This window comes from Rhodococcus sp. NPDC058505, from assembly GCF_042720095.1.
Classification (GTDB): Bacteria; Actinomycetota; Actinomycetes; order Mycobacteriales; family Mycobacteriaceae; genus Rhodococcus_G.
Map to the genome: position 1 here is coordinate 284,973 of NZ_JBHXNB010000001.1, position 56,453 is coordinate 341,425.

The 56,453-nt window shown below is 70.9% G+C and carries 56 protein-coding genes (2 of these 56 cut by a window edge); 19 read left to right on the forward strand and 37 right to left on the reverse strand.

What is annotated here, in order from left to right:
* The 3 genes in view from meaB to ACFWPA_RS01245 are tightly spaced (at most 10 nt apart) and all read right to left on the reverse strand, a layout consistent with a single transcriptional unit that may run on beyond the window.
* Positions 1-716, reverse strand: partial view of a methylmalonyl Co-A mutase-associated GTPase MeaB gene (gene meaB, locus ACFWPA_RS01235; protein ID WP_378506408.1) — the 5' portion only. 268 nt of this gene lie to the left of the window's left edge; only the first 716 of its 984 coding nucleotides appear in the window; the start codon lies at positions 714-716; its stop codon lies off the left edge, out of view.
* 10 nt (positions 717-726) lie between these two features.
* Complete coding sequence (scpA, locus tag ACFWPA_RS01240; RefSeq protein ID WP_378506387.1) at positions 727-2,976, reverse strand: methylmalonyl-CoA mutase; 2,250 nt, start codon at positions 2,974-2,976, stop codon at positions 727-729.
* Positions 2,973-4,853 carry a methylmalonyl-CoA mutase family protein gene (locus ACFWPA_RS01245; protein ID WP_378506386.1) on the reverse strand — a complete coding sequence of 627 codons (1,881 nt, stop codon included), beginning with the start codon at positions 4,851-4,853 and terminating at the stop codon, positions 2,973-2,975. Before ACFWPA_RS01245 ends, scpA begins: the two co-directional genes overlap by 4 nt.
* 125 nt (positions 4,854-4,978) lie before the next feature.
* Between ACFWPA_RS01245 and ACFWPA_RS01250 the strand changes: the two genes are divergently transcribed.
* Together ACFWPA_RS01250 and ACFWPA_RS01255 are read left to right on the forward strand one after the other, a co-directional pair.
* The gene (locus tag ACFWPA_RS01250) at positions 4,979-5,791 is read left to right on the forward strand and encodes a hotdog domain-containing protein (protein ID WP_378506385.1); all 813 of its coding nucleotides are present in this window, start codon (positions 4,979-4,981) and stop codon (positions 5,789-5,791) included.
* Positions 5,792-5,826: 35 nt separating this feature from the next.
* Positions 5,827-6,489: a TVP38/TMEM64 family protein gene (locus tag ACFWPA_RS01255; protein WP_378506384.1), complete on the forward strand. Its 663-nt coding sequence runs from the start codon at positions 5,827-5,829 to the stop codon at positions 6,487-6,489.
* A gap of 79 nt (positions 6,490-6,568) precedes the next feature.
* On the opposite strand, the gene ACFWPA_RS01260 is transcribed toward ACFWPA_RS01255, so the two are convergent.
* From ACFWPA_RS01260 to ACFWPA_RS01270, 3 genes are all read right to left on the reverse strand, one after another.
* Positions 6,569-7,765 (reverse strand): SPFH domain-containing protein, encoded by a 1,197-nt coding sequence (locus tag ACFWPA_RS01260; protein WP_378506383.1) that lies wholly within the window; start codon positions 7,763-7,765, stop codon positions 6,569-6,571.
* Positions 7,766-7,825: 60 nt separating this feature from the next.
* Positions 7,826-8,257 (reverse strand): NfeD family protein, encoded by a 432-nt coding sequence (locus ACFWPA_RS01265; RefSeq protein WP_378506382.1) that lies wholly within the window; start codon positions 8,255-8,257, stop codon positions 7,826-7,828.
* 69 nt (positions 8,258-8,326) lie between these two features.
* Complete coding sequence (locus ACFWPA_RS01270) at positions 8,327-9,163, reverse strand: DUF3097 domain-containing protein (protein ID WP_378506381.1); 837 nt, start codon at positions 9,161-9,163, stop codon at positions 8,327-8,329.
* Between the two features lie 52 nt (positions 9,164-9,215).
* On the opposite strand from ACFWPA_RS01270, the gene ACFWPA_RS01275 reads away from it, so the two are divergent.
* On the forward strand, positions 9,216-10,028 hold the full coding sequence (locus ACFWPA_RS01275; protein ID WP_378506380.1) for a hypothetical protein: 813 nt from the start codon (positions 9,216-9,218) through the stop codon (positions 10,026-10,028).
* A 61-nt stretch (positions 10,029-10,089) separates the two neighbouring features.
* On the opposite strand, the gene ACFWPA_RS01280 is transcribed toward ACFWPA_RS01275, so the two are convergent.
* From ACFWPA_RS01280 to ACFWPA_RS01295, 4 genes are all read right to left on the reverse strand, one after another.
* Positions 10,090-10,548: an SRPBCC family protein gene (locus ACFWPA_RS01280; RefSeq protein WP_378506379.1), complete on the reverse strand. Its 459-nt coding sequence runs from the start codon at positions 10,546-10,548 to the stop codon at positions 10,090-10,092.
* Positions 10,549-10,655: 107 nt separating this feature from the next.
* Positions 10,656-11,468, reverse strand: coding sequence for a hypothetical protein (locus ACFWPA_RS01285; protein WP_378506378.1), 813 nt, complete (start codon positions 11,466-11,468; stop codon positions 10,656-10,658).
* A gap of 103 nt (positions 11,469-11,571) precedes the next feature.
* Entirely contained in the window at positions 11,572-12,201 is a 630-nt protein-coding gene (locus ACFWPA_RS01290) for an RNA-guided endonuclease InsQ/TnpB family protein (RefSeq protein WP_378506377.1), read from the reverse strand.
* Complete coding sequence (locus ACFWPA_RS01295) at positions 12,149-12,721, reverse strand: RNA-guided endonuclease InsQ/TnpB family protein (RefSeq protein ID WP_378506376.1); 573 nt, start codon at positions 12,719-12,721, stop codon at positions 12,149-12,151. The genes ACFWPA_RS01290 and ACFWPA_RS01295 overlap by 53 nt, the downstream gene beginning before the upstream one ends.
* Positions 12,722-12,743: 22 nt before the next feature.
* Here ACFWPA_RS01295 and tnpA point away from each other — a divergent pair, with 22 nt between their 5' ends.
* Positions 12,744-13,160, forward strand: a complete 417-nt coding sequence (tnpA, locus tag ACFWPA_RS01300) for an IS200/IS605 family transposase (RefSeq protein ID WP_378506375.1) — start codon at positions 12,744-12,746, stop codon at positions 13,158-13,160.
* Between the two features lie 85 nt (positions 13,161-13,245).
* Here the strand turns inward: tnpA and ACFWPA_RS01305 are convergent, their stop codons facing one another.
* Complete coding sequence (locus ACFWPA_RS01305) at positions 13,246-14,139, reverse strand: SAM-dependent methyltransferase (RefSeq protein ID WP_378506374.1); 894 nt, start codon at positions 14,137-14,139, stop codon at positions 13,246-13,248.
* A 184-nt stretch (positions 14,140-14,323) separates the two neighbouring features.
* On the opposite strand from ACFWPA_RS01305, the gene ACFWPA_RS01310 reads away from it, so the two are divergent.
* Both ACFWPA_RS01310 and ACFWPA_RS01315 read left to right on the forward strand, forming a co-directional pair.
* Positions 14,324-14,863: a hypothetical protein gene (locus ACFWPA_RS01310; RefSeq protein ID WP_378569495.1), complete on the forward strand. Its 540-nt coding sequence runs from the start codon at positions 14,324-14,326 to the stop codon at positions 14,861-14,863.
* Positions 14,827-15,891, forward strand: coding sequence for a hypothetical protein (locus tag ACFWPA_RS01315; RefSeq protein ID WP_378569497.1), 1,065 nt, complete (start codon positions 14,827-14,829; stop codon positions 15,889-15,891). Before ACFWPA_RS01310 ends, ACFWPA_RS01315 begins: the two co-directional genes overlap by 37 nt.
* Before the next feature lie 3 nt (positions 15,892-15,894).
* On the opposite strand, the gene ACFWPA_RS01320 is transcribed toward ACFWPA_RS01315, so the two are convergent.
* The 9 genes from ACFWPA_RS01320 to ACFWPA_RS01360 all read right to left on the reverse strand — a co-directional run bounded on the left by ACFWPA_RS01320 (position 15,895) and on the right by ACFWPA_RS01360 (position 24,791).
* A complete protein-coding gene (locus ACFWPA_RS01320; RefSeq protein ID WP_378506372.1) occupies positions 15,895-16,173 on the reverse strand; it encodes a hypothetical protein in 279 nt (92 codons plus the stop codon).
* Between the two features lie 91 nt (positions 16,174-16,264).
* Positions 16,265-17,308 (reverse strand): ferrochelatase, encoded by a 1,044-nt coding sequence (locus ACFWPA_RS01325; protein ID WP_378506371.1) that lies wholly within the window; start codon positions 17,306-17,308, stop codon positions 16,265-16,267.
* A 4-nt stretch (positions 17,309-17,312) separates the two neighbouring features.
* Entirely contained in the window at positions 17,313-18,146 is an 834-nt protein-coding gene (inhA, locus tag ACFWPA_RS01330; RefSeq protein WP_378506370.1) for an NADH-dependent enoyl-ACP reductase InhA, read from the reverse strand.
* A gap of 55 nt (positions 18,147-18,201) precedes the next feature.
* Positions 18,202-18,924 carry a 3-oxoacyl-ACP reductase FabG1 gene (gene fabG1 / locus ACFWPA_RS01335; RefSeq protein ID WP_378506369.1) on the reverse strand — a complete coding sequence of 241 codons (723 nt, stop codon included), beginning with the start codon at positions 18,922-18,924 and terminating at the stop codon, positions 18,202-18,204.
* A gap of 162 nt (positions 18,925-19,086) precedes the next feature.
* Positions 19,087-20,067, reverse strand: a complete 981-nt coding sequence (locus ACFWPA_RS01340) for a VWA domain-containing protein (RefSeq protein WP_378506368.1) — start codon at positions 20,065-20,067, stop codon at positions 19,087-19,089.
* A complete protein-coding gene (locus tag ACFWPA_RS01345; RefSeq protein ID WP_378506367.1) occupies positions 20,064-21,062 on the reverse strand; it encodes a DUF58 domain-containing protein in 999 nt (332 codons plus the stop codon). The genes ACFWPA_RS01340 and ACFWPA_RS01345 overlap by 4 nt, the downstream gene beginning before the upstream one ends.
* Positions 21,059-22,192: an AAA family ATPase gene (locus tag ACFWPA_RS01350; protein ID WP_378506366.1), complete on the reverse strand. Its 1,134-nt coding sequence runs from the start codon at positions 22,190-22,192 to the stop codon at positions 21,059-21,061. The genes ACFWPA_RS01345 and ACFWPA_RS01350 overlap by 4 nt, the downstream gene beginning before the upstream one ends.
* A 45-nt stretch (positions 22,193-22,237) precedes the next feature.
* The gene (locus tag ACFWPA_RS01355; protein ID WP_378506365.1) at positions 22,238-23,893 is read right to left on the reverse strand and encodes an NlpC/P60 family protein; all 1,656 of its coding nucleotides are present in this window, start codon (positions 23,891-23,893) and stop codon (positions 22,238-22,240) included.
* Between the two features lie 382 nt (positions 23,894-24,275).
* Entirely contained in the window at positions 24,276-24,791 is a 516-nt protein-coding gene (locus ACFWPA_RS01360; protein ID WP_378506364.1) for a DUF6676 family protein, read from the reverse strand.
* Positions 24,792-25,166: 375 nt separating this feature from the next.
* On the opposite strand from ACFWPA_RS01360, the gene acnA reads away from it, so the two are divergent.
* Complete coding sequence (acnA, locus tag ACFWPA_RS01365) at positions 25,167-27,983, forward strand: aconitate hydratase AcnA (protein ID WP_378569500.1); 2,817 nt, start codon at positions 25,167-25,169, stop codon at positions 27,981-27,983.
* A gap of 218 nt (positions 27,984-28,201) precedes the next feature.
* Positions 28,202-28,768, forward strand: coding sequence for a TetR/AcrR family transcriptional regulator (locus tag ACFWPA_RS01370; protein ID WP_378506362.1), 567 nt, complete (start codon positions 28,202-28,204; stop codon positions 28,766-28,768).
* Positions 28,769-28,926: 158 nt separating this feature from the next.
* On the opposite strand, the gene ACFWPA_RS01375 is transcribed toward ACFWPA_RS01370, so the two are convergent.
* Positions 28,927-29,154, reverse strand: a complete 228-nt coding sequence (locus tag ACFWPA_RS01375) for a helix-turn-helix domain-containing protein (protein ID WP_378506361.1) — start codon at positions 29,152-29,154, stop codon at positions 28,927-28,929.
* Between the two features lie 326 nt (positions 29,155-29,480).
* Positions 29,481-31,112: an ABC-F family ATP-binding cassette domain-containing protein gene (locus tag ACFWPA_RS01380; protein ID WP_378506360.1), complete on the reverse strand. Its 1,632-nt coding sequence runs from the start codon at positions 31,110-31,112 to the stop codon at positions 29,481-29,483.
* A 177-nt stretch (positions 31,113-31,289) separates the two neighbouring features.
* Between ACFWPA_RS01380 and ACFWPA_RS01385 the strand changes: the two genes are divergently transcribed.
* Entirely contained in the window at positions 31,290-32,408 is a 1,119-nt protein-coding gene (locus tag ACFWPA_RS01385) for a lycopene cyclase family protein (RefSeq protein WP_378506359.1), read from the forward strand.
* Positions 32,405-33,448, forward strand: a complete 1,044-nt coding sequence (locus tag ACFWPA_RS01390; RefSeq protein ID WP_378506358.1) for a TIGR03617 family F420-dependent LLM class oxidoreductase — start codon at positions 32,405-32,407, stop codon at positions 33,446-33,448. Before ACFWPA_RS01385 ends, ACFWPA_RS01390 begins: the two co-directional genes overlap by 4 nt.
* Here the strand turns inward: ACFWPA_RS01390 and ACFWPA_RS01395 are convergent.
* The 3 genes from ACFWPA_RS01395 to ligD form a co-directional block, all read right to left on the reverse strand.
* Complete coding sequence (locus ACFWPA_RS01395) at positions 33,415-34,224, reverse strand: metal-dependent hydrolase (protein ID WP_378506357.1); 810 nt, start codon at positions 34,222-34,224, stop codon at positions 33,415-33,417. The two genes, ACFWPA_RS01390 and ACFWPA_RS01395, sit on opposite strands and share 34 nt — an antisense overlap.
* A gap of 166 nt (positions 34,225-34,390) precedes the next feature.
* Positions 34,391-35,377, reverse strand: a complete 987-nt coding sequence (locus ACFWPA_RS01400) for an alkaline phosphatase family protein (protein WP_378506356.1) — start codon at positions 35,375-35,377, stop codon at positions 34,391-34,393.
* A gap of 106 nt (positions 35,378-35,483) precedes the next feature.
* Positions 35,484-37,322 carry a non-homologous end-joining DNA ligase gene (gene ligD / locus ACFWPA_RS01405; RefSeq protein ID WP_378506355.1) on the reverse strand — a complete coding sequence of 613 codons (1,839 nt, stop codon included), beginning with the start codon at positions 37,320-37,322 and terminating at the stop codon, positions 35,484-35,486.
* Positions 37,323-37,431: 109 nt separating this feature from the next.
* On the opposite strand from ligD, the gene ACFWPA_RS01410 reads away from it, so the two are divergent.
* Both ACFWPA_RS01410 and ACFWPA_RS01415 read left to right on the forward strand, forming a co-directional pair.
* Complete coding sequence (locus tag ACFWPA_RS01410) at positions 37,432-38,256, forward strand: Ku protein (protein WP_378506407.1); 825 nt, start codon at positions 37,432-37,434, stop codon at positions 38,254-38,256.
* 32 nt (positions 38,257-38,288) lie between these two features.
* Positions 38,289-38,516: a DUF5313 family protein gene (locus ACFWPA_RS01415; protein ID WP_378506406.1), complete on the forward strand. Its 228-nt coding sequence runs from the start codon at positions 38,289-38,291 to the stop codon at positions 38,514-38,516.
* A gap of 20 nt (positions 38,517-38,536) precedes the next feature.
* On the opposite strand, the gene ACFWPA_RS01420 is transcribed toward ACFWPA_RS01415, so the two are convergent.
* The 4 genes from ACFWPA_RS01420 to ACFWPA_RS01435 all read right to left on the reverse strand — a co-directional run bounded on the left by ACFWPA_RS01420 (position 38,537) and on the right by ACFWPA_RS01435 (position 41,970).
* On the reverse strand, positions 38,537-39,712 hold the full coding sequence (locus tag ACFWPA_RS01420; protein WP_378506354.1) for a GDSL-type esterase/lipase family protein: 1,176 nt from the start codon (positions 39,710-39,712) through the stop codon (positions 38,537-38,539).
* Between the two features lie 14 nt (positions 39,713-39,726).
* Positions 39,727-40,308 (reverse strand): TetR/AcrR family transcriptional regulator, encoded by a 582-nt coding sequence (locus ACFWPA_RS01425; RefSeq protein WP_378506353.1) that lies wholly within the window; start codon positions 40,306-40,308, stop codon positions 39,727-39,729.
* A 73-nt stretch (positions 40,309-40,381) separates the two neighbouring features.
* The gene (locus ACFWPA_RS01430; protein ID WP_378569502.1) at positions 40,382-40,843 is read right to left on the reverse strand and encodes a DUF4334 domain-containing protein; all 462 of its coding nucleotides are present in this window, start codon (positions 40,841-40,843) and stop codon (positions 40,382-40,384) included.
* Positions 40,840-41,970: an NAD(P)-dependent alcohol dehydrogenase gene (locus ACFWPA_RS01435; RefSeq protein WP_378506351.1), complete on the reverse strand. Its 1,131-nt coding sequence runs from the start codon at positions 41,968-41,970 to the stop codon at positions 40,840-40,842. The genes ACFWPA_RS01430 and ACFWPA_RS01435 overlap by 4 nt, the downstream gene beginning before the upstream one ends.
* A 224-nt stretch (positions 41,971-42,194) precedes the next feature.
* Here ACFWPA_RS01435 and ACFWPA_RS01440 point away from each other — a divergent pair, with 224 nt between their 5' ends.
* Positions 42,195-42,614, forward strand: a complete 420-nt coding sequence (locus tag ACFWPA_RS01440; protein WP_378506350.1) for a hypothetical protein — start codon at positions 42,195-42,197, stop codon at positions 42,612-42,614.
* A gap of 76 nt (positions 42,615-42,690) precedes the next feature.
* On the opposite strand, the gene ACFWPA_RS01445 is transcribed toward ACFWPA_RS01440, so the two are convergent.
* The 7 genes from ACFWPA_RS01445 to ACFWPA_RS01475 form a co-directional block, all read right to left on the reverse strand.
* The gene (locus ACFWPA_RS01445; protein ID WP_378506349.1) at positions 42,691-43,101 is read right to left on the reverse strand and encodes a metal-sulfur cluster assembly factor; all 411 of its coding nucleotides are present in this window, start codon (positions 43,099-43,101) and stop codon (positions 42,691-42,693) included.
* A complete protein-coding gene (gene sufU / locus ACFWPA_RS01450) occupies positions 43,098-43,577 on the reverse strand; it encodes a Fe-S cluster assembly sulfur transfer protein SufU (protein ID WP_378506348.1) in 480 nt (159 codons plus the stop codon). The genes ACFWPA_RS01445 and sufU overlap by 4 nt, the downstream gene beginning before the upstream one ends.
* Before the next feature lies 1 nt (position 43,578).
* A complete protein-coding gene (locus tag ACFWPA_RS01455; protein WP_378569504.1) occupies positions 43,579-44,874 on the reverse strand; it encodes a cysteine desulfurase in 1,296 nt (431 codons plus the stop codon).
* 4 nt (positions 44,875-44,878) lie between these two features.
* Positions 44,879-45,670, reverse strand: coding sequence for a Fe-S cluster assembly ATPase SufC (sufC, locus tag ACFWPA_RS01460; RefSeq protein WP_378506346.1), 792 nt, complete (start codon positions 45,668-45,670; stop codon positions 44,879-44,881).
* Positions 45,671-45,725: 55 nt separating this feature from the next.
* Positions 45,726-46,925, reverse strand: coding sequence for a Fe-S cluster assembly protein SufD (gene sufD, locus ACFWPA_RS01465; RefSeq protein WP_378506345.1), 1,200 nt, complete (start codon positions 46,923-46,925; stop codon positions 45,726-45,728).
* Positions 46,925-48,373, reverse strand: coding sequence for a Fe-S cluster assembly protein SufB (gene sufB / locus ACFWPA_RS01470; RefSeq protein ID WP_378506344.1), 1,449 nt, complete (start codon positions 48,371-48,373; stop codon positions 46,925-46,927). The genes sufD and sufB overlap by 1 nt, the downstream gene beginning before the upstream one ends.
* 105 nt (positions 48,374-48,478) lie before the next feature.
* Positions 48,479-49,276, reverse strand: a complete 798-nt coding sequence (locus tag ACFWPA_RS01475; RefSeq protein WP_378506343.1) for a helix-turn-helix transcriptional regulator — start codon at positions 49,274-49,276, stop codon at positions 48,479-48,481.
* A 37-nt stretch (positions 49,277-49,313) separates the two neighbouring features.
* On the opposite strand from ACFWPA_RS01475, the gene mptB reads away from it, so the two are divergent.
* The 6 genes from mptB (at position 49,314) to ACFWPA_RS01505 (ending at position 56,033) form a co-directional block, all read left to right on the forward strand.
* Positions 49,314-51,065, forward strand: a complete 1,752-nt coding sequence (gene mptB / locus ACFWPA_RS01480) for a polyprenol phosphomannose-dependent alpha 1,6 mannosyltransferase MptB (protein ID WP_378506342.1) — start codon at positions 49,314-49,316, stop codon at positions 51,063-51,065.
* Entirely contained in the window at positions 51,062-52,000 is a 939-nt protein-coding gene (locus tag ACFWPA_RS01485; RefSeq protein ID WP_378506341.1) for an ABC transporter ATP-binding protein, read from the forward strand. The genes mptB and ACFWPA_RS01485 overlap by 4 nt, the downstream gene beginning before the upstream one ends.
* Before the next feature lie 2 nt (positions 52,001-52,002).
* Positions 52,003-52,797 carry an ABC transporter permease gene (locus ACFWPA_RS01490; RefSeq protein ID WP_378569507.1) on the forward strand — a complete coding sequence of 265 codons (795 nt, stop codon included), beginning with the start codon at positions 52,003-52,005 and terminating at the stop codon, positions 52,795-52,797.
* Between the two features lie 68 nt (positions 52,798-52,865).
* A complete protein-coding gene (locus ACFWPA_RS01495; RefSeq protein WP_378506339.1) occupies positions 52,866-54,353 on the forward strand; it encodes a hypothetical protein in 1,488 nt (495 codons plus the stop codon).
* 144 nt (positions 54,354-54,497) lie between these two features.
* Entirely contained in the window at positions 54,498-55,478 is a 981-nt protein-coding gene (locus ACFWPA_RS01500) for a heme A synthase (protein WP_378506338.1), read from the forward strand.
* A gap of 63 nt (positions 55,479-55,541) precedes the next feature.
* Complete coding sequence (locus ACFWPA_RS01505; protein WP_378506337.1) at positions 55,542-56,033, forward strand: SRPBCC family protein; 492 nt, start codon at positions 55,542-55,544, stop codon at positions 56,031-56,033.
* Positions 56,034-56,094: 61 nt separating this feature from the next.
* On the opposite strand, the gene ACFWPA_RS01510 is transcribed toward ACFWPA_RS01505, so the two are convergent.
* Positions 56,095-56,453: the 3' portion of a hypothetical protein gene (locus ACFWPA_RS01510; protein WP_378506336.1), read on the reverse strand. The gene runs 7 nt beyond the window's last position; only the last 359 of its 366 coding nucleotides appear in the window; its start codon lies beyond the right edge, outside the window; its stop codon occupies positions 56,095-56,097.

Here is a 56,453-nt window from a genome sequence, read left to right on the forward strand (position 1 = left end):
TTCTCGAGCGCGCTCATCGTCAACACCGGCGGCCGCCACAGCGCGTCGTGCGGGTAGATCAGCCGCAGCGCGCCCGCGAGTTCGCGGGCCGCGACCCGCGCCTCGGCCTCGTGCTTGCCGTCGGCCTTGTTGACGGTGACGATGTCCGCGAGTTCGAGGACGCCCTTCTTGATGCCCTGCAGCTGGTCGCCGGTCCGGGCCAGGGTCAGGAAGGTGAAGGTGTCGACCATGTTCGCGACGGTCACCTCGGACTGCCCGACACCGACCGTCTCGACCAGGATCACGTCGTAGCCGGCCGCCTCGAGCAGCACCATCGTCTCCCGGGTCGCCTTCGCGACACCGCCGAGGGTGCCCGACGTCGGGGACGGCCGGATGAACGCGCTCGGCTCTACCGACAGGTTCTGCATCCGGGTCTTGTCACCGAGGATCGACCCGCCGGTCCGGGTGGACGACGGGTCGACCGCGAGCACCGCGACCTTGTGCCCCAACGAGATCAGGTGCATCCCGAGGGCCTCGATGGTGGTGGACTTGCCGACCCCGGGGACGCCGGTGATGCCGACCCGGATCGCGCCGCCCGCGTGCGGGAGCAGGCGCAGCAGCAGCTGCTGCGCCTGCTCCCGGTGGTCCCCGCGGGTGGACTCGACGAGGGTGATCGCCTTGGAGATCTCCGATCGCCGACCCGCGAGGACCGCGTCGCCGAGCGCGCCCAGGTCCAGCGGCGGACGGCTAACCGGCACTCTGATCGTGTCCCAGCAGCTCGGACAGCTTGCCGAGCAGGCCGACCGCCGCGTCCGCGAGGACGGTGCCGGGCGGGAAGATCGCGGCGGCACCGGCTGCGTACAGCTCGTCGAAGTCGCCCGGCGGGATGACGCCGCCAACGACGACCATGATGTCGGGGCGGCCGACCGCGGCGAGGGCCTCCCGCAGCGCCGGCACCAGGGTGAGGTGGCCTGCGGCGAGGGAGGACACGCCGACGATGTGCACGTCGGCGTCGGCCGCCTGCTGGGCGACCTCCTCGGGGGTCTGGAACAGCGGTCCCACGTCGACGTCGAAGCCGAGGTCCGCGAAGCCGGTGGAGATCACCTTCTGGCCGCGGTCGTGGCCGTCCTGTCCCATCTTCGCGACCAGGATGCGCGGGCGGCGACCCTCGGCCTCCGCGAACTTCTCGACGAGTTCGATTGCGCTGGAAATGTTCTCCGACTTTCCGGCCTCGTCCCGGTACACCCCGCTGATGGTCCGGATCTCGGCCTGGTGACGCCCGTACACCTTCTCCAGCGCGTCGGAGATCTCTCCGCCGGTGGCCTTGGCGCGGGCCGCGTTCACGGCAAGGGCGAGCAGGTTGTTCTCCATGCCGCCCTCGGTCGAGGCGGCGGCGCGGGTCAGCTCGGCGAGCGCGGCCTGGGTGGCGGCCTCGTCGCGCTCGGCGCGCAGCTGCTTGAGCTTGGCGAGCTGCTCGGCGCGCACCTTGGTGTTGTCGACCTTGAGCACCTCGATGCTGTCCGGCTCGGCGGGCACGTACTTGTTGACGCCGACCAGCGGCTGCCTGCCGGAGTCGATGCGGGCCTGGGTGCGGGCCGCGGCCTCCTCGATGCGCAGCTTCGGGATGCCCTCGCCGATGGCCTGCGCCATGCCGCCTGCCTCCTCGACCTCCGCGATGTGCGCGCGGGCCCGGTTGGCGAGCTCGTTGGTCAGCCACTCGACGTAGTGCGAGCCGCCCCACGGGTCGATCGGGCGGACCGTGTTCGACTCCTGCTGGATCAGCAGCTGGGTGTTGCGCGCGATGCGGGCGGAGAAGTCCGTCGGCAGCGCGATCGCCTCGTCGAGCGCGTTGGTGTGCAGCGACTGGGTGTGGCCCTGGGTCGCGGCCATCGCCTCGACGCAGGTGCGCGCGACGTTGTTGAACACGTCCTGCGCGGTCAGCGACCAGCCGGAGGTCTGCGAGTGGGTGCGCAGCGACAGCGACTTCGCGTTCTTCGGCTCGAACTTCTCGACAAGCTCCGCCCACAGCAGGCGCCCGGCCCGCAGCTTGGCGACCTCCATGAAGAAGTTCATGCCGATCGCCCAGAAGAAGGACAGTCGGGGCGCGAACTTGTCGATGTCCATGCCGGCGTCGAGTCCGGCGCGGATGTACTCGATGCCGTCCGCGAGGGTGTACGCCAACTCCAGGTCGGCGGTCGCACCGGCTTCCTGAATGTGGTAGCCGGAGATGGAGATCGAGTTGAACTTCGGCATCTTCGCGCTGGTGTAGGCGAAGATGTCGGAGATGATCCGCATCGACGGCTTCGGCGGGTAGATGTAGGTGTTGCGGACCATGAACTCCTTCAGAATGTCGTTCTGAATGGTTCCGGCCAGCTGCTCGGGCGCGACGCCCTGCTCCTCGGCGGCGACGACGTACAGCGCCAGGATCGGCAGCACCGCGCCGTTCATGGTCATCGACACCGACACCTGCGACAGGTCGATACCGTCGAACAGCTGACGCATGTCGAGGATCGAGTCGATCGCGACACCGGCCATGCCGACGTCACCCTGCACGCGCGGATGGTCGGAGTCGTAGCCGCGGTGCGTGGCGAGGTCGAACGCCACCGACAGGCCCTTCTGACCGGACGCGAGGTTGCGGCGGTAGAAGGCGTTGGACTCGGCGGCGGTCGAGAAGCCCGCGTACTGGCGGATCGTCCACGGCTGGTTGACGTACATCGTCGGGTAGGGGCCGCGCAGGAACGGTGCGGCACCCGGGAAGCTGTCGAGCGGGTAGCCCGACGCCTCGGCGGCGTCCCGGTCAGCCTTCGTGTAGACCGGCTTGACGTCGATGCCCTCGGGCGTCGACCAGATCACCTGGTCGGCGTCGTAGTTGTTCGCCTTGGCCGCGTCCTCGATGTGCGCCGCCGTCTCGGTCTCGGTCGGCGCCGCGGGCGCCGGGAAGTCCGGGTCGGTCAGCGGCACGTCGGCGAAGCTGCCGATCTCGTGCTTGATGCTCATTTCGCTCCCAGGGTGTCGAGCAGACCGGTCAGGGCCGACACTGCGTCAATACGAGCGGTCAGGAAGCCGTCCGGCCGGTCCGCGCCCTGCGCGTCGGCGAACGTCTTCTCCGGTCCGGCCAGCAGGACGGTCTCGATGCCCGCGGCGCGCAGCGCATCGACCGCGGGCACGCCGTCGGTGCCGTACCGCTTGTCGGTGCCGCACAGCACCGCGATGGTGGTCTCGGACTCGGCGACGACCCCGGCGACGGTGGCCAGGTCGAGGGTGCCCGGGTTGACCGCCTCGATGCCGCCGGACGCCAGCAGGTTCGCGGCGAACGTGGTGCGGCCGTTGTGTTCCGCGACCGGGCCGAGCGCCGCGAGCAGCACCTTCGGCCGGTGCCCGCGATCGGCGAGGAACCGGTCGGACCGGTCCCGCAGCGCCTCGAACGCGGCGCCGTAGCGGGCGACGCCCTCGAGCGGGGCGGGGCCGTCGGCGAGCGGGGCCTCGGCGAGGTTCGGGAACTCGTTGACGCCGGTGACCGCGGTGCTGCGGTGCGCGATGTCGGACTCCCGCTTGGTGCGGGTGGCGGCGACCCGGTCGGCGATCACGCCGGACTCGAGCGCGGCGGCGTAGCCGCCCGCGGCCTCGATCTGCTGCACGAACTCCCACGCCTTGGCCGCGACCTGCGCGGTCAGGTCCTCGACGTACCAGGAGCCCGCGCCCGGATCGAGCACCCGGCCGAGGTTCGACTCCTCGAGCAGCAGCAGCTGGGTGTTGCGGGCGATGCGGGCCGCGAACGACTTGGAGGTGTCGACGCTGCCCTCGGGGAGCGCGGCGTCGAACGGCAGCACGGTCACCGCGTCCGCCCCGCCGACACCGGCGCCGAACGCGGCGAGGGTGGTGCGGAGCATGTTCACCCACGGGTCGCGCTGCGCCATCATCGCCGCGGAGGTGACGGCGTGCTGCGGCGCACCACCGAACTCGGCGGCACCGCACACCTGCGCGACGCGCGCCCAGAGGGCGCGGCCGGCCCGGAACTTGGCGATGGTCTGGAACTGGTCGTCGGTCGCGGCGAGCCGGAACTCGATCTGCCCCAACGCCTTCGAGATGGTGATTCCCGAGTGTGTCAGTGCGCGCAGGTACTCCAGCCCGGCGGCGACGGCCGCACCGAGCTCCTCGGCATCGGAGGCGCCCGCATTGTGGAAGGCGGTGCCGTCGACGGTGAGCGCCCGGACGGTCTCCGCGCGCTGCGCGGCGGCGGCGGCCAGCGCGATAGCGGCATCGACGGAGACACCGGCCGCGCCGGAGAATCCGTCGGTGAGCGGGGCGGCGCCGAGGCCGACCGTGATCGCGGCGCGGTCGGCGACACCGTCCCCGGCGGCGGCGCGCTCGTCGATCAGCGCGTACAGGCGCTGCGCAACGTCGGCCACATCGGCGCCGGCGTCGAGGGTCAGCGGCGCGAGGTCGAGCAGCACGCCGTCGAGCGCCGTTCCGAGGGCGTCGGCGGACAGCCCGTCACCGCCGACGCTCAGCCAGATCGCGCTGACCCCGTTCTCGAGTCCGTCGAGGATGGCCTCGTTGACCCTCTTCGCGTCACGCTCACCGGCACCGAACGCGGCACTGACCTGCCAGCCGCTGTTGACGTCGCGGTGCGCGTCGCGCCCGCGGACGAACGGGAACACGCCGGGCAGCGGCGCCTCGGCGGTCTCCTCGCGGCGGGTGTAGAGCGGCGTGACAGTGACACCGTCGTAGGTGGTGGTGTCGAGGAGGTGTTCCGGATCGGCAGGCAGCTCGGACACGTCGACCCGGCGGGCCTTCGCGAGCACCGCGGCCACCGCTTGCTGCCACGCCGCGTAGTCGCGGGCGGCCTCCTCGGTCTGTGAAGCGTGTGACACTGGAGCTTGGGACACGGTGTCGGCTTCCTCTCGGTATTCGGGCATGGTCATTCTCGCTGTGATGCTAGCCCGGCGGGTTCGGGGCCTGTCCGCTGGATCACCTACCGTTCGGTAACCTCGCGGGCATGAGCATTGCGACCGATCTTCGCGAAACCCCCCAGTCGTTGTTCGGGGTCGGACGCCCGGTCCGCGACGGCGCCACCGCCCGGATGGCGATGGCCGTCACCGGGTCCGCAGGGGGCACCGCGATGCTCGGCGTGCTGATCGACGACCTGCTCGGGGTCGCGTTCTACGACCGACGCGGCGACCACGACGGGATCGTCGGCGCGGAACTGTCCATCTCGTACGCCCGGCCGACCGGCTGGCGGGGGCCGGTCCTGACCGCCGAGGCCCACATCGAATCGATCGACGACGACGGCGGGCTCGGCGTGCTGCAGGTGCTCGACGCCGACGGCACCCAGCTCGCGTCCGCGACGATGTGGGGCACCTTCGTCGACGGCGTCAGTCAGAACCGGACCCTGCACGGTGCCCCGGATCCGGCCCCGACCCCGCCCGCCGCGGCGGCGGCACCACTCGACATCCTGGGCGGCACCATCGAGCGCACCGAGACCGGCGCACTGCTCACCGTGACCGGCAGCCCGGCCCTCGCGAACACGATGGGGAAGATGCACGGCGGAATCCACGCGTGCGGGCACGACCTGGTCGCGGCCGCCGCCGCGCCGGGCATGCGGACCGCGGCGCTGCGGGCGAACTACTTCCGGCCCGGATCCCTCGACGGCGAGATCGTGTTCGAGGCGTTCCCCGTGCAGGTGGGCAGGCGGATCGCGGTGATCCGCACCGAGGCCCGCGACGCCACCGGGCAGGTGTGCTCGGCCGCGACCATCACCCTGCGCAGGGAGGCCGCTGCCGCGGCCGAGCGCCCCGCACCCGAGTGCTGAGGTCGGCCGGGCGACTACTGCGCACCCCGCGCGCGGTGGTCCTGATCGCCGTGCTTGCCGTGCTTGCCGCGGTCGCCCTGTTCGTTCCGCATCCGTCGATCGACCAGATGCGCGGGTGGTCCGATTCGCTCGGCCCGGCCTTCCCCCTCGCGTTCGTCGCGGTGCACGCGATCGTGACGGTGGCCCCGGTCCCCCGCACCGTGTTCACCCTCGCTGCGGGGGTGCTGTTCGGCGCGGCCACCGGGATCGCGATCGCGATCGCGGCGACGACGATCAGCGCGGCGATCGCGCTGGTCCTCGTCCGGGTGCTGGGCCGGGACATCGTGGCCCGGCACCTGACCCACCCCGCCGTGCAGAAGATCGACGACCGACTGGCCAGGCGCGGCTGGCTCGCCGTCGGCTCGCTGCGGCTGATCGCCCCGGTCCCGTTCTCGGTGACCAACTACTGCGCGGCGCTGTCCTCGATCCGGTTCGTGCCGTACCTCCTTGCGACGATCGTCGGCATCATTCCCGGCACGATCGGGGTGGTGATGCTCGGCGATGCGATCGGCGGGGACACCTCCCCCACCCTGCTCGCGGTGTCCGTCCTGTGCCTCGGCGTCGGCGTCGTCGGGCTGGTGATCGATGCCCGACTCGGCGTCCCGGCAGGCCCCGAGCGGACCCTCGACCAGCTGCGCGAGTCACGCCGCGAGGCGTAATTTGCTCCGGCCCCGGCCATGGCCTTGATCTAATCCGGTCGAGGGCCACCAGGTCGACGGGCGGCGAGACAGCGTGCGCCTATCGATCCTCCGGCTCCGGCGCAGGGAGCAGGCCCTCGGCGGGCTCGGCTCCGACCGCGCGCCGCGCGGCGGGGCCGTCGATCTCGTAGTCGGGCGCCAGCGACGTCTCGACCGGCTTGTTCGCGACGGCCTCCGCGGCCGCCACCGCCCGCGCCACCGCGGGATCGGTCTTGGCCTCGAACCAGTCCGCGACCTCCGCGGAGTCGTCGACCGGGGCGACGGGCTCGTCGGCGCTCGGCTCGTACCGGAACACGCCGTCCTCGCCGGGCGCGCCGAGGGTCTTCGCGAATCCCTTGAGGGCGTCCCCGAAGTCACTCGGCACCAGCCACACCTTGTTCGCGTCACCCTGGGCCATCTGCGGCAGCGTCTGAAGGTACTGGTAGGCAAGCAGTTCCGGCGTCGGCTTGCCCGACTTGATGGCCGCGAACACCTTCTCGATCGCCTTCGCCTGCCCCTGCGCCTGCAGGTACTTCGCGGCCCGCTCACCCTGGGCGCGCAGGATCCGGGACTGCCGCTCACCCTCGGCGTCGAGGATGGCGGCCTGCTTCGCGCCCTCGGCGGCGAGGATCTGGCTCTGCTTGGCACCCTCGGCGGTCTTGATCGCGGACTCGCGGCTGCCCTCGGCGGTGAGGATCATCGCGCGCTTCTCCCGGTCCGCCTTCATCTGCTTCTCCATCGACTCCTGGATCGAGGGCGGCGGGTCGATGCTCTTGAGTTCGACGCGGGCCACCCGCAGGCCCCAGCGTCCGGTGGCCTCGTCCAGCACCCCGCGCAGCTGCCCGTTGATCGAGTCGCGCGAGGTCAGCGTCTCCTCCAGGGTCATGCCGCCGACCACGTTGCGCAGCGTGGTGGTGGTCAACTGCTCAACGCCGACGATGTAGTTGTTGATCTCGTATACCGCCGCCTGCGGGTTGGTCACCTGGAAGTAGACGACGGTGTCGATGTTCAGCGTCAGGTTGTCCTGCGTGATCACCGGCTGCGGCGGGAACGAGACGACCCGTTCCCGCAGGTCCACCTTCGCGCGGATCCGGTCGACGAACGGCACCAGCAGGGTCAGCTGGCCGGACACGGTGCGCTGATACCGGCCCAGACGTTCGATCACGGCGGCCTCGGCCTGCGGCACCAGGGCCACCGATTTCGCCACCACGATCACCACGAGCACGACGATCACCGCCAGCACGATCAGTGCGGCCATCCTTCACTCCCCTCCCGACACCTGCCCGGCGCCGGTCCTGTTCGGTCAACGTCCGCGGGGTTACGCTCCCCGCCACACGACGGCGGTCGCGCCGTCGATCTCCATCACGGTCACGGTCGTGCCCGGCGGATAGGTCTCGGTCGGGTCGAGGGGGCGCGCCGTCCACACCTCGCCAGCGAGCTTGACCTGGCCGCGGTACTCGGACACCTCATCGAGGACCAGCGCGGTCCGGCCGGTGAGGGCGGCGACGTTCGTCTCCACCGCAGGGGGACCGCTGAACCGGCGCTTGAGCGCGGGCCGGACCCCGACGATGAGCGCGAGGGACACCAGGGCGAACACGAGCGCGTCCACCCATACGGGGAGGTCGGTCGCCGCGCTGACACCCGCCGCGGCGAGCGCCCCGCCCGCCAACATCAGCAGGAAGAAGTCGCCCGTCGCCGCTTCCGCCGCCGCGAGCACCACCCCCGCCACCAGCCAGATCACTCCCGCCACGCCACCACTCTAGCCACACCGGCACCAGTGCACGGGCGCCGCCAGCGCCGTGGCCGACCGGATGCCCGGTCAGTCGACAGTCACGAAATCGACGAGCCGCTCCACCGCCCCGATCAACGGGGCCTCGAGATCCCGGAAACTCGACACCGCGCCGTACACCCGGCGCCATCCGTCCTGCGGTGTGCCCCAACCGAGTTCACGGCACACCCCGGTCTTCCAGTCCTCGCCGCGCGGGATCGTCGGCCACCCGGTGATGCCGACGGCCTTGGGGCGCACCGCCTCCCAGACGTCGATGTACGGGTGCCCGGTGACCATCACGTGCGGGCCGAGGCCGCGGGTCAGCGCGGTCTCCTTCGACCCCTCGACCAGGTGGTCGGCGAGGACCCCGACCTTGCGTCCGGGGCCAGGCCCGAACTCGGCGAGCCTCGCGGGCAGGTTGTCGAGGCCCTCAAGCTGTTCGACGACGACACCCTCGACCCGCAGGTCGTGCCCCCACACCCGTTCCACGATCGCGGCGTCGTGCACGCCCTCAACCCAAATTCGACTCGGCAACGCGGTGCGCGCCCTGAGCCCCTCGACGCGGGTGGAACCGGACGCGGACCGGGCCCCGGCCTGCTTCGTCGCCGCCGTCGTCGTCGCGGTCGGGCGGACCAGGGTCACCGGCTGGCCATCGACGAGGAACGCGGCCTCCCGCATCGCGAACAGCCGGGTCTGTTTGCGGGCGTCCTCGAGCCGGACGTAGTCGCCGTCGTAGGTCTTCTCCATCCCCACCACCGCACCGCACCAGCCGGTGGCGGCGTCCTCGACGACCAGACCGCGGTCGGCGGGCAGCCTCGGGTAGTCGCGGGCCCGCCGCCGGGTGTGCCCGTCGAAGATGTTCCCGCCGTACATGTCGCGTCCACTCACGCCGGACCACGCTAGTGCCATCGACGCCGCGGCCGCCCTAAGCTTGATTGTCGTGTCCTGCCCCAGCATCACCCTCACCCTGTGGTCCGCCTCGTGGCTGGCCGGCGCGAGCGCGCCCGACGACGTCATCGACGCCGTCGCTGCGTGGGCGCCCATGCACCTGATCGCGGCTGCCGACGCCGAGGTCGCCCTGCGCTGGGACCTGCCGTGGCCCGGCCCCACCGATGCGGGCCCGGTGGCACTGCTACGGGCGATGCGCGCGGTGACCGCGGCCGACCGGGGGGCCGCGCCGACGCTGGTGCTGCCCGCGCCGGGGGACGTGCGGGGCCTGCCCGCGCAGACCGCGTTCGCCGCAGCGGCGGTCGACGCGGGGCAGGGGGTGATGGTCGGATCCCCCGGCACATCGGGGCTCGGCATCGTGCCCCGGGTGGAAGGACCGGATGTACTGCGGTGGACGGTGTTCCCGATCCCCGAACTGCCACGGGCCGGGGAACACATCGGGCTCGGCGAGGCCGAGCACACCCTGAGGGAGGCGGTCCGGGAGGCGGCGGAGGCGTTGTCGTCGATGCACGGCGGGTTCGTGGGTACCCAGGCAGATCCCCGCGCCCGGATCGCCGACGCGCTCGCCGACCTGACCCGCCACACCACCCCCGACGGCACCCCGGCCCGGGTGCTGCGCATCCTCGACACCGCCGATCAGGTCGCGGCCATCCTGACGGTGGCCGGCGAGTCGTCCGGTCGGGCGCAGACCGCGACCGGCGCCGCGGCCCGTGACGACACGCTGCGGCCGCTGTGGTCGGCCGTCCGCACCGCGCGGATGGCGGCGGTGACGGCCTGCGTGCGCGCCGAACAGCCGCGCAGCTGACCCTGCGTGCCGGGTCCGGGCGTCGCGGGGCGGGACAGGATCCGGGACCGCAGCAGTCCGCTCAGCCCTCGACCGCGGCCGCGATCCGATCGAGGGTGCCGGTCATCGTCTCGCGGTTCCTGGCGACGCGATCGTCGACGCCCGACACCCGCACGGCGTACGCGCGGGCCTGCTCGGTCCGCAGGTCCTCCGTCCACTCCGTCACCCGGCAACCGCCCGCGGTGGGTTCGATGCGATAACCCCAGGTCGCGTAGTGCACGCCGTGCATCGAGCAGTCGAACACGAAGCTGCGGCCCTGGTCCGCCTCGACCACCGTGCCCTGCGTGATCCACTCGTGGTCACCGTTGCGGTTGTGGCCGTCGAAGACCGCCCCGACCGCGGGGCCGTCGACGCCGTCGTGCCACCGGCAGGAGTGGCACTCCCGCGACCATTCCCCCATCCGGGTGACATCCGAGATCGCCGCGTACACGTCCGCCGGTGACGCCGCGATCTCCCGCGACACTTCGAGCCTCTCGCCCACAGCACACCACTCCTCGACATTGGTCGACGACCCCGTCCGGGTCGTCCGACCCCTCCGATCATGAATACCAGTGCACGGCCGCCGTTCCCACTCGACCGGCGCCGAGATCAGACGGGCGACCAGGCGCCCTCGTCGGAGCGCCGCCACTCGGTCGGGTCGCCGTCGACGGTGAGGCGGTCGTCGCGGAGCCAGAAGGTGGCGTCGGGATCCCACCCGGCGAGCAGCGTCGCCCCGGGCCGGTCGGTGAGCGGGATCGCGATCCCCGGCGTCGTCAGGTACCCGAGCAGCGTCAGGTGCACGGCGTCGTAGTGGTCGGCGACCGCGGCCCAGTCGGGGATGTGCCAGTCGTGGACCTCGCCGGTGGTGTACCGCCACTCGCAGCGCCGCGAGGCGGGCACCGCCAGCGGGTGGGCGTCCACGAGGCGCGCCCACGCATCCGGGCCGGTGATCTCGTACACCCGCGGCGTGCCGTCGACCCGGACCGGCCACACCCGGGCCTTCTTGTAGCCCAGCGAATCCTCCTCGAGCAGCAGTTCAAGCGCGCCGAGTCCGTCGCAGGCACGACTGGTGTCGTGCACCCCGACGCCGCCAGCGACCGGGGTGGACCACCATTCGCCGCCGAGTTCACTGCCGGGGTGGGTCCGGTGGTACTCGACGAAGCGCGCCTCGGTCTCCAGTGCCGTCGCTCGCCACACCGCGAGGCCGTCACGGCGACGCCCGAACTCGGGTCGGCCCGACCATCCGTGGCCCTGGTAGCAGGGCGCCACCTCACGCTGGGCGCCGAGGTCGACCGGGTCGCCCCACCAGCGGGTGTGCGGCGAGGCGAGCACCGCCTCCGCGATCGGTCGCAGCACCTCGACCGCCTGAGCGCGGGCGTACAACACGTCCTCGTCCTCCGGAGGCTGCCAGTACCAAGCCATGTCGACCGCTTGACGTCCTCCCCGGCCTGAAGGCCGGGGATTCCTACCAGCACCCGCGTGGGCGCTCTCGGTGGGTTCCTGTTTCACAGAGAATCGCTTTCCGCTAGACGGAAAGACTGACAGTCTCTCCGCAGGCGTTTCGCCTCTCCGCCCGACCGGCGGCAAGGATGTTTCGTGCAGCATTCAGATCGCGGTCGTGGACCGTGCCGCACGGGCACGACCACGATCGGATCGACAGCGGTTTCGGTCCGTCGACCCGCCCGCACACCGAGCAGGTCTGGGACGACGGGAACCACCGGTCGACCTTCACGACCGTCCGCCCGTATCGGGCGGCTTTGTCCTCCACCATGCGGAGAAACATGCCCCAGGCGGCGTCGTGGACCGACTTTGCGAGGCGGGTGCGGGCCAGGCCCTTCACGCACAAGTCCTCGACGTAGACCGCTTGGTTCTCGCGGATCAGTGCCGTGGACTGCTTGTGCATGAAGTCGCGTCGGGCGTCGGCCATCTTCACGTGAGCCTTGGCGACCCGCAGGCGCGCCTTGGCCCGATTCTTCGATCCTTTGTCCTTGCGGGACAAGGATTGTTGTGCCTTCTTCAACCGTCGCTCGGCGCGGCGGAAGAACTTCGGGGACGTGATGGTCTTGCCGTTCGACAGGACCGCGAACGTGGTCAGGCCCAGATCAAATGCCCACTTCGGACTCGATCGACGGCAACGGTTCGGCGTCCATCTCAACAACGAACGATGCGAAGTACCGGCCCGCACCGTCTTTGACGATCGTCACCGACGACGGTTCCGCCGGCAGGTCGCGGGACCAACGCACCGGCACGTCGCCGATCTTCGGGAGTCGCAGTTTCCCACCCGTGGTCACCGTGAAGCGGGCGTTGCGGGTGAACCTGATCGACTGCCAATTGTCGCGGCGGGACCGGAACCGGGGTGCCCCCAGGTTCGTGCCTTTGCGTTTCCCGGAGAGGGAGGCGAAGAAGTTGCGGTACGCGGCGAAAGCGTCGGCGAGGGCCTGCTGCAACACGACCGACGATACTTCGGTGAGCCATTCCCGCTCGGGCGTTTTCTTCACCGCGGTCAACGCTTTCGACAGCTCCGCATCTTTCGGGTACGATAGACCGGTCCGTCGTGCATGTTCGCGGGCGGCGATCGCGTCGTTGAACACCACTCGGGCGCATCCGAATGCCCGCGCCAGCGCCGCCTGTTGCCCCGATGTGGGGTTGAGGCGGTACCGGTATCGGAGCTGCACCCCAACAGTCTACCATTGGTTTATGGCAGAGCGCGACGACATTCGCACTGGTAGACACTGCATTTTCCTCCTTCACGCCCATTTGGTGTTCGTGACCAAATACCGGCATCGAGTGTTCACCGACCAGCACCTGCAACGGATGGAGGCGATCATGCGAGACGTGTGCACCGACTTCGAGGTCGAACTGGTCGAGTTCAACGGCGAAAGCAACCATGTCCACCTGCTCGTGAACTTCCCGCCGAAGGTCGCGGTGTCGAAACTGGTGAACAGCCTCAAAGGTGTGTCGTCGCGGCGGCTGCGGCAGGAGTTCCCCGACCTGGTGCAGCACTACTGGCGGGCGCAACGGCTGTGGTCGGGTTCGTACTTCGCCGGCTCGGTCGGCGGTGCCCCGCTCTCGGTGCTGCGGCAGTACATCGAGCAGCAGGACCGTCCGGTCTAGGGCACGCTCGGCCCTTGGTGGGCCTCCCGCGTGTGCTTTCACCTCCGCCGTGAACGACGGAGCACTAGCGCACATTCCGGTAGCGCTATCTCGCCGCCGTCATGTACGCCGCCCGGGATTCGAGATCGGCGAGGTCGTCGGGCAGGTCGGGCACCCGCACCCCGTAGTCGTCGGCCAGCTCGCGCACCGTGACACCGCGCACCGTCCAGCCGTGGTCGGTCAACCGGCTGACGGGGTCGGTCCGGGTGTCGTCGTAGAAGAGGGCGGCGACGTCCAGGTCGCCGAACGGATTCCGGTCCCGGAAGTACTTGTCCTGCAACGCAAGCAACCGCTTGATGTCGGCGCCGCCCCCGATCCCGTCGACGGCGATCCGACTGCCGGTCGCCGAGAGGGCGTCGATCCGCTCGAACAGCGCGTCGTGGGCCGCACCGGGCAGATACGGCAGCAGCCCCTCCGCCGACCAGGCCGTCGGCAGGCTCGGCTCGAAACCCGCGGCGCGCAGCGCGGCAGGCCAGTCGTCGCGCAGGTCGACGGCGACCGGCCGCCGGTCCGCGTTGGCGCGGGCGCCGCGCGCGGTCAGCACCGCCGCCTTGAAGTCGAGGACGCTCGCCCGGTCCACCTCGTACACGGTCGCACCTGCGGGCCAGTGCAGGCGGTAGGCCCGCGCGTCGAGCCCGGCAGCGACGATCACCGCCTGCGTGACACCCGCCGCGGCCGCCGCCGCAAAGTGGTCGTCGAAGAACCTCGTCCGGAGCCCCATGAACCCCGGGAAAAAGAACGGGACCTCCTCGAGCGGGGACGGATCGGCGAGCAGTCCGATGAAGTGCGCGTCCCCGGACGCCTCGACGAACCACCGCGCGAACTCGTCGACAATCAGCGGTTCCGGCCGCTCCGACTCCAGCGCGCGGAAGGTCGCCACCCCCAGCGCCGTCCGGCCAACGCTGTGGACGATGTCCCACGTGTCCCCGTCGGTTCGCACGATCGACACCTCGCCATCGAGGTCGCTCCGTTCGGCCGTACGATCGCCCGGCCGCTCGACCCTGCCGATCCTACGCCCGACACCGCTCGGCGTTCCGCCCGCGCGTCCCCGCGTCGGCGCGCTAGGCTGCCAGCGATCCACCCACCCGGTCGAACACCACGCCCGCACAGGAGGATTCCGCGCAATGAGCCGCTCCCGCTTCCGGCCCGATCGGCTGGCCGTCGTCCTGGTCGCCGCCGCCCTTCCGGTGGCACTCACCACCGTTCCGGCGGCCGCCGAGCCAGCGACGCCGGTGACCATCGTCGTCGACGCCGACCGGCCAGGCCGCACCATCCCCGCCGACTTCCTCGGGTTGTCGTTCGAGGCGAACCTGATGCACGAGCCGTGGATTGCGCCCGGCGCCGGGAACGTGGCTGCGCTGATCGCGAATCTGGGCCGGGCAGGCAACCTGCGGTTCAGCGCGAACCAGGTCGACAACACCGCGTGGACCCCGGACCCCGCGTCGCCGCTGCCTGCGTGGGCCAACGGACAGCGGGTGACCCCGGACGACCTGACGCGGGTCGGTGAGCTGGCGCGCAACACCGGCTGGAGCGTCGACCTCGGCGTGAACCTCGCGCACTTCGACCCGGCCGCCGCCGCCGCCGCGTCCGCGCCGCGCGGGACCGGATCGGCGCTGCCCTTCGGTCGGTGCAGATCGGCAACGAACCCAACTTCTACCTGCTGACGCCGCTGACCGGCGGCGGCGACCGAACGCCGTATCTGCCGGGAAGCTACGCGGACGACGCCCACACCTACCGGGAGGCGATCGCGGCGGCCGCACCCGGGGTCGCCGTCGAGGGGCCGGACACCGCGGCGGGCGGGACCGGGAGCACGCTCGCCGAGGCCGCGATGAGGGCCACCCTGGTCGACCCGTGGCTGGACTCCTACATCGACCGGTTCGGCGCCGAGAGCCGGTCCCTCAACCAGCATTACTACCCGTTCGTCAACACCGAACGGCTGGGGCTCTCGGACGGCAGCTCCGCGCTGGTCGGCGGTCAGCCGACCGTCGACGCGCTGATGTCGCGGGACACCTCGAACCGGCAGACCGCGTTCATCCGCGACCTGGTCGCCACCGCCGAGCGGGCGGGTCTGCAGCCGCGGCTGTCGGAAACCAACTCCGTCGCCAAGGAGGGGTTGCCCGGGGTCACGAACAGTTTCGGCGGCGCACTCTGGACGGTGGACTATCTGATGACCGCCGCGCGGGAGGGTGTCACCGGGGTCAACCTGCACCTGCAACCGAACGACTGCGAGAGCTACCCGGTCTTCTGCTTCCCGGACGACGCCGCCCGCAGATCGGGCCTGGCGCGCCCGAACCCCAACTACTACGGTGCCCTCGCCGTCGCGGAGCTGGTCGGCGGCCGGATCCTGCCCACCACGGTGGATTCCGGTGACCGGCACGTGTCGGCGCTGGCGGTCCGCCTGCCCGACGGCACGATTCGGGTCCTGGTCGACAACCTCGACCGCGACGCCGATGTCGCCCTCACCGTGGCGATCAACGGCGGGCCGGGCGAGGGCGCGTCCGGGCCCGCGCACGTCCAGCGGCTGACCGGCGGGGCACCGGAGGCCATCGACGGGACCACGTTCGCCGGCGCCGAGGTGGCGGCCGACGGCACCTTCACCCCGGCCGGCTCCGAGTCGGTCCCGGTGGGCGTGGGCGGGTATCGCCTCGACGCCGGGGCGGCCAGCGCGGTCGTGCTGACCGCCCCGGCATGAGGGTTAGGCGGGGAAGGTGTAGATGCGGCAGCCGCGCATGTTGGCGGCGCCGACGACGCTCGCCGCCCGGTCGTGGTCGCCCTGCGCCTCCAGGTTGTTTCCCAGCTGTGCCTGGTCGTCGCAGTAGCCGACGAGGTGGTCGTCGTCCGGCGGGTTTGACACGTACCGGTCGCCCGCACCCGAGTCCGCCGCGCCGACCGCGGCGGCGGGGCCTGCGAGAATCATCGCGGCGGCGGCAACGCCGATCGTGAGCAGGCGTCGCAGCGGATGTGTGTACGGCATGGGAACCCCTCCTGCCGATGCCGAGGGAGGTGGTGAGAGTCCCATCCTCCCCCGATCACCGGTCACGCACCAGGGGTGCGTGACCGCCCGGTCACCTGGCCGGACGGCGTACCGGGGCGCAGCAGTCGACGGCGCACAGCGCACCGTTGGTTCCGACGCCGTACAGCGGTTCGGTGCCGAGCCTGCGGGCCGGCGCCTCCGCGGTCCGCTCGGCGACGAGCTCGGCAACCAGCGCCGCGAACCGCGGGTCGGTACCGGGCGTGCCCGCCCGCACGTACCCGAGCCCCAGGTCGGCGGCCCGATCCCTGGCCTCGGTGTCCAGGTCCCAGATCACCTCGAGGTGGTCCGAGACGAACCCGACCGGGCAGACGATTACCGCGGTCGCGCCGGCCGCGGCGACGGCGTCCAGGTGATCGCAGATGTCGGGGTCGAGCCACGGCACCTGCGGCGGCCCGGAGCGGGACTGCCACACCAGGTCGTGCTCGGGCGCACCGACCGCCGCCGCGCACAGCCGGGCGGCCTCCGCGACCTGGCGGCTGTAGAGCCTGCCGCCGTCGCGGGGCGGACCCGCGCTGGAATCCGCCGCGACCGGCACCGAGTGCGCGGTGAACACCAGACGCGCGCCTGCCCGCTGCTCCGCGGGCAGCTCCTGCCGTGCCGCGCTGATCGCGTCCGCGAACGCGGCCACGATCAGCGGATGGTCGTAGTACTGGCGCAGCTTCGTCAGCTCCGGCGCCCCGTCGACGGCAGCTCGGGCGCGGGTGATGTCCTCGTGGTACTGCCTGCACCCCGAGTAGCCGCCCCACGCCGAGGTCGGGAAGACCAGCGCCGACCGGATCCCGTCGTCCCGCATCCGTGCGACGGTGTCCTCCACCATCGGATGCCAGTTCCGGTTCCCGAAGTACACCGGCAGTCCGGTTCCCGCCGAGCCGAATTGGGCCTCGACGGCGGCGATGATGTCCCGGTTGAGGGCGTTGATCGGGGACACCCCGCCGAAGTGCAGGTAGTGCTCGACCACCTCGTCGAGGCGCTCCGGCGGCACCCCCCTGCCGCGGGTGACGTTCTCGAGGAACGGCCGGACGTCGGCGGGCTTCTCGGGTCCGCCGAAGGACAGCAGCAGGAGGGCGTCGTACACCGGCTCAGCCCATGAAGTTCTCGGGGAACCAGGTGTTGTGGCTGGCCCCGCCGTCGACGTAGATGATCGAGCCGGTGGTGGCGGGCAGGAAGTCCGAGAGCACCGCGCAGACGCTGGTGCCGACCACACCCGGATCGTTGACGTCCCAGCCGATCGGCGATGCGCCGTCCCAGTACTCGTTCAGCATGGTCAGCTTCTTGGCGTCGTCGGTCGCCGTCCCCGAGATCGCCTTGGCCGCGAGGGTCTTGATCGGTCCCGCAGCAACCAGGTTCGAGCGGATCTTCTTGGCGTAGCCCACTTCCCGCGCCACGTACCGGTTCACCGACTCAAGCGCCGCCTTGGCGACACCCATCCAGTTGTAGTCCGGCATCGCGGTGCGCGGGTCGAAGTCCATGCCGACGATCGAGCCGCGCTCGTTCATGACCGGCAGCACGGCGCGGGCGAGGGACGCGTAGCTCCACGCGGAGATCTCGAAGGCCTTCGCGACGTCGGGCCCGGGACCCTCGAGGAACGGCAGCGCGTCCGGACCCATCAGGGTCTTGGGCGCGAACGCGATCGAGTGGACCACACCGTCGAGCCCCTGGGGGGCCAGCTCCCGAACCTTGTCGGCGAGCGCGGCGAGGCTCTCCTCGTCGGTCACGTCCAGCGGAATGGCCGCGGGCACCGACTCCGGGAGCCGTTGCGCGATCCGGTCGATCAGCCGCAGCCGTTCGGGGATGCCGGTGATGATCACGGTGGCACCCTGCTGCTGCGCGACCTTCGCGGTGTGGAACGCGATCGATGCGTCGGTGATGATGCCGGTGACGAGAATGGTCTTGCCGTCGAGCAATCCGCCCATGGTTGTGCTCCTAGAGGAAGTACGAAAGTCGGTGGGTACGAGGGTGGTACGAAGGTCAGTGACCCATGCCCATGCCGCCGTCGACGGGGATCACCGCGCCGGAGACGTAGGCGGAGTCCTCGGACGCGAGGAAGGACACGACCGCGGCGACATCCTCGGGCTTGCCGAGCCGCTGCAGCGGAATGAACTTCTGCGCCATCTCCTTCGTGTCGGCGGGCAGATCCGCGGTCATGTCCGTCTCAATGAAGCCGGGGGCGACGACGTTCGCGGTGATCGACCGCGACCCGAGCTCCCGCGTCACCGACCGCGCGAGACCGACGACACCGGCCTTCGATGCGGCGTAGTTGATCTGCCCGGCCTGGCCGGCGAGACCGACGACGGAGCCGAGGAAGATCATCCGGCCCCAGCGTCCCCGCAGCATCGCCCGGTTGGCACGCTTCGCGCAGCGGAAGGCGCCGGTCAGGTTCGCGTCGAGGACGTTCGTGAACTGCTCCTCGGTCATCCGCATCAGCAGGGTGTCATCGGTGATGCCCGCGTTCGCGACCAGCACCTCGACCGGGCCCTGATGCGCCTCGACCTCACCGAACGCCCGGTCCACCGAGTCGGTGTCGGTGACGTCGCACTGCACACCGAACAGGCCGTCGGGTGCGCCGGAGCCGCGGTGGGTGACCGCCACCTTGTGACCGTCCGCGGCGAGACGCTGGGCCACCGCGAGGCCGATGCCCCGGTTGCCTCCGGTCACGAGCACGGAGCGGGACGGGGTGGACGCGTTCGACATTCGATCAACCTATCTGTTGTGTTCCGGCTGTTCCGATTCGGTGGCAGCTTATTCGTGGAGTCGGGTCAGTGTGTGCTTTGGCGGAGCCGGGTCAGTGTGCTTTGGCGGAGCCGGGTCAGTGTGCTTTGGCGGAGCCGGGTCAGTGTGACAGTCCGGCCACGGTCACGGCAGCCGTTGGCGCAGAACCAGGGCCGAACCCAACCCGGCCGCGGTGGCGAGGACACCGAGCACCAGCCACACGCGGCTCGCGTCGCCCCGGACGGTCTCGAAGCCGATCTGCTCCTCGAGGGTGTCGTACACCCGCTTCAGCTCCTCGAGGCTGGACGCGGTGAAGAAGGTGCCGCCGGACAGGTTCGCGATCTCCCGCAGCGACGGATCGTCCACCGGGACGGCGATCCGTTCGTCGCCGATGTCGACGGTGCCGTAGGAGGTGCCGAACGAGATCGTCGAGATCGGCACGCCCGCCTCCTTCGCCTGCCGCGCCGCGGTGTACCCGCCGCGGGGCGCGTCGGGGCTGTCGGGCACGGTCTGCTTGCCGTCCGAGAGCAGCACGATCCGGGCGGGCGGCACCTGGTCGCCGCCGCCGAGGACCGCACCGAGGGTCTCGATGGACTGCAGCGAGGTGAAGATCGCCTCACCGGTCGCGGTGCGCTCGGCGAGGGTGAGGTGGTCGATCGCCGCCTTCGTCTCGTCCCGGTTGATGGTCGGCGACACCAGCACGGACGCGGTGCCCGCGAACGCGACCAGCCCGAGGTTGATGCCCGGGGTCAGGCCGTCCGCGAACTGTTTCGCGGCCTCCTGTGCGGCGGCGAGCCGGGTCGGTTCGACGTCGGTGGACTTCATCGACAGCGACACGTCGATCACCAGGATCACGGTGGCCCGGTTGCGCGGCACCCGCTTGTCGGAGGTGGGTCCGGCGAGCGCCACCGTCAGCAGCATCAGGCCGACCAGGACGAGGGCGGTCGGCAGGTGCCGCCACCGTCCGGGGCGGGCAGGTGCAACCTTCTCGAGCATCTCGAGGTTCGAGAACCTGAGCAGGTTGCGTTGCCGCTTCCGTTGCGCGAGAACATATCCGGCGGCCAGCGCCGCGACGACGAGCAGGAACGCGAGCCACAGCGGTGACGCGAACTGGGAGAAACTCACGGTCGGGTCACTCGATTCACCCGGGAACCATAACTGTGGCGGCGCGCGGCGACGAAGCGAACCACGTCGGCGATCCAGTCCCGATCGGTGCGCAACCCCAGCACCGGCGCGCCGCAGCGGCGCAGCGTCTGCTCCACCTGGTCGCGGTGCGCCTGCGCCGCCGCCGCAAAGTCGGCCCGCAGTTGCGGCGTTGTGGTGAACTCGCGGGTCCGTCCGGTCTCCGGGTCGTGCAGCACCACCTCGCCGAGGTCCGGCAGTTCCAGGTCCCGTGGGTCGAGCACCTCGATGCCGAGCAGGTCGTGCCTGCCGGAAACGGCGCGCAGCGAGCGTTCCCAGTCGAGGGGGCCGAGGAAGTCACTGATCACCACCGCGAGGCCGCGGCGGCGTTGCGGCCTGCGGAGCGCCTCGATCGCGCCGGTGAGGTCGCCGCGGACCCCGTCCGGCGCGTGCGGGGTGGTGGCGATGGTCCGCAGCATGGCCTGCGCGTGCAGGCGGCCGCCGCGGGCCGGGATCCGGACGGTGTGGTGGCCGGTCGCGACGATCGCCCCGATTCGGTTGCCACCACCGCTGGTCAGGTGCGCGACGGCCGCCGCAGCCGCGACCGCGAGGTCCCGCTTCTCCGCACCGGCGGTGCCGAAGTCCAGGCTGGCGGACAGGTCCACCACCAGCCAGGTTTCCAGTTCGCGGTCGGCGACGGACTGCCGCACGTGCGGGTGCGTGGTGCGGGCGGTGACCGACCAGTCCATCTGCCGGACGTCGTCGCCCGGCTGGTACGGCCGCGCGTCGCCGGGTTCGGTGCCGGGGCCGGGGATCAGGCCGAGGTGCTCGCCGTGCAGGACGCCGTCGAGCCTGCGCCGGACGGTCAGCTCGAGGGTGCGCAGCGCCGCCGCGAGTTCGGGGTCCCGCAGTTCGCCGGAGCGCAGCGACGGCGGTGCCCCGTGCCCGGCACCCGACTGCGGTGCCGCGGGCCCGGTGGGTGAGGCGGCTCCGGTCACCGCGGCGCGCCGCCGACCGGGGCTGTCGGCGCCTGCGGTTGGACGGGGACCGGCGGGACCGGCTGCGCCGCCACCTGCGGCAGGCCGACGGTCTGCAGGACCCGGGTGATCACGTCGTCGGGGCTGACCTCGTCGGCGAGGGCGTCGTAGGACAGCACGAGGCGGTGGCGCAGCACGTCGGGGACGACGTCGAGGATGTCCTGCGGGATCACGTAGTCGCGGCCGCGCAGCATCGCCAGCGCCCGGCACGCGGAGATGATCCCGAGCGTTGCGCGCGGTGATGCACCGTAGGAGATCCAGCTTGCGACGTCGGACAGCCCGAACGCGTCGGGGGTGCGGGTCGCGGCGATGACCCGGACGACGTAGTCGACGAGCGCGTGGTGGACGAACACCCCGGCCGCGGTCTTCTGCAGCCGGATCAGGTCGTCCGGGCCGAGCACCTGACGCGGCTCGGGGGCGGCGACCCCCATCCGGTAGACGATCTCGCGCTCCTCCTCGACCGACGGGTAGTCGACGAGGACCTTGAACAGAAACCGGTCGCGTTGTGCCTCCGGCAGCGGGTAGACGCCCTCGTTCTCGATCGGGTTCTGCGTCGCCATCACCAGGAACGGCTCCGGCATCGGGAACGTCTTGCCGCCGATCGTGACGTGTCGTTCCGCCATCACCTCGAGCAACGCGGACTGCACCTTCGCCGGCGCCCGGTTGATCTCGTCGGCGAGCAGGAAGTTCGCGACGACGGGCCCGAGCTCGATGTCGAACTGCTCGCGGCCCTGGCGGTAGATCCGGGTACCGACGAGGTCGGTTGGCACCAGGTCGGGGGTGAACTGGACGCGGGAAAAGGACCCACCGACCACGGTCGCGAACGTCTCGACGGCGAGCGTCTTTGCGACACCGGGCACGCCCTCGAGGAGGACGTGTCCCTTCGCGAGCAGCCCGACGAGGATCCGTTCAACGAGCCGGTCCTGGCCGACGATGACCCGCTTAACCTCGTAGATCACCTGCTCGAGCAACTGTGCGTCGTCCCGGATCCCGGATGCCGTCCCCGCGGGGCCGTTCCGCGTCGCGTCCCCAGCCGGAACCGGGTTCCCGTTCGTCGCCGCGCCGCCGTCCGCGTCCTGTGACGTCACCAACTGTCCTCCGCTTTCCACTCCCCGGACCCGACGCGGTTCGCCGGGTCAGGACACCATCCGGACCACATACGGGGTCATGCCGTCCCAGCGCAGCGGCGACACCTTCACGAATGATCCCGACTGCGGAGCTTCGAGCATCTCCCCGTTGCCAAGGTACAGCCCGACATGCTGGCTGGCATTGGGCCCGTAGAACACCATGTCACCGCGTTTCATCTGCGATGTCGGCACCTGCTCGCCCGCGGTGTACTGGTATCCGGTGTAGTGCGGCAATGAGATCCCGATGCCGGCGAACGCATAGATCATCAGCCCGGAGCAGTCGAATCCGACCTTGTTGAAGTCGCCGTAGCTGTCGGCGACGCCGCCGTCGCGGATACCGAGCGTCGGGCCGTTCGCGTCGCCGCCGCCCCACGCGTAGGGAACACCGAGCTGGGACATCGCGCGGTCGATCACGGTTTCGATCGCGGCGCTTCCGGTGACCGAGGGGGTCGGCTTCGGCTTCGGTGTCGTGGACGTCGGCGGTGTGGCTGCCGTGCCGTCGCCCTCGGTGGAGTCCGACGTGTCCGAGTCGGTGCCATCGGTGCCATCGGCGCCCCCGGATTCGGTGCCGTCCGGGTCGGTGCCGTCCGGGTCGGTGCCGCCGGTGCCGCCGGACTCGTCTCCCCCGGACTCGTCTCCCCCGGACTCGGTGCCGTCGGGTTCGGCGGCACCGGATTCATCGCCTCCGGTTCCGGTGTCGTCGTCGGGTCTCGACCACGACGGCAGTTCGGCCGGATCGTCCTCGATCTGGGTATGGCTGCGCTGCCCCTCGGCCAGCGCGTTGGCCCGGTCCCGCGCCGCCTGGTCCGCTGCGACCCGCGCAGCAGCCTTGGCCGCCGCCTCCCTGGCCGCCTGCGCCGCCGCGGCGGCAGCGGCCTGCTCCGCTGCCCTCTGCCGGTCCCAGTTGACAAAGGCCTGGCGTTGGCTCTGCAGGCCGGAGACGTTGTCACGCGCGGCGGCGAGTTTGGCTTCGGCGGCCGCCTTCTCCGCCTCGATCGCCGCCTTCTTCTCCGCCTCGGCCGCGAGCGCGGCGCGGGCCACCGCGATCGCGTTCTCGGCGTCCGCCTTGCGTGACTCGGCCGCCGACGCGGCGGCGTCGGCGCGCTGCTTCGCCTCGCGGGCCGCGGAGTTCTTGTTCGCCTCGGCGGTGCGGGCCCGCTGCAAACCGTCGAGCACCGCGTCCTTCTTGGTGGCGAGGACCCGCAGCAGCTGCGCCCGATCGAGGATGTCGCCCGGCCCCGTTGACCCGATGAACGAGGCGAGCGAGGCGACGCCGGTGCCCTGCCGGTAGGTGTTGGCGGCGAACTCGTCGAACCGCACCTGGGCCGCCGTGATCTGGTCTCCCGCGTCCCGGAGCGCCTGCAGTGTTGTCCCAACCGCGTCCGCCGCCGCCCCTGCCGCATCCCGCGCGTTCTGCAGGTCGACGAGCGCCCGGTTGACGTCCTCCCGTTTGATCGCGACCGCATCGTCGAGGGCCCGCAACTGTTGGTCGGCGCCCGCCACCTGGCCGATCAGCGCACCGACCTGACCGACGCGGGCCGCGACGTCGGAGTCGGCCTGCTGCAGCTGGCCGTCGCTCGGGTTGGGTGGTGGCGGCGGAACCGCTTCGGCGAGCCCCGCGCTGCCCGCGAGCAGTGACGCGGCGATGCCGAACCCGACGAGCATCTGCGCGCCACGAGTTCGTCCGGCTGCGTGTGCGCGGCGGCGGCCGCCGCTGAGTGCCCCTCGACTCGCTGTCGTCCGACTCACTGTCGTCTCCCTCGGTTCGGGACCGTCCGGGGAAGACCCGCCCCGCCCGCAGGCCGGTACGCCAGCGAACACCGACGGGCAGGCGTCACTCTCGTGGCTACCGCGCCCACAGTGACACTTCTTCCCCAAAAAGCGCCAATGGCACCGTACGACACTTCGCGCACTGGCGAAACTTCAGTCACAAACGACACAGGGGTAATTACACCGCACACAGGTGCCGTGTCCTGGAACGAATCGCCCGCGGCACGACACAGAGTCGCAGCGGGCGGTCGTCAGCGAGCGTCGGAACGAATGCCGTTCAGCGCGACCGGCGTTCGGCGTCGAGGCGGCGTGTCCGGAGCAACCAGGTGGCGGCAGCGCCGCCCCCGACGACCAGCACGAGGCCGATCGTGATTAGCCCGTACGGGGCGTCCGGGCGGATCACCTCGTCGAGGAACTGGTTGGCGGAGTCGACGGCCTTGCCGGTGTACGCGTGGTCCTGCGCGTCCTCGATCGTCACCCGCGCGAGCGAATCACTGTAGGTGCCCACCCAATTCGGGCTCAGCACCAGCACGGTCCCGCCGTCCTCGGTGCCAATCTCGGTCGCGATGTCCCGGAGTTGCTCATCCCTGCCGGGATTGCGGTCCAGCACGACGATGCGCAGGGTCAGGTCGTGCTCACCCGCGCGCGCGACCACGTCCTGCAGTTCGGCAACGTCCGCGGACGGTGCGGACACACCGTCGTCCGACAGATCGGCGCGGATGGTGTCGATGTCGACACCGGGCGGGATGTCGGCGGGGGCCGGAAGGAACGCGACGGTATGGGCGGCAGGCATCTCTCATCCGGGTGTGTCGTGGTGGCGGTGCGGTGACGAGACCGCCCCCGCACCTTACGGGACCGCGGCCGCCCTGGGCGCCTGCGGCGCACCACACGCGACCACTCACCGTGATGGCGCCGGGACCGTCCGGCCCGTTTGCGGTCACCGGGCAGACGGACGAGGATCACCGATGCGCGACCCGCACACCGTGCGGATGCCGCAGATTTCACAGGACAAGCGTACTGTTAGAGTCACTGCGAGGTACTTCGGCGCGACCTACCGGGTCGGTCTCGACACAGTCGACCACATGGCAGCTTCCGGTCATGACACCTGACTGGTCGCCGCGACGAGCCTCGCTTGCCGTCGGCACAGCCCCGTCGACGGCGAACCTCAATGACGAGTGGAGCTGACGTGAGCACCAGTATTGATTCGTTCGGCGCCAAGGGGACGCTGGAGGTCGGACAGAACTCCTACGAGATCTTCCGCCTGAACGCCGTTCCCGGCACCGAGAAGCTGCCCTACGCGCTGAAGGTTCTCGCCGAGAACCTGCTGCGCACCGAGGACGGCGCCAACATCACCGCCGACCACATCCGCGCGATCGCGAACTGGGATCCCTCGGCCGAGCCGAGCGTCGAGATCCAGTTCACCCCCGCCCGGGTGATCATGCAGGACTTCACCGGCGTTCCCTGCGTCGTCGACCTCGCCACCATGCGTGAGGCCGTCGCCACCCTCGGCGGCGACCCGAACAAGGTCAACCCGCTCTCGCCCGCCGACATGGTCATCGACCACTCGGTCATCCTCGACGTCTTCGGCCAGGCCGACGCTCTCGAGCGCAACGTCGACCTCGAGTACCAGCGCAACGGCGAGCGCTACCAGTTCCTGCGCTGGGGCCAGGGCGCGTTCGACGACTTCAAGGTCGTCCCCCCGGGCATGGGCATCGTGCACCAGGTCAACATCGAGTACCTGGCGCCGACCGTCATGACCCGTAATGGCCAGGCGTACCCCGATACCTGCGTCGGCACCGACTCGCACACCACGATGGTCAACGGCCTCGGCGTGCTCGGCTGGGGCGTCGGCGGCATCGAGGCCGAGGCCGCGATGCTCGGCCAGCCGGTCTCCATGCTGATCCCGCGCGTCGTCGGCTTCAAGCTGACCGGTGAGATCCAGCCGGGCGTCACCGCAACCGACGTCGTGCTCACCGTCACCGACATGCTCCGCAAGCACGGTGTGGTCGGCAAGTTCGTCGAGTTCTACGGCGCAGGCGTCGCCGAGGTGCCCCTCGCCAACCGCGCCACCCTCGGCAACATGAGCCCCGAGTTCGGTTCCACCGCAGCGATCTTCCCGATCGATGGCGAGACCATCAACTACCTGCGCCTGACCGGCCGCAGCGACGAGCAGCTCGCGCTCGTCGAGGCGTACGCCAAGGAGCAGGGCATGTGGCACGACGCCGCGAACGAGCCCGCCTACTCGGAGTACCTCGAGCTGGACCTCGGCACCGTCGTGCCGTCGATCGCCGGCCCGAAGCGCCCGCAGGACCGGATCCTGCTGTCCGACTCGAAGGCCGCGTTCCGGCGCGACATCAACACCTACGTCACCAACGGCGAGTCCGCGGCGCACTCCGCGCTGGACGAGGCCGTCGAGGAGTCCTTCCCGGCGTCCGATCCGGTCGAGCACTCCACCGCCAACGACGAGGCCGTCGTCCCGTCGGCAGCGAACGGTGCGACCGGTCGCCCGAGCAAGCCGGTGAAGGTGTCCTCCGACCGCGGCGAGTTCGTCCTCGACCACGGTGCGGTCGCGGTCGCGGGCATCACCTCCTGCACCAACACCTCGAACCCGTCGGTGATGATCGGCGCCGCGCTGCTCGCCCGCAACGCGGTCGAGAAGGGCCTGTCCTCCAAGCCGTGGGTCAAGACCAACATGGCTCCCGGCTCGCAGGTCGTCGCCGACTACTACGAGAAGGCCGGCCTGTGGCCGTACCTCGAGAAGCTCGGCTTCTACCTCGGCGGCTTCGGCTGCACCACCTGCATCGGCAACACCGGCCCGCTGCCGGAGGAGATCTCCAAGGCGGTCAACGACAACGACCTCGCGGTCACCGCGGTGCTGTCCGGCAACCGCAACTTCGAGGGACGCATCTCCCCCGACGTGAAGATGAACTACCTGGCGTCCCCGCCGCTGGTCATCGCGTACGCCATCGCCGGAACGATGGACTTCGACTTCGAGGTCGACGCGCTGGGCCAGGACACGGACGGCAACGACGTCTTCCTCAAGGACATCTGGCCGTCCGCGCAGGAGATCGACGACACCATCAAGGCCGCGATCAGCCAGGACATGTTCCGCAAGTCCTACGCCACCGTCTTCGCCGGTGACGAGCGCTGGCAGAACCTGGCCACCCCGGAGGGCGACACCTTCGCGTGGGACGACAAGTCGACCTACGTCCGCAAGGCGCCGTACTTCGACGGCATGGCGATGGAGACCACCCCGGTCAGCGACATCACGGGTGCGCGGGTGCTGGCACTGCTCGGCGACTCGGTCACCACCGACCACATCAGCCCGGCAGGCCCGATCAAGCCCGGCACCCCGGCCGCGCAGTACCTCGACGCCAACGGTGTCGAGCGCAAGGACTACAACTCGCTGGGCAGCCGTCGCGGCAACCACGAGGTGATGGTCCGCGGCACGTTCGCGAACATCCGCCTGCAGAACCAGCTGCTCGACGGCGTGTCCGGCGGCTACACCCGCGACTTCACCGTCGAGGGTGCGCCGCAGGCGTTCATCTACGACGCGTCGCAGAACTACCAGGCCGCGGGCATCCCGCTGGTCGTCCTCGGCGGCAAGGAGTACGGTTCCGGCTCCTCGCGTGACTGGGCGGCCAAGGGCACCCGCCTGCTCGGCGTGAAGGCCGTCATCACCGAGTCGTTCGAGCGGATCCACCGCTCCAACCTCATCGGCATGGGCGTCATCCCGCTGCAGTTCCCGGCGGGCGAGTCCGCCGCGAGCCTGGGCCTCGACGGCACCGAGACCTTCGACATCGCGGGCATCGAGAAGCTGAACGAGGGCGTCACCCCGAAGACGGTCAAGGTCACCGCGACCAAGACCGACGGCGCGAAGGTGGAGTTCGACGCGGTCGTCCGCATCGACACCCCCGGCGAGGCGGACTACTACCGCAACGACGGCATCCTGCAGTACGTGCTGCGCAACATGATCCGGGGCTAGTAGGCGCTACGCGCCTGTGCGCGTTTTCGGCCCCTAGGGGAGCACAAAGCGCTCACGACCACTTCGCTGGAAGGCGAGCGTGCGAGATCACGTGGTCGTGAGCGCTTTGTGCGTTGGCGAGGTATCTCGCGACGGCCGAAAACGCGCACAGGTGACCCGACGAAGGAGGGTTGCCTTGGCCGAAAACACGCACAGGCGACCGACGAAGGAGGAAGCCCGTGCCCAAGGTCAGTGACGACCATCTGGCTGCGCGCCGTCGGCAGATCCTCGACGGCGCCCGCCGCTGCTTCGCCGAGTACGGGTACGAGGGTGCGACCGTGCGCAGGCTCGAGGACGCCACCGGACTGTCGCGGGGCGCGATCTTCCACCATTTCAAGGACAAGGACGGCCTGTTCCTCGCCCTCGCGCAGCAGGACGCGACCCGGATGGCCGACGTCGCCGCCGAGGAGGGCCTGGTCCAGGTGATGCGGGACCTGCTCGCGAAACCGGACGAGTTCGACTGGCTCGCGACGCGGGTGGAGATCTCCCGGCGGCTACGGACCGACCCGGAGTTCGCCCGCGAATGGAGCGAACGCGGCGTCGAACTCACCGAGGCCACCGTCGCGCGGCTGGAACGGCAGAAGGAGGCGGGCCGGCTGCGCGACGATCTGCCCACCGATGTCCTGGTCGGCTACCTGGACCTGGTCCTCGACGGGCTGATCGCGCGCATCGCGTCCGGGCACGGCGGCGAGAACCTGTCCGCGGTACTCGATCTCGTGGAGGAATCGGTCCGGCGGCAGGAGTAAATGCCGCTCGCCTGCACACACCTTCTGCCGCATGCACAGCGCAAAATCGTGCGGCACGCACAGCGCAAAATCGTGCGGCACGCACAGGGGGAATCGGCGTCCAGAACCCGTGTGCGTCAGCGAGAAGGTGTGTGCACACGGGTGCTTGCCCGGCGACGTCAGGTGCCGTGGGTCGCACGGCGCCGGTTCGGGCCGCCGCGGCCGCGCAGTTCGACCCCCGCCTCGGTGAGCAGCGTCCGGACGAACCCGTAGGACCGGCCGGTCGCGTCGGCGAGGCTGCGGATGCTGGCGCCGCGCAGGTAGCGGTCGCGCAACTCGGTCTGTAGTGCGTCCCTGGCGCCGCCGGACACCCGCACCCCCTTGCGCACCGACGCGAGCTCCGCCATCACCGACCTCCGACTGTGATCCCAGTCACTTCTCGATGGTCAGGCTAGTACAGATCCGGCGCCCGCTCCCGGCGCGGCCGCCGGTGCACACCCCCACTGCAGCACCCGCAGGGACGCTGCACGCCCAACACCGGTGCGCGTGCCCGAAGAGGTGTGTGCACACAGGCCTTCCCGGTGTGGACGGCGGGAACCCCGGTGCACACCGGCGCTGCAGCACGCGCAGGGATGCTGCACGCCCAACACCGGTGTGCGTGCCCGAAGAGGTGTGTGCACAGGGCCCTCGCGCGCCGGACCGGGCCGGGCGGCGCTCGCTCAGGCCAGGGTGATCAGGCCAGGGTGATCAGGTCCAGGTACTCCTGCGACCAGTGGTCCTCGGTGCCGTCCGGCAGCAGGATCACCCGCTCCGGGTTCAGCGCCTCCGCGGCACCCGGATCGTGGGTGACCAGCACGACCGCGCCGGTGTAGCTGCGCAGCGCCTCCAGGACCTGCTCGCGGGAGATCGGATCCAGGTTGTTGGTCGGCTCGTCGAGGAGCAGCACGTTCGCCGCCGAGGACACCAGACCGGCCAGCGCGAGCCGGGTCTTCTCGCCGCCGGACAGGGTGCCCGCGGGCTGGTCGAGCTGCGGGCCGGTGAACATGAACGCGCCGAGCAGCCCGCGCAGGTCCTGCTCCCCCGCGTCCGGCGCGGCGTGCCGAATGTTCTCCCACACCGACGCCTGATCGTCGAGGGTGTCGTGCTCCTGCGCGAAGTAGCCGGTCTTGAGACCGTGCCCCGGCACCAGTTCGCCGAGATCCGGCTTCTCCGCGCCGGCGAGCAGCCGCAGCAGCGTCGTCTTGCCCGCGCCGTTGAGGCCGAGGATCACCACGCGGGAACCGCGGTCGATCGCGAGGTCGACACCGGTGAAGATCTCCAGGGACCCGTACACCTTGGTCAGGTCCTTCGCCATCAGCGGCGTCTTGCCGCACGGCGCAGGCTCCGGGAACCGGATGTGCGCCACCTTGTCGGCGACCCGGACGTCGTCGAGCTCCGCGATCAGCTTGTCGGCCCGCTTGGCCATGTTCTGCGCGGCCGTCGCCTTCGTGGCCTTCGCGCCGAGCTTGGCCGCCTGCTGCCGCAGCGCGGACGCCTTCTTCTCGGCGTTGGCGCGTTCGCGGCGGCGGCGCTGCTCGTCGGTGGCACGGGCGTCGAGGTACTTCTTCCAACCCATGTTGTAGATGTCGGCCTCACCGCGGACGGCGTCGAGGAACCACACCTTGTTGACGACGTCGTCGAGCAGGTCGACGTCGTGACTGATCACGATCAGGCCGCCGTCGTGGTTCTGCAGGAACCCGCGCAGCCAGGTGATCGAGTCGGCGTCGAGGTGGTTGGTCGGCTCGTCGAGCAGCAGCGTCGTGTTCGACTTGCCACCGGAGCCGTCGGACGCCGCGAACAGGATCCGGGCCAGCTCGACGCGGCGACGCTGACCACCGGACAGGGTGCGCAGCTGCTGACCAAGCACCCGGTCCGGCAGCCCGAGGCTGTGGCAGATCCGGGCGGCCTCGGACTCGGCGACGTACCCGCCGAGCGCGGAGAACCGGTCCTCGAGATTGCCGAACTTGCGGACCGCCTTGTCGCGTTCGGCGTCGTCGGCCGCCTCGGCCATGATCGCCTGCTGCTTCTCCATGTTGCGGATGATCTCGTCGAGTCCGCGGGCGGACAGCACGCGGTCCTTCGCGAGGACGTCGAGGTTGCCCTCCTTCGGGTCCTGCGGCAGGTAACCGAGATCGCCGCTGCGGACGACCACGCCCGCGTACGGCTCCCCCTCCCCGGCGAGGATGCGCAGCGTGGTGGTCTTGCCCGCGCCGTTGCGGCCGACCAGCCCGATCCGGTCACCCGCCTGCACGCGCAGCGCCGATCCCGGCGCCGAGAGCAGGGTCCGGACGCCCGCACGAACTTCCAGGTCGGTGGCGGTGATCACGCGCGAACTCCTCGGGGCACTTCAGACGGATTGACGGCGGGACGCCGCCACGGGCGGTGTCGCGGGCGCACGATGCCAGTCGCGGGCGCACGAAGCCACCAGTCTACCGGTCCGGCGCGGGGGTGACCGCATCGGTGACGGCGGCGACGCGACGGGACCGCGTGCCAAGCTACCGGGGTGACTGTCCCCGACCTCCTAGTCCTCGGCCTTGGTCCGGCGGGCCGCGCCCTCGCGCATCGCGCCGCGGCGGCCGGGCTTGGCGTGGTGGCCGTCGACCCGGCGCCGGACCGGCCGTGGACGCCGACCTACGGCGCGTGGGCGGACGAGTTGCCGCGCTGGCTCGACCCCGATGTCGTCGCAACGCGGGTGCCGCGGCCGACCGTCTGGGCGGGCGGTCGGCACCGCATCGACCGCGAGTACGTCGTGCTCGACAATGGCGCGCTGGTTGCCGCGCTCGACCTCGGCGCGGTGCGGGTGCTGCGGGGCCGCGCCGCCCGCGCCGACGCCGCCGGCGTCACCCTCGCCGACGGCACCCGCGTCGCCGCCCGCGCCGTCGTCGACGCGCGTGGTGTGCGCCGGGCGCCGGGGTTGGCGGAGCAGACGGCGTACGGGATCGTCGTGTCGGGTGCGGTGGCGCGGCCCGCGCTCGGCGGCGCGGACGCCCTGTTCATGGACTGGCGCGGCGACAACGGCGCCGCCGACGGCGCGCCACCGTCGTTCCTGTACGCGGTGCCGCTCGGCAGCGACCGGGTCCTGCTCGAGGAGACCTGCCTGGTCGGCCGCCCCGCGCTGCCGCTGCCCGTGCTGCGGACGCGGCTGCGCACCCGGCTCGCGGCGCGCGGCGTCACCGCCGCCGACGACGCGCCGGTTGAGCGGGTCCGGTTTCCGGTGCACGCGCCGCGGCAGGACCTGTTCGGGTTCGGGTCCCGCGGCGGCCTCGCGCACCCCGGCACCGGGTACAGCGTCGCCGCGTCCCTCGCCTGCGCCGACGCCGTCGTGCACGCGCTGGTCACCGGGGGCGACCCGGCGGCGGCGGTGTGGCCCGCGCCCGCTCGCGCGGTGCGGGCGCTGCGCGGGATCGGACTGCGTGCCCTGCTCACGCTGCCACCCCAGCGGGTCCCCGCCTTTTTCGGGCAGTTCTTCGCGTTGCCGGTTGCCGCGCAGCGCGCCTACCTGTCGGACCGCGCCGACCCGGTTGCCGTCGCCGCCGCGATGTGGCGGCTGTTCACCGGCGCGCCGATGCCGGTGCGGCGCACACTGATCGGCGCCACATTTCCGCGGAGAGGACACCGATGAAGGTCGAGATCCAGCTGGACGCCGCCCCCACCGACGCGGCCCGTCGGGCGGTGGAGCTGGCCGGGACCGGGGCGGCGGGCCTGTTCACCTTCGAGGGACCGCACGACGTGTTCTTCCCGCTGGTGGCGGCCGCGCCGGTCGTCGACGCGGACCTGACCACGAACGTCGCGATCGCGTTGCCGCGCAGCCCGATGCACCTCGCGCACGCGGCGTGGGACCTGCAGGCGATGTCCGGGGGCCGGTTCCGGCTCGGGCTGGGATCGCAGATCCGGCCGCACATCGAGAAGCGCTACTCGGCGGCGTGGTCACGCCCCGCGGCCCGGATGCGGGAGATGGTGCTCGCGATCCGAGCCATCTTCGACGCGTGGGAGTCCGGGTCGCGCCTGGACTTTCGCGGCGAGTTCCACACCCACACGCTGATGCCGCCGACGTTCGTGCCCGGTCCGCTCCGGTCCGGGCCGCCGCCGATCCTGATGGGCGCCCTCGGCCCGGTGATGACCCGCACCGCGGCGGAGGTGGCGGATGGGCTGCTGGTGATGCCGTTCCACAGCGAGCAGCACTTCCGGCAGCGCACCCTGCCCGCCGTCGAGCTCGGCCTCGACCGCGCCGGACGGGACCGCGGCGAGTTCGAGGTCGTGCCGCAGGTGATCGTCGCGACCGGCCGCACCGACACCGAGCTCGCCGCGGCGACCACCGGGGTGCGGGCGCTGCTCGCGTTCTACGCGTCCACGCCCGCCTACCGTCCGGTGCTCGAGGTGGAGGGCTGGGCGGACCGGCAGGAACCGCTCAACGCGCTGTCCAAGCGGGGCGCGGTCGCGGAGATGGTGGCGTTGGTCGACGACGCGATGGTCGACACGCTCGCCGTCCGCGGCACCCCGGAGCAGTGCGCGGCCGAGATCGACCGCCGCTTCGGCGCCAACGCCGACCGGGTGTGCTGCTACTTCCCCGGCTACGACGTCGACCTCGCCCACGTGCGGGACCTGGTCGCCGCCCTCGGCGCGGTCCCTCAGCGCGGCGCCGCGAACTCGCCGAGGGTCTGACCGACCGCGTCGGGAACGCCGTCCAGCGCCCACAGCGCAAGCCCCACCGCGACGAGGGTGAGCAGCGGCCCGAGCAGCGCGCGTTCGAACGTGCCGCCCGCGCGGATCGACAGCCAGGACGGCAGCTGGAGTTCCCACCAGCGGCGCCCCCGCCACGGCAGCAACGGCGCAAGGAACGGCACCCCCTCCTTGGTGATGGCGTCGCCGAGGCAGTGCACCGCGCAGCCGAGCCCGACCGCGACCCCAAGCGCCCGCGACCCCACCTCGTCCGGATACCAGGTCCAGGTCAGTGCGGACAGGGTCCCGGCGACGAGGGTGACCGCGACCCAGCCGTTGCGTTTCGCCCATCCGCCCGCGAGCCCGCGGAGCGCAAGCCCGAGCGTCAGGAACAGGGTGCCGATGATCGCGGGCTGTCCGAACGCGACGATCAGCCAGGACACCAGGGCGCTGAGCGCGACCGCGAACAGCGCGGTGTGGGTGAGGGTGCGGTGCCCGCCCCGTCGCTTGGGGTCGCGCCTGCCGCGGGTGATGCGGTAGTACCCGACCGACACGCTGTCGACGCCCTTGGCGAGCGCCCAGCTGGCCGGGCCGAAGGAGCGGGCGACGGTCGACTGGGTGGTGTCGAGGTCCGGCAGCAGCGCCGCGCCAGCACACACCCCTGCGAAGGTGAACATCTCGGCGGTCGACGTCGGGCCGCCCCACTCGGAAGGGAGCACCTGGGCGGCAAGCAGGCCTGCGACGGCACCGGAGACGGCGTGGGTCGCACCCATCACCATGAGAGCATCATCACGTACGCGAAAACCCTTCGGACGACGGCGAACACGAGCACCACCCGAAGGAAGCCGCTCAGGACGGCCCGAATGTAGCAATCGACTCCGACACAAACGCCGCCTCGCCGGTGCGGAGCACCGGCGAGGCGGGCGAAAAGGGGGTAGGGCGGGACTACGAACCGAAGACCGGGAGCACGGCCGCGGTCTTCGCGAGCGGTGCGCCATCCAGGTTGTCGGGCAGCGCGACACCGAGGTTGGTCAGCACGGTCGGGGTGATGTCGGCGATCGTGTAGCCGTTGTCGGTGGCGCCCGCGGCGTACCCGGCGCCGCGGGCGATCACGAACGTGGTCGCCTCCTCCGGGGTCTGGCCGCCGTGACCGCCGGTCGGCTTGTGGCCATGGTCGGCGGTGACGAGGATGGTCCACTGCTCGCCGGTGTCGGCGGCGCGCCTGTCGACGGCGTCGACGATCCTGCCGACCTCGGCGTCGACCCGGGTCAGGGCCTTCTGGTAGCCGGGCCCATCGGTGCCTGCGGCGTGTCCGGCGCCGTCGACCTGGTCGAGCTGGGTGAAGATGAAATCGGGGCCGGCGGAGGCGATCTGGTTCGCGACAGCGGTGGCGGTCGCTGTGTCGGTCGCGCCGACGCTGCCCGCGTTGGCGGTGGTGGTGACGACGTCGGCCGCGGGCGACCCGCTGCCCGCGATGGTCGCGATCCCGTCCCAGGTGGAGATCGACTGGGTGTGCAGTTCCGGGTTCGCGGTCTCGATCCGGGTGAAGGCGGTCGGGTACTGGTCGTACCGCGCCCCGGCGAACGAGTTGTCCTGCACGCCGTGCTTGTCGTTCCAGACGCCGGTGAGGATCGTCGACCAGGACGGCCCGGAGATGGTCGGGTGGCCCGCGATGGACGACTCACCGCTGGTGCCCTCCGCGATCAGTTGGTTCAGCCGGGGCGCGTCGGCGGCCTTGATCTGGTCGAGCATGGTTCCGTCGAGGCCGATGACGACGGTCTTGGTCGGTGTCGGTGCGCCCGAGGTGGATCCGAGGTCGACGATGGTGGTTCCGAGGCCCTGCGCGGCTGCCGGGCCCGCGAGGACGGCACCTGCCGCGACCGCGGCGAGAAGGGTGGTGGTGGTTGCTGCGATGTGCTTGTTCGTGGTCACGCACCCGATCCTGATTTAGGACTAGACCAATCGCACGGCGAGGAGGCCTTCCCGCCGCGATGTTCATCGTCCCGTCGCCGAACGGCCCCCGATCTCCCCCTCCCGGTCACCGCGCCGACGACGGCGGGTCACCCAGATCCTCGACGGATCGGTCCGGCCGCAGCCCTCGCCACACCGGGTGCCGCAGCCTGCCGTCCGGCGTGACCTCAGAAAACCGCACCTCCGCAACCAGTTCCGGACGCAGCCAGTGCGCGGTCCGCGCCTCGGCGTCCGGAACACCCACCAGCGACGGGCGATCGGTCGCCAGCGCCGCCGTCCGGTCGGCGAGCTCGGACAGTGCCGCCGCGGTCAACCCGCTGCCGACCTTCCCGACGTACCGCGGCGCTGCGGGGTCACCCGCACCGAGGAGCAGCGACCCGATACCTCGCGCCCGTCCGCCCTCCCCTGCCTGCCAGCCCCCGATCACCACCTCGCAGCTGCGAAAGTGCTTGATCTTCAGCCAGTTCGGCGAGCGCCCCGGCCGGTACACCGAATCCCACCGCTTCGCGACCAACCCCTCCATGTGCCGCTCCGAGCTGGCCGCGAGGGCGTCGGTGAACCCCTCGGCGGCGAGATCCGGAATCCGCCAGGGCTCCCCGGCCGCGAACCGGATCGCGTCCAGGACGGTGCGCCGGTCCCGCAGCGGCTTCCCGGCGAGCACGGTGCCGTCGAGTTCGAGCACGTCGAACACCAGCAGGGCCACCGGGTTCGCCGCGGCGCCCGCCGCCGCGTCAGCGGCCCTGCTGCGTCCCATCCGCTGCTGCAGCCGCGCGAAACTCGGTGCGCCGTCCGTGCCGAACGCGACGATCTCGCCGTCGAGGACCCCGGCGTGCCCGCGTAGCGCGGCCGGAATCCGCACCAGCTCCGGGTAGCCGACGGTCAGATCGTGCCCGTTGCGGCTGACCAGGCGCACCGTTTCCGTGCCGGATGCGGCGTCCGAGTCGAAGTGCACCAGCGCGCGGATGCCGTCGAACTTGTACTCCAGCGCCCACACCGCAGGGTCGGCGCGGCCCGCGAAGTCGGCAGCGGTGGTCGCGGTCGCGAGCATCGGCGACCACGCCGGGGACGCGGCAGGGGCGGACCCCGGTCCCGGCAGCACCGCGGGCGCGATGCCCGACCGCACCCGCGCGAGCACCTCGGGGAACTCCAGCTGCGTCAGTCCCGGCGCCGCGAGCTCGTCCCACGTGCGCGGCGCCGCCGCATGCGGCCGGGCCGTCCCGCGCAGCGAGTACGGCGAGACGGTGGTCTTCGACGCCGAGTTCTGGCTCCAGTCCACGAACACCTTCCCGGTCCGGTGCGCCCGCGTCATCGTCGCGGTGACCGACTCCGGGGTCTGCCGCTCGAGTTCCACCGCGATCGCCTTCGCCACCTCGCTGCAGCGTCTCGACGTCCACCCCGAAGGGACCGCGGCATAGAGGTGAATCCCCTTGCTGCCGCTCGTCACCGGGAGGGCGTCGAGGCCGCGCGCCACCAGCGCTGCCCGCACCCGCAACGCGACCCGCGCGCACGCGTCGAGATCCACCCCGGGACCCGGATCGAGGTCGATCACCAGACGGTCCGGGTCGGCCGGGGTCCCGTCGTCCGCGAATCGCCACTGCGGCACGTGGAACTCGAGGGCCCCGGACTGCGCGAAGTAGACCAGCGCGGCCAGCTCGGTGACCTCCGGATAGTCCACCGTCTTCGAGCCCGCCGCGAGCGGGTGCCGCGGAATCCAGTCCGGCGTCGCGGTCTCCGCGTTCTTCTGGAAGAACGGCTCGGCCGCGGTGCCGTCGGGCCACCGCTTGCGGGTCAATGCCCGTCCGGTCAGCAGCGGCAGCAACACCGGGCCGATCTCGGTGACGTACTGCAGCACCTCGGCCTTGGTGGTGCCCGACTCCGGGTAGAGCACCTTGTCGAGATTGGTCAAGGTCAGACGCCTGTTCCCGACGCGAACCACCGCGTTGTGCGCCATCTGCCCCCGCCAACCGAGTCGACTTCACCTGGCCTGATCCCACAGTATGGACCATCATGGGATGATGCGGTCGATATGGAAAGGCTCCATCGCGTTCGGTCTCGTCAACGTGCCGGTGAAGGTCTACTCCGCCACCGAGGACCACGACATCAAGTTCCATCAGGTCCACGGCAGGGACGGCGGACGGATCCGCTACAACCGGGTCTGCTCCGAATGCGGCGAGGTGGTGCAGTACGCCGACATCGACCGGGCGTACCGGTCCGAGGACGGCGCGCAGGTGGTCCTCACCGACGAGGACTTCGACAAGCTCCCCGCCGCGGAGAAGCATGAAATTCCGGTGCTGCAGTTCGTGCCGTCGGAGCAGATCGACCCGATCCTGCTGGACAAGAGCTACTTCCTCGAACCCGACTCGGCCTCACCGAAGGCGTATCAGCTGCTGGCGTCGACGCTGGCCGAGAGCGACCGGACCGCGCTGGTGCACTTCACGCTGCGGCAGCGCACCCGGTTGGCCGCGCTGCGGGTCCGCGACGGCGTCCTGGTGATCCAGACGCTGCTGTGGCCGGACGAGGTCCGGGCCGCCGACTTCGAGAAGCTTGAGGGCGCGTCGACGCCGAGCGACAAGGAACTCGCGATGGCCACCATGCTGGTGGAGTCGATGTCGGAGGATTTCCGGCCGGAGTCGTACACCGACGACTACCAGCTGCAGCTGCAGAAGCTGCTGGATGAGACCATCGCCGCAGGCGGCGAGAAGGTGTCCGTTCCCGCTGGTGCGACGCGGGAGGCCGACGCGGAGGTCGTCGACCTCGTCGCCGCGCTGCAGCGCAGCGTGGACGAGGCGAGGAAGGAGCCTGGGAAACCCGCGTCGAAGCACAAGGCGAAGACCGGCTGACGGTACCGAATCAGACCTTCTAACGCGTCCCGATCCTCGCCGCCCCGCTGCTCATCCCCGGACCCTGGATCATCCGCATCGGCATGGTGCTGCTGCTGTTCCTGCCGTTCGTCTACTTCCTGTTCGCGCTCAAGCGGATCTACCTGCGCCACCGACTCGTCAGCCACGGCCTCGATCCCGAACTCCTCGACGCGCATCGGCAGCAGCGGCTCGACGCCGAACGCGACGACTACGAGTCCCGCTACCGCCGCACCCAGTAGGCCTCGGCGCCGAGCTGCCCTCACTCCGCGAACGGGCGTCCGGCCGCGAAGACGTGCCGCACAAAGTTCTCCCCGATCCGGCGATGGCCCTCCGGGTTGGGGTGCAGTGCGTCGGGCAACGGGTGCTCGACGAAGTCGTTGTCCCCATACAGGTCCCGGCCGTCCAGATAGTGCAGATTCGGGTCGTCGACGGCCCGCTGTTCGACGATCCGAGCCAGCTCATCGCGAATCACGCTGAGCGTCAGCCGACCCGCCGCAACGTCGGCGGGGTCGCCGGTGGCCTTGAACCGCATGCTGCCGGTCGAGAAGTCGGGCGCCAGCGGGCCGGGGGTGTCCTCCTGGATCGGGCACAGGATCGGCGACACGACCAGCAGCGGAATGTGCGGGTGCCCGTCGCGGACGGTGTCCAGGAAGCCGTGCACCGCCGGACCGAACGCGCGCAGCCGCATGGCGTCGGTGTTGACGATGTTGATGCCGATCTTGACGCTGATCAGGTCCGCGGGAGTGTCGCGCATGGCGCGGGCGGTGAACGGGTCGAGCAGCGCGCTACCGCCGAAGCCGAGGTTGATCAGTTCGACCCCGCCGCCGTGCCGAGCGGCGAGCGCAGACCAGATGCTGCTCGGGTGCGCGGCGTTGGACCCTTGACTGATAGAGCTGCCATGGTGGAGCCACACCCGCCGTCCGTCGGAGGTGATCGGTTCGATCGGGGCGTCCGTGCGCAGGCCGATCAACTCGGTGATCTCCGCGTGCGGCAACCAGATCTCGATGTGCTTGTCACCGGCGGGTAGGTCGGTGAACCGCGCGGTGCCAGCTGGCCCCTCCGCCAGTTCGGCTGCCCCGGTGCGCAGGTCGGTGATCGTGTGGACGTTGCCGCCGTCGACCGTCGCCTGCGCGGCGAGCTTGCCATCGGCGAGCAGGTCGTAGACCCCGTCCGGCAGCGCGGGCATGCCACGGTAGGCCCGCTTCGTGGGCAGGGAGTCCAGTTCAATGGTGGTGGCGCGGGTTCGGAATTCGAGCCGCACTCCGGACGGCTGCACCTCGGCCATGGCGAGCTGACTGTCGGGGATCTGCTTGCGCGCCGCCGCGGGCAATCGATGCGGCAGCACGCCGCGCCGGGTCGGTTCCAGGTCCAGGAAGCCGCGCAGCAGATCTGCGGTGATGGGTGTGGTCACCCACCTGGTGTCGGTCTTTGTCATTTCCTACTTCTCGCCTACTTCTCGGTGGCAGGGACTGCTCGGGTGCGCAGCAGGATGTCGAGCGAGTCGACGACCCACTCCCAGGACTGCTGCGAGTCGACGGCGGTGTGGCTGAACCCGCCGGCCAGCTCGAGGGTGACGTAGCCGTGGAAGACGCTGCCCAGCAGGCGAACCGCGTGGGTCTGACCGGGCTCGGTCAGGTCATAGCCCCGCAGGATCGCGCGCATCATCTGCGAGTGCCGCACTCCCGCGCTCGCCGCCGCCGTCTCGGGATCCAGGCGCAATCGGGCGGCGTCGAATCGGCCGGGATGCTCACGCGCGTAGTCGCGGTAGGCATCGGCGAACGCGGCGAGCGCGTCCTTGCCGGACCGGCCTGCCACGGCGTCGGCGGCACGGTCGGCGAGTTCCGCGAGGGCGAACAATGCGATCCGCGTTCTCAGGTCCTCGGTGCCCTTCACGTGCGAGTACAGGCTCGCGGACTTCACGCCGAAGTGCCGCGCGAGCGCCGACACGGTCACCTGCTCGAAGCCCACCTGGTCGGCGAGCTCGGCGCCCGCGAGGGTCAGCCGGTCAGGGGTCAACCCCACTCGAACCATCAGCACTCCCCAATCTGGCTAATGGCATTATGCAGCTAACTACATACTGTAGGCAAATGGAGGCGACGCCCGCTCATGCCCCGTCGCGGTCGAGCACAAACCAGAAGTGCTCCCCGCCGTCGAGCACGTTCTTGCCGTTCATCACCCCGAGCAGCGTGTCCTCGCCGACCCGTTTGAAGTGGTCGAACACCGGCATCCCGTCGTAGACCATCGTCGCGGTGACCTCGCCGCGGAACTCGACCATCCACAGGCTGGCCTCGCCGTTGCCGCCCGCGACGTCGGAGAACAGCTCATCGTTCTCGCCCCGGCAGATCAGCGGCTGCACGTCGACGCGGGAGCCAAACGTCTTGCCGTACCAGCGGGTGGTGTCCAGCAGCCTGCCGGTGCGGTGCCCGGTCCGGAAACCGCGGCCCCGCCAGCGCCCCGACAGCTCGTCGACCCCGACCACCGGCAGCTGCGCCCACAACCGGTCCAGGTCCCGCGGGTCGACGGACTCCGCTGCCAGAAGCTCCTCGGTCCGCTCGTGGTGGTTCATCGGGTTCCTTCCTGATCGGGGTTCGCGCCGAGGACGAGGACGGGTTTGACCACGGCGCCGGTCCGGGCGGCCTCCCAGGCGGCGTCGAGGTCGTCGAACGCGAACGGGGTGAGGATCCGGTCGAAGGGGAAGCGTCCCGAGCGCCACAGCGCGATCAGCTCGGGCACGAACTGCTGCGGGTCGGCGTCGCCCTCGATCACACCGGTGACGCTGCGCCCCATCAGCAGCGCGGACTGGTCCAGCGTCACCGGGTTGCGGTTGCCGCGCAGCCCGACGGTGGCGCAGCTGCCCGGCGAGCGCAGCACCGCCGTCGCGGCCGCGAGAACCTCCTGGGTGCTGACGGTGTCGACGCTGTGGTCGGCGCCGCCGCCGGTCGCCGTCCGCAGCAGCCGGAGCAGGTCCGCTTCGGCGCTGTCGACGGCGGCGGTCGCGCCGAGGCTCAGGGCCAGCTCGCGCCGGTCCGGGAGCGGGTCGACGACGACGATCGACGCGCACTCGGCGACGACGGCGGCGAGCACCGCGGCGAGCCCGACGGCTCCGGCGCCGAACACCACGATCGAGGCGCCGGGACGCGGGCGCAGCACCCGCAGCACCGCCCCCGCCCCGGTCTGGATACCGCACCCGAGCGGCCCGAGCAGTTCGATCGGGAGGTCGCCGGACACCTGGACCGCGTCGGCGGCACGCACCACCGCGTGGCTGGCCATCGACGACTGGCCGAACCAGTTTCCGTGCAGCGCAGCACCGTTCATGTGCAGTGTGGTGGTGCCGTCGAGACGGCGGCCCGAATAGTTGCGGACCGCAAAGTGCCGACAGTAGGCGGGGTGCCCGTTGTGGCAGCTGCGGCAGTCCCGGCACGCCGAGTAGCTGAGCACCACCCGGTCGCCGGGCGCGAGGGTATCGACGCCGCTGCCCACCGCCTCGACCGTCCCGGCCCCCTCGTGACCGAGGACGGCGGGCAGCGGGATCGGGACTCCGCCCGCGGCCGCGGTCAGATCGGTGTGACAGATCCCCACCCCCGCGATCCGCACCAGCACCTCGTCCTCGCGCAGCGTGTCGATCTCGACGTCCCGGACCCGCACCGGCTCACCGATGCCGGTCAGCACCGCAGCACGCGCTCGTGTTCCCACCGCTCCCCCAGTTGCGTCGGTCCGGATCCGCCCGAACCCGGCAGCGAATCGCGACTCACATCCGGCGCGAGTGTAGGGCACCGCACCGGGTCTCGACGGGATTCCGCGATCGGCTGCCCCGGCGTCGAACGCGCGTTCCCTGTTCCGCGCGGACGTCCGGTGGGACGATCGAGATGCCCCCTCAGCCAATCCGGGCTGATCGAATCCGAACACGGGGTCTCATCATGGTCACCCACACAGCGCGCGCGCTTGCCGCGACCGCCCTGCTCGCGCCGACGGTCTTCCTCGTCGGCGCCGGGCCCGCCCAGGCGAGCAGCCACCTCACCACCACCGTCACCGCGGGACCCACCCGGGTGCTCGTCGCCACCGAACGATCGACGCCGGGAGGCACCTCCACCTGCAACGCCCACCTCGAGAGTGGGCCGGTCCAGCACTACCAGGTCACCCTCGACGCCCCCGGCTCGACGCTGTTCACGAACGTCACGCCGGGACCACACACCGTCACGTTCAACTGCGGCGGCGGGATGGGTCGGTCCCCGGTCACCGTCGAGGTGGCGGCGGCCGATCCGTTCGGCGACGCCATCAACGGGTTCCTCAAGCAGATCGGCCTCACGATGTTCATCACCGACCCGACCTGCTGCTGACCGCCAACGCGGAACGGGAGCCCATACCGTGCCGTCCGGCGCGGTGTGGGCTCCCGTTCGTGTCGGGCGCGGATCTCTAGACGGTGAACCCGAGCGCGCGCAGCTGCTCGCGCCCGTCCTCGGTGATCTTGTCCGGACCCCACGGCGGCATCCAGACCCAGTTGATCTTCAGCTCGTCGACCAGGCCGCTCTTGACCAGCGCCCCGCGCGCCTGCTCCTCGATCACATCGGTCAGCGGGCACGCCGCCGACGTCAGGGTCATGTCGATCGTCGCGACGGTCTCCGCCGCCTCGTCGACCGAGATGCCGTACACGAGTCCGAGGTCGACGACGTTGATCCCGAGCTCGGGGTCGACGACGTCCCGCATCGCCTCCTCGAGGTCGTCGACGAACGCCTGCTGCTCGGGGGTGAGCGGCGCCGCGGGCTGCCCGGCCTCGTCGGGGGTGGCTGCCGAGTCCGGCGTCTCCGCCGCAGTGGTGTCGGTCATGATGCGATTCCTCCGGTCCCTGCCGGCACCGTCGTGCCGTCGTCGACTATCTGAACAACGGCGTCCTTGAACGCCATCCATCCCAGCAGCGCGCACTTGACCCGCGCCGGGTACTTCGCGACCCCGGCGAAGGCGATGCCGTCACCGAGCACGTCCTCGTCGCCGTCGACGGTGCCCCGGCTGGTGATCATCTCGTTGAACGCCTCGACGGTGCCCAGCGCCTCGTCGAGCGGCATCCCGACGATCTGGTCGAACAGCACCGACGTCGACGCCTGGCTGATCGAACAGCCCTGCCCGTCGTAGGACACGTCGCCGACCCGGCCGTCGTCGGTGATCGCGACCCGCAGCGTGATCTCGTCGCCGCAGGTCGGGTTCACGTGATGCACCTCGGCACCGAACGGTTCCCGCAGCCCGCGGCCGTGCGGATGCTTGTAGTGGTCCAGGATCACCTCCTGGTACATCTGTTCCATCCGCATCTCAGGACGCCCCGTCGATCGTGTCGTCGGAGCCGCCCGTGCTCGGGTGCGTCCCGAAGAACTCCTGGGCCCGCCGGATCGCGGCCGCCAGCGCATGCACCTCGTCGACGGTGTTGTACACCGCGAACGAGGCCCGCGCGGTCGCCGCGATGCCGAACCGGCGGTGCAGCGGCCACGCGCAGTGATGCCCGACCCGGATCGCGACGCCCTCGTCGTCGAGGATCTGCCCGAGGTCGTGGGCGTGGATCCCGTCGACCACGAACGACACCGCGCCACCCCGGTTTTCGGCGGTGGCCGGTCCGACGATCCGCACCCCGTCGATGCCTGCGAGCAGCTCAAGGGCCAGCGCGGTCAGCTCGTGCTCGTGCGCGGCGACGGCGTCCATCCCGATCGCCTCCAGGTACCGCACCGCAGCGCCGAGCCCGACGACCTGGGAGGTCATCGGCACGCCCGCCTCGAACCGCTGCGGCGGCGGCGCGTAGGTGCTCGCCTCCATCGTGACCGTCTCGATCATCGAGCCACCGGTGATGAACGGCGGCATCGCCGCGAGCAGGTCCCGCTTGCCGTACAGCACGCCGACACCGGACGGGCCGAGCATCTTGTGCCCGGAGAACGCCGCGAAGTCGACGTCGAGGCCGTGGAAGTCGACCGGCATGTGCGGCACCGACTGGCAGGCGTCGAGCACGACCAGCGCGCCGACCGCCCGTGCCCGCCGCACCAGCTCCTCGACCGGGGCGACCGCGCCGGTGACGTTGGACTGGTGGGTGAACGCGACGACCTTCACGTTCTCGTTCAGCTCGAGCGAGTCCAGGTCGATGCGGCCCTCGTCGGTGACGCCGTACCAGCGCAGGGTCGCACCGGTGCGGCGCGCCAGTTCCTGCCACGGCACCAGGTTCGCGTGGTGCTCGAGCTCGGTGATCACGATCTCGTCGCCCGGCCCGACGTGCCGGTCGCACCGGTCGTCGCCGAGCACATACGTCACCACGTTGAGCGCCTCGGTCGCGTTCTTCGTGAACGCCAGCTCGTCGGGGTCGGCGCCGACGAACCGGGCAATCGCGGCGCGGGCCTCCTCGTACGCGTCGGTCGCCTCCTCGGCGAGCTGATGGGCGCCGCGGTGCACGGCCGCGTTGGAGGTGGTGAGGAACTCGCGTTCGGCGTCGAGCACCTGCACCGGCCGCTGCGATGTCGCGCCGGAGTCGAGATAGACCAGCGGCTTCCCGTCCCGGACCGTGCGGGCCAGGATCGGGAAGTCCTTGCGGATGCTCGTGACGTCGAGCGCGGCCGCGGTGGTGGTCATGAAGTTAGGCTCCCGCGGCCGCGGCCTGCGTGAACCGCACGTAGCCGTTCGCCTCGAGTTCGTCGGCGAGCTCGGGTCCACCGGACTCCACCACCTGGCCGCCGACGAACACGTGCACGAACTGCGGCGTGATGTAGCGCAGGATGCGGGTGTAGTGGGTGATCAGCAGGACGCCGCCGTGCTCGCGTTCCTGGTAGCGGTTGACCCCCTCGGAGACGATGCGCAGCGCGTCGACGTCGAGGCCGGAGTCGGTCTCGTCGAGGATCGCGATCTTCGGCTGCAGCAGACCGAGCTGCAGGATCTCGTGGCGCTTCTTCTCGCCACCGGAGAAGCCCTCGTTGACGGACCGCTCACCGAACGCCGGATCGATCTCCAGCTCGGTCATCGCCTCCTTGACCTCCTTCACCCAGTGCCGCAGCTTGGGTGCCTCACCGCGGACGGCGGTGGCGGCGGTGCGCAGGAAGTTCGACGTCGACACGCCCGGCACCTCGACCGGGTACTGCATCGCCAGGAACAGGCCAGCGCGGGCGCGCTCGTCGACGCTCATCTCCAGCACGTCCTCCCCGTTGAGGGTGATGCTGCCGGAGGTGACCTCGTACTTCGGGTGGCCCGCGATCGCGTAGGACAGCGTGGACTTGCCGGACCCGTTGGGGCCCATGATCGCGTGCGTCTCACCGGAGCGGACGGTGAGGTTCACGCCCTTGAGGATGGTGATCGGCTCGGCGTTCTCGTCGGTCTGCGCGACGCGGACGTGCAGGTCCTTGATCTCCAGCACGGAGTTTTCGGGGGTCGTCATGTGATGAAGTCCTTTGGGAATGTGGTGTGTCGAGGGCGGTGACGGGCGTCCGGTCTCAGACGCCGACCGCGGCGAGTTCGACCTCGATGGCGGCCTCGAGACGCTCACGCACCTCGGGGACCGCGATGCGGTTGATGACCTCGTGGAAGAACCCGCGGACCACCAGGCGGCGGGCCTGATCCTCCGGGATGCCCCGCGAGCGCAGGTAGAACAGCTGCTCGTCGTCGAAGCGGCCGGTGGCGCTGGCGTGGCCTGCACCGACGATCTCGCCGGTCTCGATCTCGAGATTCGGCACCGAGTCGGCGCGGGCGCCGTCGGTGAGCACCAGGTTGCGGTTCATCTCATAGGTGTCGGTGCCCTCGGCCGCCGCGCGGATCAGGACGTCGCCGACCCACACGGTGTGCGCGTCCCTGCTGTGCGCGCCGCCCGCCTCGCCCTGCAGCGCGCCCTTGTAGACGACGTTCGACTTGCAGTGCGGCTGCGCGTGATCGACGAGCAGCCGGTGCTCGAAGAACTGGCCCGCGTCCGCGAAGTACAGGCCGAGCAGTTCCGCGTCGCCGCCGGGGCCGTCGTAGCGGACGGTCGGGGTGACCCGGACGACGTCGCCGCCGAGGGTGACCGCCGTGTAGCGCAGCGTCGCGTCCCGTCCGACCCGGATGTGGTGGGCCGCGGTGTGCACGGTGTCGTCGGCCCAGTCCTGGACGGCGACGACGGTCAGCTTGGCGCTGTCCCCGAGGACGAACTCGACGTTCTCGGCGTAGGTGCCGCTGCCCTTCTGGTCGAGCACGATCGTCGCGGCGGAGAACGCCTCGAGCCGGATCTGGATGTGCCCGAACGCGACCTGGCCGGCGCCGGGGCCGGTGACCACGACGGTGACCGGCTCGGCGACCTCACGTTCGGCGCCGACGGTCACCACCGTCGCGGTCTCGAAGCTCGAGTAGGCCTGCGCGGCAACACGATCCGCGGGAACACCACCCTGCCCGAGGCGGGAGTCATCGCGACCGACGGTCTCGACGGTGACACCGTCCGCTGCCGACACCTCGACGGTGGCATCGGCGGAGCGGACCGCGGTGCCGTCGTGCAGGCCGCGCAGCCTGCGCAGCGGGGTGAACCGCCACGCCTCGTCACGGCCGGCGGGCACCTCGAACGCGTTCACGTCGAACGAGGTGAAGACCTCGCCCTTATTTGCGGCAGGCACGGCATTCTCACCGGCGACGGCGGCCTTCACGCCGGTCGCCTCACTTGCGTTGGCCACTAACCCACGGCCCCTTCCATCTGCAGTTCGATCAGGCGGTTGAGCTCGAGGGCGTATTCCATCGGCAGCTCCTTGGCGATGGGCTCAACGAAGCCGCGCACCACCATCGCCATTGCCTCTTCCTCGGTGAGGCCACGGCTCATCAGGTAGAACAGCTGGTCCGCGGACACCTTCGAGACGGTGGCCTCGTGACCCATCGAGACGTCGTCCTCGCGGATGTCGACGTACGGGTAGGTGTCCGAGCGGGAGATCTGGTCGACGAGCAGCGCGTCGCACTGCACGCTCGCCTTCGATCCGTGCGCGCCCTTGTTCATCTGGACGAGGCCGCGGTACGAGGACCGGCCGCCGCCACGGGCAACGGACTTGCTCACGATGGTCGAGGAGGTGTGCGGCGCCAGGTGCAGCATCTTCGCGCCGGTGTCCTGATGCTGGCCCTCGCCCGCGAACGCGACCGACAGGACCTCGCCGCGGGCGTGCTCGCCCATCATCCACACGGCCGGGTACTTCATCGTCACCTTGGAGCCGATGTTGCCGTCGATCCACTCCATCGAGCCGCCCGCGTCCACCTTGGTGCGCTTGGTCACCAGGTTGTACACGTTGTTCGACCAGTTCTGGATCGTCGTGTAGCGGCAGTGGCCGCCCTTCTTCACGATGATCTCCACGACCGCCGAGTGCAGCGAGTCGGACTTGTAGATCGGCGCGGTGCAGCCCTCGACGTAGTGCACGGAGGCGCCCTCGTCGACGATGATCAGGGTCCGCTCGAACTGGCCCATGTTCTCGGTGTTGATCCGGAAGTAGGCCTGCAGCGGGATGTCGACGTGCACGCCGGGCGGCACGTAGATGAACGACCCGCCGGACCACACGGCGGTGTTCAGCGCGGAGAACTTGTTGTCCCCGGCGGGGATCACCGAGCCGAAGTACTCCTTGAAGATCTCCGGGTGCTGCTTGAGCCCGGTGTCGGTGTCCAGGAAGATCACGCCCTGGGCCTCAAGGTCCTCACGGATCTGGTGGTAGACCACCTCGGACTCGTATTGCGCGGCGACACCGGCGACCAGCCGCTGCTTCTCCGCCTCCGGGATGCCCAGCTTGTCGTAGGTGTTCTTGATGTCCTCGGGCAGGTCTTCCCAGGACTCGGCCTGCTTCTCCGTGGACCGCACGAAGTACTTGATGTTGTCGAAGTCGATGCCCTCGAGGTTGGAGCCCCAGTGCGGCATCGGCTTCTTGTCGAAGGTCTTGAGCGCCTTGAGGCGGATGTCGAGCATCCACTCCGGCTCGTTCTTCTTCGCGGAGATGTCCCGCACGACGGCCTCGGACAGGCCACGCTGGGCGCTGGCGCCTGCGACGTCGGAGTCGGACCAGCCGTAGCCGTAGTGGCCGAGCGAGGCAATGGTCTCGTCCTGCGTCATGGCCTGCGAACCACCGGCCGCCTGGTCTTGGGTGACGGTCATGCGAGCTCCTTCCGGAGTCTTGTTGCGTTGGTACTTCTCGGATCCGCGGTGCGGGCTGAGCGCCCACGGAGATGACGGTGTCGGGGTGAGGTGCTGGAGGTCAGGTCAGGTCGCTTCCTGGTGCTGCGCCCCCGGCGGAACCAGCGGCACGTGGGTGGTGCAGGCACAGTCGCCGTTCGCGATCGTCGCGAGCCGCTGAACGTGGGTGCCGAGCAGTTCGGCGAAGGCCTGGGTCTCCGCCTCGCACAGTTCGGGAAACTCGGACGCCACGTGGGACACCGGGCAGTGATGCTGACAGATCTGCACGCCGTTGCCGACCGGGCGGGTGGTTGCCGCGAAGCCGGCGGACGTGAACGCCTCGGCGATCGAGCCTGCCGTCTGCTCCACCTCGACGGGGTCGTGCCCGCCAGCGGGGTCGATGTCGGCGACGATCGTCTGCACGCGGCGGCGGGCGAACTCGACGATCGCGGTGTCGCCGCCGATCTCCCTGAGCTGGCGCATCGCGGCGCCCGCCAGGTCGTCGTAGGAGTGTCCGAGCCGGGACCGGCCCGCCGCGGTGAGCTGAAACTGCTTGGCGGGGCGGCCGCGCCCCTTCTGCTGCCAGCTGGCGGACCGCGTTGCGCGGGCCTCCCCCGCGTCGATCAACACCTCAAGGTGACGCCGCACGCCCGCCGCACTCAACCCGAGTTCGGCACCGATCTCGGTCGCGGTGATCGGCCCCCGCTCCAGAAGGAGGGTGACGACGGCGGCCCGGGTGTGACCCTCATGACCCGCCACCGTGGCCGGCGACTGCCCCGGACGCGGCGCAGCTACAGGCACGTGACCTGCGCTTTCACCGTACGCGTTGGGGGTTGCTGCCGTTTTCACAACACCAGTGTGACGGAATTCGATCCGACGGTCCACCAAGGGTGCCCTGGGTAGGGCCGCTACGCTTCGACGTGTGCCGCAGACCGACGACACACCGGAGCCCGGTGACAGCGTGACGACCGGACCCCGGACAGGTCGGGTCGGTCGCGTGCTGTCCCGGTCGAGGACGCTGGCCGTCCGGGCGCTCGGACTCGACGGCCGCCCGGACCGGTTCGTGGTCAGCAGCCTGCACGGCGACGAGGCGGAGGCGCCGGGGCTGAACGCGACCGAGACCGAGCAGCTGCGCCGCGTGCGGCGCTTCGGCGCCACCGGCGCCCTGCTCATGACCCTCGGCGCCCTCGGCGCGGGGGCCCAACCGGTCCTGCAGAATCCCGTTCAGGGGATGCGGCTCCTCGGACTGCCCGCGCGGATGCCGAGCGTCGCGATGACGATCACGCTGACCGGCAGCGTGATGGTGGTGCTGGCCTGGCTGCTGCTCGGCCGCTTCGCGATCGGCTCGCTGCGCGCCGGGTCACCGGTGCGGCGGCTGACCCGCTCCCAACTCGACCGCACCCTGCTGCTGTGGGTGATTCCGCTCACCATCGCGCCGCCGATGTTCAGCAAGGACGTGTACTCGTACCTCGCGCAGTCCGAGATCGCGGCCCGCGGCATGGACCCGTACGCGATCGGCCCCGCGCAGGCCCTCGGGGTGGATCACGTCCTCGCCCGGACCGTCCCGAACATCTGGCGGGACACCCCCGCGCCGTACGGACCGCTGTTCATCTGGCTCGGCAAGGGCATCTCGACGATCACCGGGGACAACATCGTCGCGGGCATCTTCCTGCACCGACTGCTCGCATTGGCCGGTGTCGCGCTGATCGTGTGGGCGCTACCCAGGCTGGCCCGCCGGTGCGGGGTCGCCGCGGTCAGCGCGTTGTGGCTCGGCGCCGCGAATCCCCTGCTGCTGTTCCACCTGGTGGCGGGCATCCACAACGAGGCCCTGATGATCGGGCTGATGCTCGCCGGGCTCGAGCTCGCGCTGCGGGCCATCGAACAGTCCGCCCCGCTCCGGTTCGGGGGCGGCGGCGGCCTCGGGCTGCTGCTCGCCGGCTCCGGACTGATCGCGCTGTCCGCGACCGTGAAGATCCCGACGCTGCTCGCCCTCGGCTTCGTCGGGATGGCGCTGGCCCGGCGGTGGGGCGGGTCGCTGCGGTCCGTTGGCTCGGCGGCGGCGCTGCTGCTCGGGGTGTCGGTGACGGTGATCGCGGGCGTCAGCCTGGTCAGCGGGCTCGGCTTCGGGTGGCTCAACCCGGACACCCTCGGCACCGCGAACGAGGTGCGCAGCTGGATGTCGCTGCCGACGCTGCTCGGTCTCGGCACCGGCCTTGCGGGAGTCCTGCTCGGTCTCGGTGACCACACCACCGCCGTCCTCGGCCTCACCCGTCCGATCGCCTCGCTGGTCGCCGCGTTCATCGCGCTGCGGATGCTGATCGCCGTCCTGGTCGGCCGGATCCACCCGGTCGGCGCACTCGGCGTCTCGCTCGGCTTCCTGGTGCTGCTGTTCCCCGTCGTCCAGCCCTGGTACCTGCTGTGGGCGGTGATCCCGCTCGCCGCGTGGGCGACCCGGCCGGTGTTCCGGATCCCGGCCATCGCCTTCTCGTCCGTGGTGAGCCTGATCGTGATGCCGAACGGCGGCGAGTACGAACCGTTCATCATCGTGCAGGCGGCGATCGCGACGATCCTCGTGTGCGGCTCCGTCATCGTCGCCACCCGCAACCTGCTGCCGTGGCGGGCGGAGTCCGGCGACGGACGCCCATCGGCCGCCGCCTACGCTGGGGTCCCGTGAGTTCTTCCGCGTCCGCACCGCCCGTGCTCCAACTCGATGCCGTCGTCAAGACGTTCGGCGAGACCACCGCGGTCGACGGGCTCGACCTGTCCCTCGACCGCGGCCAGGTCCTTGCCCTGCTCGGACCGAACGGCGCGGGGAAGACCACCACCGTCGAGATGTGCGAGGGCTTCCAGCGGCCCGACAGCGGCACCGTCCGCGTCTTCGGGCTCGACCCGGTCACCGCGTCCGGGGAGGTGCGCGCCCGGATCGGGGTGATGCTGCAGGGCGGCGGCGCCTATCCCGGGTCCAAGGCGGGCGAGATGCTCGATCTCGTCGCCGCGTACTCGGCGGATCCGCTCGACCCGGCGTGGCTGCTGCGCGAACTCGGTCTCACCGACGCGGTCCGCACCCCGTACCGGCGCCTGTCGGGCGGGCAGCAGCAGCGGTTGGCGCTCGCGTGCGCCCTGGTCGGCCGCCCCGAGCTGGTATTCCTCGACGAGCCGACCGCTGGCCTCGACGCGCAGGCCCGGCTGATGGTGTGGGAGCTGATCGACGCGCTGCGGCGGGACGGGGTGTCGGTGCTGCTGACCACCCACCTGATGGACGAGGCGGAGGCCCTCGCCGATCGCCTCGTGATCATCGACCACGGCCGGGTCGTCGCCGAGGGCACCCCCAGCGAACTGACCCGGCACGGGGCGGCGGGCCAACTCCGGTTCACCGCCCCCGAGCACCTCGACCTGAACGCGCTGGCGGCGGCGCTGCCCGCGGGCTTCACCCCTAGCGAGCCGAGCCCAGGCAGCTACGTCGTCGAGGGCGACATCGACCCGTCCGTGCTCGTCGCGGTCACCACCTGGTGTGCGGGGCTGAACGTGCTCGCGACCGAGATCCGCATCGACCAGCGCCGCCTCGAGGACGTCTTCCTCGACCTCACCGGAAGGGAGCTTCGGGGTTGACCATGTCCCGCACCGACCGCCTCGCCGACAACCGGTTCGAGCCCGGCATCTTCGCACCGCGCCCGCAGGCCGCGCCGCCCGCGCGGATGCTGGCGGCGCAGACCCGGATGGAACTGACGCTGCTGCTGCGCAACGGCGAGCAGCTGCTGCTGACCATGTTCATTCCGATCACGCTGCTGATCGGCCTGACCCTGCTGCCGTTCGGTGACCTCGGCGATCCCCGCGTCAACCGGGTGATGCCCGCGGTGATGATGGTCGCGGTCATGTCGACCGCGTTCACCGGTCAGGCCATCGCGGTCGGGTTCGACCGACGCTACGGGGCGTTGAAGCGGCTCGGCGCGACACCGCTGCCCCGCTGGGGGATCATCGCGGGCAAGTCGGCGGCCGTGGTGATCGTCGTCGCGATCCAGATGCTCGTGCTCGGCGGGATCGGGTTCGCCCTCGGCTGGCGACCGGGCGTGGTCGGTCTGCTGTGCGGTGCGGTCGTGATCGCACTCGGCACCGCGATGTTCGCCGCGCTGGGGCTGCTGCTCGGCGGGACGCTGAAGGCGGAGATCGTGCTCGCGCTCGCGAACGTGCTGTGGTTCGTGATGGCAGGCATCGGTGCGGTCGTGTTCGGCGGCGACGGTATCCCCGACGCGCTGCACACCCTGGCGCGGCTGGTGCCGTCGGGTGCGCTCGCGGAGGCCCTCGACCACGCGGTCGCCGGGTCGGTGGACTGGTTCGCGATCGCCGTGATCGTGGTGTGGGGGGCGGTCGCGGCGTGGCTCGCGACCCGCTGGTTCAAGTTCACCTGACCCCGGATCGGGGTGGCGCTGCGACGTTTCGACCCATTCCGGATCGCAATTGTGCAAGATCAGTGTCCGTGCTCACCGCAACGTTGCGCGCCATCGCCGCGCTGTCCGCCGCCACCCTGTCCGTCTCGCTCGGCGCGGGCGCCGCAGCCGCGCAGCCGACCTGGGGGCCGCTGGCCCCGCACAACCCATTCCTCGGACCCCCGGGGACCTCGACGATGCATAGCGACGCAGGCTCCTCCGACGTCACCCCGCTCGCCGGTCCGGGCACCGGGAACCTGACGGTCGGGGCCACCTCGCTCGCCTCGGCCTGCCCGACGCTGTTGCAGGGATCCGACTCGATGGTCCTCGCGCTATGCACCACGATGGTCGGCCGGAACCCGACGGTGCACCTGATCGACACCGACGCGTCCGGGTCCGCGGGCGGGCTTGGGTCGACCGACCTCGGCTCGATCGCGTCCGCCTCGACGGGTGGCCGGGCCGCGGGCGCGTCGCTGGCCGAGCTGCAACTGCCGAAGGGCAGCCTGCTCGGCGGCGTCTACGCGTACCTGGACAACGAGAACCGCCTCGTCGCGGTCGACGGCACCCGGCGGCTGGTCCGGATCGGGCACGCCGCCTCGGGCGGCAGGTGGACCCTGTCCGTCGACGAATCGGTCGACCTGTCCGGCGCGATCGCCGCCGACGACGCCGTGACCGGCCTCTCCCCGGACTGGGCAGGCAACGTGTGGTTCGCGACCGGCGCCGGGCGGGTCGGCGTGGTCGACGCCGCCGGGGTGGCCCGGACGGTGGACCTGCCCGCCGGGGAACGCGTCGAGAACAGCATTTCCACCTCGCCGTCCGGCACCTCCGTCGCCACCACGCACGCGCTCTATCAGCTGTCGGCCGGTCCCGACGGCACCCCCCGCATCGACTGGCGCACGGCCTACGACCGGGGCAGTGCCCGCAAGCCCGGCCAACTCAGTTGGGGTACCGGCTCCACCCCCACCTATTTCGGTCCGGCCACCGGGCACGAGTACGTGACGATCGTCGACAACGCCGACACCCGGGTCTCGCTGCTCGTGTACCGCGTCTCCGACGGCGCGCAGGTGTGCTCCACCCCGGTCCTGGCCGACGGCGGTCCGGGCAGCGAGAACTCACCGATCGCGGTCGGGTCGAGCGTGTTCGTCGCGGGCACCTACGGCTACCCGTACCCGGCCGTCCCGGAGAGCGCGGGGCCGTCGGTGCCGGGGTCCGCGCCGTTCGCGGGCGGCATGACCCGGGTCGACGTCGGCGCGGCGGGCTGCACGGTCGTCTGGGACACCGACGTCAAGAGTGCCGCGGTCCCGCACCTGTCCGCCGCCGACGGGAACATCTACACGGTGCTGCGCTCGGGCACCGGCGGCGCGCTGGACGGGTTCACGTTCGCGGCGATCGACCCGGCGAACGGCGCGGTCCGGGCCACCACGGACCTGCCGCGCAGCACGCTCGGCGACACGATCCAGATGTCCGGCCTGATCACCGACGACGGGGACTACCTGCAGGGCACCCTCAACGGTGTCGTGCGGGTGGCGCGCGGCTGAGCCGGACCGGTGGCACGGCGGCGAACCGGACCGACGACACGGCGGCAAGCCGGACCGACGACACGGCGGCAAGCCGGACCGACGACACGGCGGCGAGCCGCCCCAACGACACGGCGTAGTTGACCGGGCTCTACGATCGACCCCGTGCTGTATCGCGGGTTCGTGAGCCTGGTCAACCGTCTGCCCCTGCCGTCGCTTGCCGTTCAGAAGTGGATCGCGTTCGCGGTGATCGTCGCCCAGGGCGGCATCGCGGTCACCGGCTCCGTGGTGCGGGTGACGGCGTCCGGCCTCGGCTGCACCACCTGGCCGCAGTGCCATCCGGGCAGCTTCATCCCGACCGGTACCTCCACCGCGCCGTGGTTCCATCAGGCCGTCGAGTTCGGTAACCGGCTGCTGACGTTCGTCGTCGTTGCCGTGTCCGCGGCGGTGGTCATCGCGGTCACCCGCGCCGCCCGTCGCCGTGAGGTCCTCGTCTACGCCTGGCTGATGCCGGCGTCGACGGTGCTGCAGGCGGTGATCGGCGGCATCACCGTGCTGACCGGGCTGCTGTGGTGGACCGTCGCGATTCACCTGCTGGTGTCGATGGCGATGGTGTGGCTGGCGGTGATCCTGTACCACAAGATCGATCAGCCCGACGACGGTGTCGACACGGTGGTGCTGCCGAGGCAGTTGCGCTGGCTGACGGCGCTGTCCGGGGTCGCGTTGGCGGCCACCCTGGTTGCGGGCACGATGGTGACCGGTGCCGGGCCGCATGCCGGGGACAAGAATCCGGAACGGACCGTGGAGCGGCTCGACCTGGACATCACGAATCTGGTGCATCTGCATGCCGAGATGTTGGTCGCCTACCTGGCGCTGCTGGTCGGCCTCGGGTTCGCGCTGTACGCGGTCGCTGCGCGGGACGCGCTGAAGCTGCGCCTGAAGGTGGTGGTCGCGCTGGTCGCGCTGCAGGCGTGCATTGGGCTGGTCCAGTTCTGGACGCATGTGCCCGCCGCGCTGGTGTCGATCCATGTCGCGTTGGCCGGTGCCTGCACCGCCGCCACCGCGGCGCTGTACGCGGCGGGTCGGGTGCGGGAACCGGTGCGTGCGGGTGTCGGGGCGGCGACGGCGGGAGCGGTCGCGGACTGATCGGGTCCCACCGAATACGATCTGCGCAGCGTCACCTCCGATCATCCATCCGAAGGAGCCGGCATGCGTCTGCGCGACACCCCCACCGTCGAGGTCACCGAACGCCTCACCTGTAGCCCGGAGCGGGCCTGGGCCCTGGTCACCGACATCGAGTTGCCGACCCGCACCGACGGCGAACTGCAGCGGGTCGAGTGGCTGGACGGCGCGACCGGGGTCGCGGTGGGCGCCCGGTTCCGTGGGCACAACGCCAACACCGTGATGGGCGAGTGGCAGACCGAGTCGGAGGTCGTCGAGGTCGAGAACGGCAGGCGCTGGGTCTGGCGGGTCGGGGCGGCGGAGTCCCCGATCGCGCTCTGGGGTTTCGAGGTCGACGGCGGCGACAGCGGTGCCGTCGTCCGGCAGTGGGCGAAGGTCGGTACCGGCGCGTCCCCGCTGTCGGAGTTCATCGACCGGCATCCGGAGCAGGAGGCCGTGATCCTGGAGCATCGGATGTCGGTGTGGCGCGACGGCATGGCCGCCAACCTGGCCGCACTCACCCGGCTCGCCGACCGGTAGCTGTCCGGAACGCGACGGGCCGGCTCACCGCTGTCGGTGAGCCGGCCCGTCGTGTCGTGGTTCAGCCGAGGCCGTTGCGGGCCTTCGGGAATCGGGTCTGCTTCGCGACCCAGCCTGCCATCTTCTGCCAGTGCCCGACCCGCGGGGTGACGATGCTGGTCACCGAGCGCTCCCAACCGGAGGCGGTGACGCCGTCGACGCCCGCGACGACGGCCTTCGCGGTCGCGAGGTCGTCGACGACCTGGTCGCCGAGGACGCCGTCGGCGCCGACGAGGGTGATCCGCACCCCGTCGAGGCCGATCGGCTGGACGACGGCGGTCGCGGAACCACCGTGCTCGGCGACGAACTTGCGTACCGCGGTGACCGTGCGGGCCGGCGCGACGACGGACGGCGCTGCCGCGCCGGAATCCTGGGTGTCCA

Excerpts from the sequence above, each read along its gene's own strand:
- ACFWPA_RS01410 (WP_378506407.1), top strand. The coding sequence starts at position 37,432 with ATGCGGTCGATATGGAAAGGCTCCATCGCGTTCGGTCTCGTCAACGTG.
- ACFWPA_RS01250 (WP_378506385.1), top strand. The coding sequence starts at position 4,979 with ATGAGCATTGCGACCGATCTTCGCGAAACCCCCCAGTCGTTGTTCGGG.
- sufB (WP_378506344.1), bottom strand. The coding sequence starts at position 48,373 with ATGACCGTCACCCAAGACCAGGCGGCCGGTGGTTCGCAGGCCATGACG.
- ACFWPA_RS01260 (WP_378506383.1), bottom strand. The coding sequence starts at position 7,765 with ATGGCCGCACTGATCGTGCTGGCGGTGATCGTCGTGCTCGTGGTGATC.
- ACFWPA_RS01455 (WP_378569504.1), bottom strand. The coding sequence starts at position 44,874 with ATGACCACCACCGCGGCCGCGCTCGACGTCACGAGCATCCGCAAGGAC.
- ACFWPA_RS01505 (WP_378506337.1), top strand. The coding sequence starts at position 55,542 with ATGCGTCTGCGCGACACCCCCACCGTCGAGGTCACCGAACGCCTCACC.
- tnpA (WP_378506375.1), top strand. The coding sequence starts at position 12,744 with ATGGCAGAGCGCGACGACATTCGCACTGGTAGACACTGCATTTTCCTC.
- ACFWPA_RS01445 (WP_378506349.1), bottom strand. The coding sequence starts at position 43,101 with ATGACCGACACCACTGCGGCGGAGACGCCGGACTCGGCAGCCACCCCC.
- ACFWPA_RS01375 (WP_378506361.1), bottom strand. The coding sequence starts at position 29,154 with ATGGCGGAGCTCGCGTCGGTGCGCAAGGGGGTGCGGGTGTCCGGCGGC.
- scpA (WP_378506387.1), bottom strand. The coding sequence starts at position 2,976 with ATGAGCATCAAGCACGAGATCGGCAGCTTCGCCGACGTGCCGCTGACC.
- ACFWPA_RS01395 (WP_378506357.1), bottom strand. The coding sequence starts at position 34,224 with ATGGTGATGGGTGCGACCCACGCCGTCTCCGGTGCCGTCGCAGGCCTG.
- ACFWPA_RS01355 (WP_378506365.1), bottom strand. The coding sequence starts at position 23,893 with ATGCTCGTCGGGTTCGGCATCGCCGCGTCACTGCTCGCGGGCAGCGCG.
- ACFWPA_RS01425 (WP_378506353.1), bottom strand. The coding sequence starts at position 40,308 with ATGGTTCGAGTGGGGTTGACCCCTGACCGGCTGACCCTCGCGGGCGCC.
- ACFWPA_RS01440 (WP_378506350.1), top strand. The coding sequence starts at position 42,195 with ATGGTCACCCACACAGCGCGCGCGCTTGCCGCGACCGCCCTGCTCGCG.
- ACFWPA_RS01490 (WP_378569507.1), top strand. The coding sequence starts at position 52,003 with ATGTCCCGCACCGACCGCCTCGCCGACAACCGGTTCGAGCCCGGCATC.
- ACFWPA_RS01310 (WP_378569495.1), top strand. The coding sequence starts at position 14,324 with ATGAGCCGCTCCCGCTTCCGGCCCGATCGGCTGGCCGTCGTCCTGGTC.
- ACFWPA_RS01360 (WP_378506364.1), bottom strand. The coding sequence starts at position 24,791 with ATGCCTGCCGCCCATACCGTCGCGTTCCTTCCGGCCCCCGCCGACATC.
- ACFWPA_RS01430 (WP_378569502.1), bottom strand. The coding sequence starts at position 40,843 with ATGAACCACCACGAGCGGACCGAGGAGCTTCTGGCAGCGGAGTCCGTC.
- sufC (WP_378506346.1), bottom strand. The coding sequence starts at position 45,670 with ATGACGACCCCCGAAAACTCCGTGCTGGAGATCAAGGACCTGCACGTC.
- fabG1 (WP_378506369.1), bottom strand. The coding sequence starts at position 18,924 with ATGTCGAACGCGTCCACCCCGTCCCGCTCCGTGCTCGTGACCGGAGGC.
- ACFWPA_RS01285 (WP_378506378.1), bottom strand. The coding sequence starts at position 11,468 with ATGGCTTGGTACTGGCAGCCTCCGGAGGACGAGGACGTGTTGTACGCC.
- ACFWPA_RS01420 (WP_378506354.1), bottom strand. The coding sequence starts at position 39,712 with ATGACAAAGACCGACACCAGGTGGGTGACCACACCCATCACCGCAGAT.
- sufU (WP_378506348.1), bottom strand. The coding sequence starts at position 43,577 with ATGCGGATGGAACAGATGTACCAGGAGGTGATCCTGGACCACTACAAG.
- acnA (WP_378569500.1), top strand. The coding sequence starts at position 25,167 with ATGACGAGTGGAGCTGACGTGAGCACCAGTATTGATTCGTTCGGCGCC.
- ACFWPA_RS01320 (WP_378506372.1), bottom strand. The coding sequence starts at position 16,173 with ATGCCGTACACACATCCGCTGCGACGCCTGCTCACGATCGGCGTTGCC.
- inhA (WP_378506370.1), bottom strand. The coding sequence starts at position 18,146 with ATGGGCGGATTGCTCGACGGCAAGACCATTCTCGTCACCGGCATCATC.
- ACFWPA_RS01390 (WP_378506358.1), top strand. The coding sequence starts at position 32,405 with ATGAAGGTCGAGATCCAGCTGGACGCCGCCCCCACCGACGCGGCCCGT.